This is a genomic window from Mesorhizobium sp. BHbdii (assembly GCF_053848045.1).
In genome coordinates this window covers 396139-452500 of the sequence record NZ_JBSPKX010000004.1, presented here as the reverse complement: position 1 = coordinate 452500, position 56362 = coordinate 396139, and the positions used below count along the sequence as shown (strand labels likewise).

Genomic DNA, 56362 nt, shown 5'->3' with positions numbered 1-56362 from the left:
CCATGATGGTGAAAACGGTGGCGAAGACGATGCTCAGTCTGTCGACCTTCGCAATCAGGATTTCCTGCCCGATGAACTCCGCAGCGCCGTAGCTGCCCGGCTGCACGGTGAGCACGGCGAGGATCGCCAGCGCGGGAATCAACATCAGATAGGCCTTGCGGATTGATCCTTTCAGGAAAGGGATCGGCAGGGCGCCAAGAATGAACAGCAGGGCGGGATGGACGAAGTCAATCATAATAGTCCTCGCGCCGCATCAACCCGCCCTGATAGCCGAGGAACTTGGAGACGAAGATCAGCAGGACGCAGGACAAGAAGCCATAGACGGCCGACCAGCCCGGCAAGCGGTCCCACAGGTATTCAGCGTGTTCGTGGGGGACCAGAAAATCGGCGATGACGATCAGAACGAGCGCCAGATAAAACAGCCGGCGGCGTTGCTCCGCGTATCTCGCCTCACCAAAGAAATCGACGACACGCCTGATCATCTGACCACTTCTTCCGCCAGGGTGAGAAAATAGCCGGGGAAAATACCCATCGACACCGACAGGATCGCGGTCGCGACCAGCGGGATCGTCACCATCGGAATTTCACGGACCGTCGCCGGACTTTCCTGTGTCTCCGTCCCGAAAAAAGCGACATAGCTGACCGGCAGGAAGTAGGCGGCGTTCAGGACCGAGCTCACCAAGAGCACGACCAGGAACGCAATCTCCCCCGCCTCTACCGAGCCCAGCGCCAGATACCACTTGCTGACGAAGCCCGCGGTCGGCGGCACCCCGATCATGCTGAGCGAGGCCACGAAGAACGCGCCCATCGTCCAGGGCAGCCTGCGGCCGATGCCGGCCATGTCGCTGATGTTCCGCTTGCCGGACGCGCAATAGATCGACCCGGCGCAGAAAAAGAGCGTGATCTTGGAGAACGCATGCGCCGCAATGTGGATGATCCCGCCGACCATCGCGACCGGCGACAGCAGGACCGCGCCCAGCACGATGTAGGAGAGTTGGCTGACCGTCGAATAGGCGAGCCGCGCCTTCAGGTCGTCCCGCGTCAGGGCGTAGATGGACGCCATCAGAATCGTGAACGAGACCAGATAGGCCGTTGCAATGCCGAGCCCCAGCCCGTCCACCAGCCCCGCGCCGAAGACATGGAACACAACCCGCAGCACGCAGAACACGCCCATCTTCACCACGGCCACCGCATGCAAAAGCGCGCTGACCGGTGTCGGCGCCACCATCGCGGCAGGTAGCCAGGCGTGCATCGGCATCACCGCAGCCTTGGCGAAACCGAAGAGATAGCAGAAATAGACGACCGTCAGCAGCGGCGCCGCGGCGTCGACCCCCGCCAGCAGCCCGCCTGGCACGAAGTCGAGCGACCCCGCCAGATGATAGGTCAGCGCCAGCGCGGCGAGAAGCACGCTTTTCGACGCCCCCATCAAATAGACGAGGTACTTGCGGCTACCCGTCCATCCCTCTTCGTCCTCGTGGTGATAGACGAGCGGATAGGTGACGAGGCTGAGCACCTCGTAGAAGATCACCAGCGTGAATAGATTGGCGGCGAAGGCGCCCCCGACGGCCGCCGCGAGGCTGGTGGCAAAGCAGGCGAAGAACCGGGTCTGTGCGTGCTCGTTCAAGTGCCGCATGTAGCCGATGGAATAGATCGCCGCCACGATCCACAAGAGCGACGAGACGGTGGCAAACACCATGCCGAGCGCATCGACCCGGAAAGCGAAGTCGATCCCCGGCAGAATCTCGAACAGGCGCAAATCGACCGTCCCGCCGGCCAGCACCCTGGGTGCCATCGAGGCGACAATTGCGAACATGGCGATCGCGGCCAACGGGGAGACGAGATCGCGGAGTTTCTCGCGGTTGTTCAGAACGAGAACTGCAAGGGCCGCCAGGCCTGCGACGGCGACGGCAAGCAGCGGCCGGATCGATATCACCGTGTCCAAGCCGCTATCCTTTCATCATGGTCACATCGTCGACCTTGAGAGTGGACTTGTTCCTTACGAGGGCAACCAAGATGCCGAGGGCGACGGCAACCTCCGCCGCGGTGATTGCGATGACAAAGATCGTGAATATCTGCCCGCGGAAATCGTCGTAGTAATGCCCGAAAGCGATGAAATTGATGTTGACCGAGTTGAGCAGGAGCTCCAGCGACATCAGCACGACCAGGATATTGCGTCTAAGCAGTACGCCTGCTGCTCCGATCACGAACAGGACCACTCCGAGCAAAATGTACCACCAGAGCGGAACCATCACCCCTGCTCCTTCCGCGCCAGCACGATGGCGCCGACCAGGGCGGCCAGCAGGATGACAGAGGCGGCTTCAAACGGCAGGAGATAGTCGGCGAAAAGTGTCGTGCTGAGCTGCCTGATCTGATCGCCGCCGCGCACAACGACGAGCTCCGTGACCGAAAAGCGGTCACTCCAGAGCACCAGCACAAGCATCTCCACCCCAAGCAGGGCAAGCAGCACCAGAGCCGGCAGGTTGCCGCCCGGCAAGAACCGCTGCAACACCGCTTCGCGCACGTCGATCATCATGATCACGAACAGGAACAGGACCATGATTGCGCCGACATAGACGAAGATCTGGATGACAGCGAGCAACGGCGCCTCGAGCAAGACGAAGATTGCCGAGATCTGCAGGAAACACGCCATCAGCGCCAATGCGCTGTGAACCGGATTCCGCGCCAGGACCACGGTCAGTGCCGTGATCACGGACGCCGCAGCGAACAGAAGAAAGAACGTCTGATCCATCGACGCCGACCCTCCGCCGCGATCTGTCACTCGGCGCAAGACGGCCGGATTTGAGATAGCTGCGCACTTCAGATACGTCTACAGATTGTGCCCTAGTATCGGATTTTTCTCAAGATTACATGGTTTGGCGCTACGTTATGCCCAAGTCTCAGCATCTGATACGGTGTGCGATCCGCAGCCTGCTTATCCGTTGTTCAGGCTGCCCAAGGAGGTCCGGCACGGGTTCAGAAACCCAGAAAAAAGGACGTCGCCTTTGGCGAGCTTACCCGGCCCAGATGTAGTGAATAATCTCTTCGGCCTCGCGCTCGACCTCCTCGATGCGCTTCTTCACCACGTCGCCGATCGAGACAATGCCGTCGAGTTGGCCGTTCTTCACCACGGGCAGGTGGCGGAAGCGGCCTGTGGTCATGATCTCCATGACTTGGTTGATCGTGTGGTTCTCGGTGCAGAGGTTGACCTTGGCGGTCATTGCGTGACGGACACTCTGCTCCAGGGCCGCAGCCCCATGCTTGTTCATGGCGCAGACGATGTCGCGCTCGGACACGATGCCGACCACCTTGCGATCGCCATTGGTAACGACCAGTGCGCCGATCCTGTGCTCAGCGAGCCTGTTGATCGCCACGGTGAGCGTCTCGTTCGGGCCGATCGTCTCGACGGCTCGACCCTTGTCCTCGAGAATCGCTTTGACGTTCATGGCTTCCTCCAAGCGCTACTACGCTCCAGCCCTACGCCCCGTCTCCCTCTCGGTGCATTTTCTGCCCCATCGTGCGCCGCGCGCCTTGATATTTCAAGTCCGACTTGCGCGCCCAGGCCACGTGCTTCCTGGCGGTAGGCCTTCATGATTGGCTCACACATACCGCCGCCTGCTACAAGGGGTCGCCGTGCCGTCGCCGATGCTCATTGATCAGCCGAGAGCGCCGTCACGGATTCCGCGGAAGCCAATTCCGTCGGGCTCAGGGGCGCATGCCTGCTTCCCTCTAAACGCATGCCGCTCTCGTCTATTTCTTGCAGGCGTCCCTGAACCCCAGGCGGCGCGCAGGTGCCGTTCAGCGTCGCGTGCGACGATTTTGGTAAGCGGCGCCAGGATCGAACTTTCGCTCTTCAGAGCGATACCACTCAGCGAGGTGAGGCCCGTCGTCTGCTTCTACCGGTTGAGCACTGAAAGGTGATGAATCTGGCGCTCTTGCATTTGTTCAGCGCCTGCTCCAGGGCTGGCCCTCGAAACAGAAGAATATGCCGGGCGACATCACAGCGTCGGACGCGAAACCTTCGTGGTAAACATCCGGGTCGATCGAGTGAGCAGTGGAATCACTATGGCGGGCGTTACTGTGACAAGACGATCAGGATCGTCATTGATCATGTGCGGCAGATGATCTTCCGGACGGCCGAAGATCCTACGCTAATCTACTCAAAAACAACCGCTTCGCCGAATTTATTAGATCTTTCCCGTCACTCCCACTCGATTGTTCTAAATCTAGTTAGGCCATTGATATAACTAGGTTTTTATTCGTTGCCGCGCAAGAAGCCGACCCATGGGCCGTCAAAACGTTACAGTCTTGATTTCAAAGGGAAAAATAGCACGAAAATTTTTGGTGGTTTCGGTATCTATCGAAGTCGATCGCCTTTCCGGACCCACTTTGGGCAACTCAGGTGGGTTTCACAGCGAACGAAGAAAGTACCGTCGCTAACTTTCATACCACAGCGCGCGCCACAACGCGACCCGCCGCGCCAGCGTCATCCAAGCGCCATGCCTCTCCGTCTGTAGGTGAACGGATACCGCTGTCAGTGCAAACTGGACACTCCCGGCAGCATAAACTGGACACCTCAAGACCCACCCGCTCCGAGGGCGCGACAGCACGGTTCAAGGTGCAATGTCGCGCCCTCCACTTGCTGAACTTCTTCCCGGAGGGGTCGCGGCAAGGAAGCCGGTGCTGGTTTATCAGAAGGCCTCGCAGGCGGCAGCGGCGGAATAGTCAGAGCCAGCGGCGAACCTCGGCCTTGTAGCGGCGGTAGTCGTCGCCGAACTTCGCTTCGAGATAGCGCTCCTCGCGGGCGATCACCTGCGTCTGGATCGCGATCAGCACCAACGGGAGCAAGGCGAAGGCGATCGGCCCGTCGAAGCCGATCGCAAGGCCGGCATAGATAAGCGCCATGCCGAGATACATGGGATTGCGGGTCCACCGATAGGGACCGGTCGTTGCGATGAGGGTCGTTGGCTGCGACGGCGGAACGTTGGTGCCCAGCCGCCGGAACAGCCCCGCCGCCGCAAGCATCATCGCCGCGCCGGCAACGAACAGCAGCGCGCCCGTCGCGACCAGCAACCGCCAGTCGATGCCGAAAGAGCGCAGAGTGATGAACCGCTCCGCCGCCAGCCCCAACAGCAGCGCTCCCAGATAGACGAAGGGCGGAGGGAAGCGCACACCCGCGCTGTCCGGTTCGACGGCCATGCTCATCCTCCAATCTGTGCTTTCAAACCAGCATCGACTGCTGGGCGAAGATACCCGCCATCGCGCCTTGCCATGATGCCGTGGTGACCGAGGGCATGAGGGAGTTGGCGAGGTCGCCGGCGGCGTAGATGCCGGGCATGCTGGTTTCGCGGCGCTCGTCGACCTTGAGGGCGACGCCGAGGAGCGTATCGACCGTGGCGAGGCCCAGTGATTCATGCAGGCTTGCGGACGGCTTGTTGCGCGGATGCGCGAACAGGATGTCGACCGCGACATCGGGGCCGGTATCGAGCTTGACGGTGGCGCTATGGCCCCCGTGATGGGCGATCTCGGTGATCCGGCCCTCGACGACAGGTATGTTGCGACGCGCCAGATCGGCCCGGATATCGGGCGGAATGTCGTGACCATCGGCGAAGAGCGTCAACCTGTCGGTCCAATCGTGGAACAGCCTGACCTGGTTGTGCGACTGCGGGCCGGACCAGACGAGGCCCCAATGCTGGCCGGCAACTTCAAAGCCGTCGCAATAGGGGCAGGGCACGATGGACGTGCCCCAGCCTTCGGCAAAGCCCGGAACATCAGGCATCTGGTCGGCGACGCCATAGCTCAGGATCAGGCGGCGCGCCCCAAGGCTTGCGCCATCGGCAGTGAGGACGGAGAAATCGTCGACGGCGCCGGAGACGCTGTCGGCCCGGGCATTGACCAGCCTGATCGTGGGATAGCGCGCCAGCTGCTGCCGCGCCTCGGCCAGGATGTCCAGCGGTGGCTTGTGATCGTGGCCGAGCAGACCATGCGAGTGGCCGGCGGAGCGGTTGCGCGGCAGGCCGGTATCGAGAACAGTGACCTTGCGGCGGGCACGGCCGAGCTGCAGGGCGCCGGCGAGACCGGCAAAGCTGCCGCCGATGATGATGACGTCATCCATGGTGATGGGCTCCGTGTTGTGGTTGGGCTGGGCCTGGCTTGCACATTTCAGATACTACATGGTATCGTAATTCAAGAATTAGGATACTGTCAAGGACTGGAATTGTCGTGAGCGAAAATAGTCAGGCCCGGCGCGGCCGGCCCGCCAACGAGACGCTTGGCCAAACGATAGTCGACGCCGCGGGCGAACTCTTTGCGGAATTGGGATTTCAAGCGACGACATTGGACAAGGTCGCCCAGCGAGCGAAGATATCCAAGCTCAGCATCTATCGGCACTTCGAGAACAAAGAGGCGCTGTTCAGCGCGGCCTTTGCGGCCCGCTGCCATCAGTTTGTACCACAGGCCCTTTTTGAAGGCGTCGACGGTTCGGCCGAAGAGCAGCTCATGGCGGTGGGATCATCCCTGCTTCGCACGCTGTTGCGCCCGGACGTCCGCAGTGTCGAAGCCATGGTCATGGCCGACAGGACGAGTCAAAAGTCGTTGAGCAAGCTCCACTATGAAGCCGGCCCCGCCCATGTCATCGCCCAAATCGAGGCCCTGTTGCGCCAGTTGCACGCGAAGGCGGTTCTGAACGTGCCCGATCCTCTCCGGTCTGCCCGCTTGTTTGCCGCGCTTTTCAAAGGATCCGATCTCCTGATTATCGCACGCTTCGATCAGGCGAGAGCAGAGGACGACAACGAAATCGAATCCTATTGCCGGTCGGCCGTCGCCATGTTCATCGCCGCGCACGGTGGCAACGACCACGCGGGCGGATAAGCATTTGATTGCTCCGGGCAGCTTGGCCGGGACCGTGGTCCAGGCGCTTCGTCATATTGGGCCGGCGCGCGCGGCCGAGCTTGCACAGATCGCGGCACCTCATCTTTCTCCCAACGATAAAAGACGCTCGCATCTACCGCGGTCCAAGCTCCCGCCTGGATGCGGTCGACGCTTCTCTTCATTGCAGATCCGGCAGCAGTTGGGACAACATTTGACAGGTGATGCGACGGTGCCATCCGACGATATGCGATCGGGTCCGGAACATCGATCGGTACCGCAGCCAAAGCTGAAACTATGTATGTCGATAACTAAAGTACCGTCAGCGCGGAAATGTCATGCTACGGGGCATTTTCGTTATATATTTCAAAGCGTTGACACACAGAAAAGTACCGTCAAACTCTAAAAACGAATGACGGTACCTTTTAGAATGCTCTGTCGGATACGAAAAGCACCGTCAAAAGTACCGTCAGAGTGATCTGCTACAAGCTGCGAGCCGCGCCAAGCGCTCCGATAAACTTAACGATTTCAATGACTTTGAGGTTTGTCAATTCCATTGATAATGTGCCTTGGCTAGCAGTCTGCCCTGCCCGCAAGTCATTGTATTTTCTACGAAATACTACGCTAGAGCCGCCTATCATCGCCGTTTCCCCTCACTCCCACTCGATTGTACCCGGCGGCTTGCTCGTCACGTCGTAAACGACGCGGTTGATGCCGCGCACCTCGTTGATGATGCGGGTGGCGGCGGCACCGAGGAACGCCATGTCGTAGTGGTAGAAATCCGCCGTCATGCCGTCGACCGAGGTGACGGCGCGTAGCGCGCAGACGAATTCGTAGGTGCGGCCATCGCCCATCACACCAACGGTCTGCACCGGCAGCAGCACGGCGAAGGCCTGCCAGATGGCGTCGTAGAGGCCGGCCTTGCGGATTTCGTCGAGATAGATGGCGTCGGCCTCGCGCAGGATCTCCAGCTTTTCGCGGCTGATGCTGCCTGGGCAGCGGATGGCGAGACCGGGGCCGGGAAACGGATGCCGACCGATGAAGCTGTCGGGCAGGCCGAGCTCCCTGCCGAGCGCCCTCACCTCGTCCTTGAACAATTCGCGCAGCGGCTCGACCAGTTGCATGTTCATGCGCTCGGGCAGGCCGCCGACATTGTGGTGCGACTTGATCGTCACCGACGGGCCGCCGGTGAAGGAAACGCTTTCGATAACGTCGGGATAGAGCGTGCCCTGCGCCAGGAAATCGGCGCCGCCAAGCTTCTCGGCCTCTTCCTCGAACACCTCGATGAACAGCCGGCCGATGGTCTTGCGCTTCTTTTCCGGGTCCGACTCGCCCTCGAGCGCGCCGATAAAACGGTCCGAGGCGTCGACCAGGATGAGCGGCAGATTGTAGTGCTGGCGAAACATCTCCACCACACCAGATGCCTCGTCCTTGCGCATCAGCCCGTGGTCGACAAGGATGCAGGTGAGCTGGTCGCCGACCGCCTCATGGATCAGCAGCGCGGCGACCGAGGAATCGACGCCGCCCGAAAGCGCGCAGATGACCTTGCCCTTGCCGACCTGCTTGCGGATCGTCTCGACCGCGTGCTCGCGGTAGGCGCGCATCGTCCAGTCGCCCTCGATGCCGGCGATCTTGTGGACAAAGTTTTGCAGCAGCCGGGCGCCGTCCGGCGTGTGCACCACTTCGGGGTGAAACATGATGCCGTACATCTTGCGCTCGACATTGCCGAAGATGGCGAAGGGCGAGCCTTCCGATTTTCCGAACACCTCAAATCCCTTGGGCAGGGAGATGACGCGGTCGCCATGGCTCATCCACACCTGGTGGCGCTGGCCGGGCGCCCACAGGCCCTCAAACAGCGGGCTGTCCTTCTGGATTTCGACGAAGGCACGGCCGAATTCGCGATGGTCGGAGCTTTCGGCGACGCCGCCCATCTGCACGCACATGGCCATCTGGCCATAGCAGATGCCGAGAACCGGCACGCCGGCGTCGAAGACGATCTGCGGCGCGCGCGGGCTGCCGATGTCGCCGGTCGAGGCCGGGCCGCCGGACAGGATCACCGCCTTCGGATTGATGCGCCTGAACGCCGCTTCGGCCGACTGGAACGGCACGATCTCGGAAAAGACGCCGGCCTCGCGGATGCGCCTGGCGATGAGCTGCGTGAACTGGCTGCCGAAATCGACAATCAGGACGGTGTCGGGATGATTGGCTATCTTCATGGCGAGCGTTTAGAGAAAGAAACGAGTCGGCGCAATGGGTTGCGAGGTGCCTTCCTCAATCCGATTCCGCGTCTTCATGCGACGGTCCAAATTCCAGGGCGCCGGACCCGATCGCCTGTTCCAGCCGCGTGACCGCATCCGCCAGCTTCTCGTCGATGACGTGGAGATACTCCTTCCAGTCGCCGACATGCCTGAGATCGGCAGCCCCGTCGGAAATGCCACGCAGGCCGACGAGCGGCACGCCGAACAATTGGCAGGCTCGCAGGCAGGCGAAGGTCTCCATATCGACCATGTCCTCGACAATCGCATCATAGGCGCTGCCGGAAACGATGGCTGCGCCGGTCGACAGCGTCGCCTCTCTTATATCTGGAATCCTGAACGGCAGCGGCACGGTCACCGGCAGGTCGAGAAACGGCGTCGCGCCCTTCTCGAAGCCCAAAGGCGAGGCGTCGATGTCACGGTAGGCGACCGAAACGGCCTGGTAGATTTCCGTCTGTTCCAGTGTCCGGCTACCCGCCGAACCGAGCGACACGACGAGATCCGGCAGCGCCTTTTCAGACTTCAGCCATGACAGTTCCGCGCCCAGCCTCACGCCCGCCTCGACCGGTCCAACGCCGGTCATGACAGGCGTGAACAGCCGCTGCAGATGAGGGCCGTATTCGGCCTGCGCCGCCATCACGAAGAGCACGTCCCTACCGGCAATTCTGACGGCCTTGCGCATCGGATCAGCCTTCAATGCCATCGCGGCCGACCACCGTCATCATCGTTCCAGTCATGGTGGCGATCAGCTTGGCCTCGCCGTCGACGGCGAAGGCATAGGCCTGGCCGTCGGCGACGATGATGGTGCGGCCGGGCTTCGTCACCGAGCCGCGGAACAGGAAGCGTTCGCCCCGGCCCGGCGCCAGCAGATTGACCTTGAACTCAATAGTGAGCACGCCCGAATTCTCGGGCATCAGCGAGAAAGCCGCATAGCCGCAGGCCGAGTCCAGCGCTGTCGAAATGACCCCGGCATGAAGGAAGCCATGCTGCTGGGTCAGCGCCGTCGAATAGGGCATCTCGATCTCGATTATGCCGGGCGTCACCAGCGTCAGCTCGGCGCCGATGGTCGTCATGGCGTTCTGGCGCGCGAAGGATGTCCTGACGCGATCCTCATAGTCGGGGGCGGGTACGATCTTTGCTGCCATGGGCTTGTCACGCTCCTGTCAGAAAAGCTTATTGCAGAGGCAGGAGCGACAGGCAATCGCTATTGCTGCACTGCAGCAATCAGGTCCGCCGGCATGGTTCAGCCGTCCTTGCGCAGCGCACAGACATAAAATCCATCGGTACCGCTCAGCGCCGGCGACAGCGAAATGCCGCCTGCGGCGCCGATACGCGCAGCCGTCTCGTGGCCCGGAAAGCGGCTGTCCCAGAGCTGGCGGTGATCGACCGGGACAAAGCCGCTGTTACGATCTCGGAAGGCAGCGACCTGTTCGCCATTCTCCTCGTCGAACACCGAGCAGGTGATGTAGACCAGCAGCCCGCCCGGTTTGACGAAGGCTTTGGCCGCATCGAGGATCGCCGATTGCTCGCCTTTGCGTGCATCGAGCTGCTTCTGCGTCAGCCGCCATTTGGCATCGGGCCGGCGCCGCCATGTGCCGCTGCCGGTGCAGGGCGCGTCGACCAGGACGATATCCATGTGGCCCGAAAGGGTGCTGAGCTCGGCCGGCTTGGTGACGATTTGCACGTTGCGGTTTTCCGAGCGCCGGATTCGTTCGAAGATCGGCGCCAACCGCGCCTTTTCGGCATCATGTGCGAACACCTGGCCGCGATTGTCCATCGCCGCCGACAGTGCCAGCGTCTTGCCGCCGGCTCCGGCGCAAAAGTCGAGGACCTGCATTCCGGCCTCCGCGCCAGCCAGCGTGGCGGCGATCTGCGAGCCTTCGTCCTGAACCTCGAACCAGCCTTTCTGGAAGGCCGGTTCCGCCTGCACGTTCGGGTGCCTGCCGTTGCCCGCGATCGGCGGGATGCGAATGCCGTGCGGTGCGATCCGTGCAGCCCTGGCGCCGGTCCCGGCCAGCTCCGCGAGCACCTTGCCGCGGTCGGCCCGCAGCGTGTTGACCCTGAGGTCCAGCGGTGGGCGGGTCGCTAACGCCGCACCTTCGTCGACCCAGCTGGCGCCAAAGGCCTGCTCGAAAAGCGGTTCGCACCAATCCGGAATATCAGCCCGTACCGCCGACGGCGCAGCGTCGAGCCGGCGATCGGTGACGGCCCTCAGTTCACCGTCGTTCAACAGCGGCGGCGCAAACTTGTCGCCGTCGAGCGCTTCGTTCAGCGACTGCGCCGTCTGGTTCCATTCAAGCAGCAGCGCGCCAAAACCGATGGCGCGCGGCGTATCTTCGCCCAGCAAAAACCCGGCCGAGCGCTTTCGGCGCAGCGCGTCATAGACGATGTTGCCGATCGCCGCGCGATCGCCGCCTCCGGCGAAGCGGTGCGCCAGGCCCCAATCCTTCAGCGCGTCGGCCACCGGCCGGTGCCGTCGGCCGATATCCTCCAGCACTTCGATGGCCGCCGCCAGCCGTCCGCCCAGTCGCATTTTCTTATTCCGTTACTCAGCAAATCAATTTCCCTGCTCTAAAGCGACCGACTGGCGCACACAAGCGGGAGAGTCCCGGATGCCAGATCGAAGCAGCCCCGTTGGCATCCGCGGCTCTAATCGGTGCATTGCTTGTGCTTTCAAACTTTTGAAGTTGCGGTAGTCTTCCGCTGCGTGATTCGCGAAGAACTGCAAGCGGATCGGCGGAAAATTACGAGGAGAGGGCAATGAAGACTTATCTGGCGGAAGTTTTAGGCACATTTCTACTGGTGTTCATCGGTACGGCTTCGGTGGTGACGGGCGGCTTCGGCGGCGCGCTGCCGCTTGGCCAGGAAGGCATCGGTCTTGCATTCGGCATCGGCCTGATTGCGGCGGCCTATGCAATCGGCCCGATTTCGGGCGCGCATCTCAACCCGGCGGTGACGCTCGGCGTGTTCCTCGCCGGCCGAATGCAGGCCAAGGACGTCATCCCCTATTGGATCGCACAGATCATCGGCGCCATCATTGCGTCGCTGGCGCTGTGGATCATCGTCTCCGGACAGGTCGGCGGCCATACAGGCGGCTTCGGCGCCAATGGCTGGGATGCGACGAAGTGGGGCGTCAGCTCGGCGTTCCTGTGGGAGCTGATCGGAACTTTCACCTTCGTGACGGTGATCCTCGGCGTCACCAGCGGCAGCCACACGACGGCCTTTGCCGGCCTTGTCATCGGCCTGACGCTGGCGGGACTGCATTTTGCCATCATTCCGGTGACCGGCACGTCGCTCAACCCGGCCCGCTCGATCGGCCCGGCGCTGTTTTCGGGCAGCTCCGCGATCGGGCAGCTCTGGCTGTTCATCGTCGCACCGCTGATCGGCGGCGCCATCGCCGGCGTGGTTGCCAAGACCCGCATCTTCGAGAAGGACTGATTTTCGAAGGCGTCAATACAAAAAGGCGCGGGTCAAGGCCCGCGCTTTTTGTTAGAGAATCACTTGCCGCCTCAGGATCGGGCAAGATCGAAGCGGTCGGCGTTCATCACCTTGGTCCAGGCAGCGACGAAATCCCTAACGAACTTCTGCCCGGCGTCCGCCGACCCGTAGACCTCGGCAAGCGCACGCAACTGCGCGTGCGAGCCGAAGATCAGATCTGCGCGGGTGCCGGTCCACTTGACCGCCTTGGTCTTGCGGTCGCGCGCTTCGTAGACTTCATCGGAGCCGGCGGCCGGATCCCAGATCGTGTCCATGCTGAGCAGGTTGACGAAGAAATCGTTGGTCAACGTGCCCGGCCTGTCGGTGAACACCCCGTGCTTCGACTTGCCGGTGTTGGCGCCGAGCACCCGCAACCCGCCGACGAGCACCGTCATCTCCGGCGCCGTCAAGGTCAGCAGCTGCGCCCGATCGACCAGCATCGCTTCGACCGACATCGGCTGCTTGCCCCGGACATAATTGCGGAAGCCATCGACTTTTGGCTCGAGCGCGGCGAAGGACTGGACATCCGTCTGTTCCTGCGAGGCGTCCATGCGACCTGGCGTGAAAGGCACCTCCAGGTCATGGCCGCCGTCCTTCGCTGCCTTCTCGACCGCGGCGACGCCGCCGAGAACGATCAGGTCGGCAAGCGAGACCTTCTTGTCGCCTGTCTGCCCGGCGTTGAACTCGCTCTGGACGCCTTCGAGCTCCGCAAGCACCTTCGACAGTTCGGTCGGCTGATTGACGTCCCAGTCCTTCTGCGGCGCCAGGCGGATGCGTGCGCCGTTGGCGCCGCCGCGCTTGTCGGAGCCGCGGAAAGTCGAGGCCGAGGCCCAGGCGGTCGAGACCAGTTCGGAAACAGACAGGCCAGTGGCCAGGATCTTCGCCTTCAGCGAGGCGATGTCCTGCTCGCTGATCAGTTCGTGATCGATGGCCGGGACAGGGTCCTGCCAGATGAGCTCTTCCTTCGGCACGAGCGGGCCGAGATAGCGGACAACCGGACCCATGTCGCGATGGGTCAGCTTGAACCAGGCGCGAGCGAAGGCATCGGCGAAGTGATCCCGATTCTCATGGAAACGCCGCGAGATCTTCTCATAGGCCGGGTCGGCCCGCAGGGCGAGGTCGGTGGTCAGCATCGCCGGCGCGCGGCGCTTCGACGGATCGTGCGCGTCCGGCACGGAGCCTGCACCGGCGCCGCCCTTTGGCGTCCACTGATGGGCGCCGGCCGGGCTCTTGGTCAGTTCCCATTCGTAGTTGAACAGATTATCGAAGAAGTTGTTGCTCCACTTGGTCGGCGTCGTGGTCCAGGTCACCTCGAGGCCCGAGGTGATGGCGTCGCCGGCAATGCCGGTGGCATGCTTGCTCGACCAGCCGAGGCCCTGCGCCTCGATGCCGGCGCCTTCCGGCTCCGCCCCCACCAGCGATGCATCGCCGGCGCCGTGGGTCTTGCCGAAGGTGTGACCGCCGGCGATGAGCGCCACGGTTTCCTCGTCGTTCATGGCCATGCGTGCGAAGGTTTCACGGATGTCGCGTGCCGAGGCCAACGGATCGGGGTTGCCATTCGGCCCTTCCGGGTTGACGTAGATCAGCCCCATCTGCACGGCGCCGAGATGGCCCCGAAGTTCGCGGTCGCCGGAATAGCGCTCGTCGCCGAGCCACTTGGTTTCCGACCCCCAATCCACGTCCTGCTCGGGCTCCCAGACATCGGCGCGCCCGCCAGCGAAGCCGAACGTCTTGAAGCCCATCGATTCCAGCGCGACGTTGCCGGTGAGGATCAACAGGTCGGCCCAGGAGATCTTCCTGCCGTATTTCTGCTTGATCGGCCACAGCAGCCGGCGTGCCTTGTCGAGATTGGCGTTGTCCGGCCAGCTGTTGAGCGGCGCGAAACGCTGCTGGCCGGCGCCGGCGCCGCCACGGCCATCACCGATGCGATAGGTGCCGGCGCTGTGCCAGGCCATGCGGATGAACAGTGGCCCGTAATGGCCGAAATCGGCCGGCCACCAATCCTGCGAATCGGTCATCACATGGTGCAGGTCCTTGATCACCGCATCGAGATCGAGGCTCTTGAATTCCTTGGCGTAGTCGAAGTCCTCGCCCATCGGGTCCGAGAGGCTCGACTGCTGGTGGAGAACGGCAAGGTCAAGCTGGTTTGGCCACCAGTCACGGTTGGTCCTGCCGGCCGACCCATGCGCGACCGGGCATTTGCCGGCGCTGTTGTCATCGGTCTTTGCGTCCATCGTTCTCTCCGATTTGTTGATTTTTGTTGATTTTCCCGACGGGCCTTGAGCCACGCCATTCTGGAATGGTTCCAGACTAGGCCGCATTGCCGATAAAAACAAATTGCCTTTCCTGTTTGTTGCGATAGGTTTTCCTTATGATAGGTCTCACCGTCCGGCAGATGCAATATTTCGAGGCGCTGGCACAGACGCTGCATTTCGGCCGCGCGGCGAAGCTGGCCGGCGTCAGTCAGCCGGCGCTGTCCTCGCAGATCGCGGAGATGGAGCTGCGGCTGAATTGCCGGCTGTTCGAGCGCGGCGGCAAATCGGTTCGGATGACCGACGAGGCACTGGCCATGCTGCCGCGCATCGAGCGCATTCTTGCCGATATCCGCGAGATCGAGACCACGGCCCGGCGTGGCCGCCCCGCCATGGAAGGACGCTTCCGGCTCGGCATCATCCCGACGGTCGCGCCCTATCTCCTGCCGCATGTGCTGCCGGAGCTGAAACGGCATTTTCCGGCCTTGCAGCTCGAATTGCGCGAAGCGGTGACCGCGTCCCTGGTCGAGGACACCGCCCTGGGAAAGCTCGACGCCTTCATCGCGGCCGTTCCGCTCGATCAGCCTTGGCTGATCACCGAGCCGCTTTTCTCCGACCGATTCTTCCTTGCCGTGCCGGCCGGCGATCCCGCATTCGCCTCGCCGCCGGTGCCGCCGGAAAGCCCGGCTTTGGAAAGGCTGATGCTGCTGCAGGAGGGACACTGCCTGCGCGAACAGGCGCTTGCCGTCTGCGGCAGCGTGCGGCCGGTGGCAATGGCGAGCTATGGCGCAACCAGCCTGACGACGCTGCTGCAGATGGTGGCGCACGGGCTCGGCGTCACACTCATACCGGAAATGGCCGCAGGGCCGGCCAGCGGCATGCGCGATTTGAAGATCGTGCCGTTCCAGGAACCGATGCCGCAGCGCTCGATCTGCCTCGCCTGGCGGCGCAACAAGGTCCGGCACGACGAATGTGTCGAACTGGCCAAGATTATCCGCGGGCTGGATCAGGCAGTGCTGGCGGCGTGAGGTGGAGGATCAGAGGTGTCCGATTGACCTCAATCTCGTTTCCAAGCTGCGAGCAAGGGGCCTATGCTTCCATAAACAGGGTCCTTTCGCGGACGGCCAACGCTGGGGATCGTTACGACCGCCTTGGCAGCCTGCGCAGCAGTCCTACATTCGTCATGGGAGCCAGATGAACGATTTGCGCCGACTGCTACAAGTCGGATGCGGAAACACAGTCGCGCTTGTGCCGGACCAAATGCCCTGAGGTCCGATGCTCACCGGCAGCGAAATTGGTTGCGGGAAGGGCGAGTTTGCATATTCTGGTTGTGGCAGAAGAGTTTACAAAGTGGGAGGAGTAAATGTCCGGCAACAAAATCTCGCGTCGCGGGTTCCTGGAAAAGTCCACCGCCATCACGGCCGGTGCGGCTGCAGCAACGACGCTCTCGGCCCCGGCCGTACTGGCGCAGGCGCCGGTGACCATCAAGATGCAGACCTCCTGGCCTGCGTCGGACATCTGGATGGATTTCGCGCGGCTATACATAGAGCGCGTCGAAAAGATGTCGGGCGGCCGGCTGAAGTTCGAGCTCCTGCCCGCGGGTGCGGTCGTAGGCGCGTTCCAGGTGCTCGATGGCGTCAATGACGGCGTCATCGACGCGGCGCATACCGTCCCCGTCTACTGGTACGGCAAGCACAAGGCCGCGTCGCTTTTCGGAACTGGCCCTGTGTTTGGCGGCAGCGCCACCACAATGCTCGCCTGGTTCCACCAGGGCGGCGGCAAGGATCTCTACCGCGAGCTGACGCAGGACATCATGGGCCTCAACGTGGTCGGCTTCTATGGCTTCCCGATGCCGGCGCAGCCGTTCGGCTGGTTCAAGAATCCTGTCACGACCACTGCCGAACTGCAGGGATTCAAATATCGGACGGTGGGTCTTGCCGCCGATCTCATGCAGAACCTCGGCCTTAGCGTGGCGCAGCTGCCCGGCGGTGAAATCGTCCCGGCAATGGAGCGCGGGGTTATCGACGCCTTCGAATTCAACAATCCGTCATCCGACCTTCGCTTCGGTTCGCAGGACGTCGCCAAGCACTATATCTTGTCGTCCTACCACCAGGCGAGCGAGTCGTTCGAATTCCTGTTCAACAGGGACGTATTCGACGACCTCGACGACGATTTGAAGGCCATTCTCGAATATGGCGTGGAGGCGGCCAGCACCGCGACCACCGCAGTCGCCCTCGACAACTATTCGGCCGACCTGCAGAAACTGCAGACCGAGCACGGTGTCACCGTGCACCGCACCTCCAAGGAAATTCTCGACGCACAACTCCAGGCTTGGGACAAGATCATCCCGACGCTGGAGGCGGACGAGTTCATGAAGCGGGTGCTCGATAGCCAGCGCCAATGGGTCGAACGCGTTGTCTACTACGAGCTTATGAATTCAGCCGACCTGACACTGGCATACGAACATTATTTCCCAGGCAAGCTGAAGCTCTAATTCGCGCCTCCGCTTCGGCAAACCGGCGGTCTTGCGGACCGCCGATTTGCACCAGACGGAACCCTGCACATGCTCCGCTACATTGCATTCGCCGATGAACTTTCGGCATGGTTTGGAAAGGTGTTCGCGTGGAGCGTCGTCGTCATGACACTCGGCGTGAGTTACGAAGTTGTCGTGCGATACCTGTTCAGCGCGCCGACCGCGTGGGCATTCGACCTCAGCTACATGCTCTATGGCACCATGTTCATGATGGCCGGCGCTTACACCTTGTCGCGAGACGGCCATGTGCGCGGCGATTTCGTCTACCGTCTGTGGAGGCCGCGCGTGCAAGCGGCGGTCGAACTTGTCCTGTACTTCATCTTCTTCTTCCCGGGCGTGACGGCGTTGGTTCTGGCCGGATCGAAGTACGCCGCACGCAGCTTCCGCTATCTCGAGGTAAGCTCGAACAGTCCGGCCGGGATTCCGATCTTCCAGTTCAAGGCCGTCATAGTGGCGGCAGGCATCCTGCTCTTCGTGCAGGGGATTGCTCAGGTGTTCCGCTGCGCCGTCTGTCTGCGAACCGGAACATGGCCGCGCGCTGCTGAAGACGTGGAAGAGACCGAGAAGGTGCTGATGGAAGCCAAGACGCTCGATGTTCTGCATCACGGGTCGGAAGCAGTCGACCTTCCATTACTCCACCCCGACAATGAACCCGACCGCGACGGAGAAGACAGATGAGCGATCCTCAGGTCGCCGTCGCGATGCTGCTCATTCTGCTTCTGGCGATCTTCCTTGGCTTCCCGGTTGCGTTCACTTTGATGGCGCTCGGGGTCGCCTTTGGCTACTACGCCTATTTAAATCCGGGACGCATGTGGCGCGCCTACGAACGGGCGGTTGAGGATGGTGCCGACGGCTGGACGCTTACGGAGCATTGGATCGGCGGCTTCTTCAACAACCGCATTTTCGATCTGTTCGTGAATCAGACCTATTCAGTGATCTCGAACGACGTGCTGACCGCTATCCCGTTGTTCCTGTTCATGGGCTACATCGTCGAGCGGGCCAACATAATCCAGCGCCTTTTCGGCACCCTTTTTATCGCCACCCGCCGCGTGCCTGGCTCCATGGCGGTCGCCGCCCTCATCACCTGCACCCTTTTCGCAACGGCCACAGGGATAGTCGGCGCGGTCGTGACACTCATGGGCCTGCTGGCGTTTCCCGCCATGCTGAAGGCGCGTTACGACATCAAATATGCCTCGGGAGTGATCTGCGCGGGTGGAACCCTGGGCATCCTCATTCCGCCGTCCATTCTGCTCATCGTCTATGGCGCGACGGCGGGTGTGTCGGTGGTCCGTATGTATGCGGCAGCCCTGCTTCCAGGACTGCTGCTTGCCGGCCTCTATCTGATCTATGTGGTGGCGAAGGCGGTGCTGCAGCCGCAGGTGGCGCCGAAGCCGACCCGAGACGAGGTAGGCCACTATTCGGTCCTGCAAATCAGCTGGATGCTGCTGACTTCCTTCGTCCCTCTGGCGGTCCTGATCCTAGCGGTGCTCGGCGCTATTCTCTTCGGCCTCGCCACGCCTTCGGAGGCCGCCGCCATCGGCGCGCTCGGCGGTGTCGTGCTGGCCGCCGCCTACCGGGCCCTGACGTGGCAACGCCTGAAGGAGTCCGTCTATTTGACGGCGCGCACGACCGCGATGGTGTGCTGGCTGTTCGTCGGCTCCGCGACCTTCGCCTCGGTCTTTGCCTATCTGGGAGGCCAGCAACTGATCAGCGATTTCGTCACCGGCCTCGACATGTCGCCGCTGATGTTTCTGATCGTCGCCCAGATCATCATCTTCATCCTGGGCTGGCCGCTGGAATGGACCGAGATTATCGTTATCTTCATTCCGATCTTCCTGCCGCTGTTGGCGCATTTCGAGATCGATCCGCTGTTTTTCGGCGTGCTCGTCGCGGTCAACCTTCAGACGGCCTTTCTGTCGCCGCCCATGGCGATGTCGGCCTACTACCTCAAGGGCATTTCGCCGCCGCATGTTCAGCTTTCGGATATTTTCCGCGGAATGATGCCCTATATGCTGATCGTTATCCTGTGCATGGTCATCATCTACATCTTCCCGCAGATCGTGTACGGGCTGCCCAACCTGATCTATGGAGGCTGAGACGAGGATGCCGCGGCGAGTGGAGGACAATAGATGAATTTGAGCCGCTTCCTGGCCGTCTTGGCGTTTGTTGTCTTTCTGGCGTTTTTCGGCGTCGTAATCCGGTTCGTCCCGCATCCCGATCTAGGCGTTGCGGTCGGCATCGGCGTCCTCCTTGCGGGCTACGATCTATGGAGCCAGCTGAGGTCTCGCGCGAGGTAATAGCTGGATTGGGGCGGTCGCGGGGAAGCTGCATGGCTGCAGCGTCGATGCGGGCGAAGGGCCGAACCGTCCGCTCGGTGTGAGAAACATCAACTTCAATCAAATCTCCGTGAATTGTGCCGAACGCCCGGAACCGCCGACGCGTGCCCGGCATTGGTTTTGCGGATGAGTCTGCGTCCAGAACAAGGAGCAGTGTTATGGCTTACCGTGATTACATCCATACGCCGGTGACGCCGCGCGACATCCGATGGGGACTCCAGCAGGGTGCCGTTGCGGGCATTGTCGCAGGCCTCGTCTTTGCGGCGTTTGAAATGACAGCGAGTGCGTTCATGATGGGGGCGGAAGCGTTCTTCACGCCCCTGCGCATGATCGGCGCCATCGGGCTTGGACCGGAAGCTCTCGATCCCGGCTACCCGCTCTTGACGGCCAGCATCGCTGGCGTGATCGTGCATTTGATCCTGGCTATCATCTATGGGATCGTGTTCGGAGAGATTGCCGCAATCTTGCGAGGGCAAGCCACCTTCATTGGTCTTGGCAGCATCTTTGGCCTCGCCTTGTGGCTCGTCAATTTCTATGTGATCGCGCCGATCGCATTCCCCTGGTTTCTGCAAGCAAGCCCGGTCGTGCAGTTCATTGCCCACACATTCTTCTTCGGTACCGTCCTCGGCTGGTTCCTGTGGAAATCGCACGAGAGAAGCGGGCTCGAAGGACCGGCGGTTTAGCCTTGCCAGCACCGACCTGGTGCGGTCGGATTGAAGCGGAAGAGACAGCGGTGATCACCGGCGCTTCTGCTGGCAGCGGGCGTGCTATTGTGCTGCGCCTCGCGCGGGAGGGTGCGAAGGTCGCTTTGATCGCCCGCGACAAGCCCGCTATGAGCCAGCTGACAGTGGAAATCGAAGGTGAGGGCGGCGAGGCTCTCGCCATAGCCGCCGATGTTTCCGACGCGCCCAAGTATTCGCAGCGGCCGACGAGATCGAGTCAGCACTGGGGCCGATCGACGGGCAACCGCTCAATGTCATGTCCAACGATCTGGCGTAGAAAAGCGGACGGCTGGCTGCCCTACAACGATCAGGTCTTCGACTATCTCAAGCGGCAGTTCGACAAGTTCGACCCCTCTTACCGCGACTGACGGACCCCCCAATCGACGAGCATGGAGAGCTAAAGTGACGAAAGTTGAGGTATTGTTCTTCGACGTCCTGGGGACCGTTGTCGATTGGCGCGGCACCATAGCGGCGGAGGCAAGTTCTTTTCTGAAGCGCCACGATGCTTTGCATATCGACGCTAGTGCTTTTGCCGATGCTTGGGTCGGACGCTATGACGCATCGGTTGAAGCCGTTCGCCGCGGACGGCGGCCCTTTGTCCCGCTCGATCTGCTCAACATGGAGAACCTGGAAGCCTGTCTGAAAGAATACGGGTTGATGCCATCGGCTGTACCGAGCGCCGAACTGGAAAATCTCAATCTGGCTTGGCACCGCCTCAAGCCGTGGCCGGACTCGGTGGAGGGTCTTTTCAGATTGAAGGAACGCTTTATCGTCGCACCGCTGTCCGATGGGAACACCCGACTTCTGGTGGACATGGCAAAACATGCCGGGCTGCCATGGGATACGATCCTCGGCGCTGATGTCTCCGAGGCCTATAAGCCGATGCCACAGGTGTATCTTCGTGCCTGCGAGCTGCTGGGCGTGGAGCCGGACAGGGCGATGCTGGTTGCCGCCCACGACTACGATCTGGACGCCGCGCGTCGATGCGGATTGAAGACGGCGTATGTCGTTCGCGCAAATGCGCATGACCCGTCGAAGGCTGCCGTTGTCAAGCCGCGCGACGGTTGGGAATACATGGCAAATGACTTGATCGAACTCGCTGCAGTTCTGAAGTAGGTTGCGAGGGCCGCTCCGGCAGCCGGCAACAAAAGGCCGCGTTGTCCGCAAAGAGTCAGCACCAGCGTGCCGTACGGCTCGCCTACACGCCGAGCCACCGCCTCGGCATGGTCGAGCACCACGAAAATGGTGATGAACATAATCGCACTCGAAAGCGCTCCGATAAGGATCCTGACGCTCAGCGAACCTTCGTCTACCGACAGCCCGCTGGCTCCGACTGCGACAGCCATCACCAGGGAAATGAGGGTGCGGAGCGGTCGAGTTGCCCGTATTGCAGAGCAAGCCAATGACATCGCCGACTTTCACCCGATCGCCCAGCTTGATGCGAAGGCTGCCGCGCTGCGCAAGCTGGTGGCTGGACGGCCGCACTTGGGCGGCGAGCGGACAAGCTCTGGCAGCAATTGGCCGCAAATCGCGATGGAGCATCAACCGCGCCGCGCCGCCTCGATCGCGGCGACGTCGATTTTTACCATGGTCATCATGGCATCAAACGCGCGCTTCGCCTCGTCGCCGCCAGCCGCCATCGCGTCAGTCAGCACGCGCGGCGTGATTTGCCAGGAAATCCCCCATTTGTCTTTGCACCAGCCGCACACGCTCTCCTGGCCGCCGTTGCCGACAATGGCATTCCAATAGCGGTCGGTCTCCTCCTGATCATCGGTGACGATCTGGAAAGAGAACGCTTCGTTGTGCTTGAACTCGGGACCCCCGTTGAGGCCGATACAAGGAAGGCCCGCGACTGTGAATTCGACCGTCAACACGTCGCCCTCTTTGCCGGCCGGGTAGTCACTGGGTGCACGGTGCACGGCACTCACCACGCTGTCAGGAAATATCTCGGAGTAGAAGCGGGCGGCAGCCTCGGCGTCCTTATCGTACCAGAGGCAAATCGTATTCTTTGCCATTGCGGGTTCCTTTCGCTTTGGGGCCGAGATTTCGGCCTAGTTTCCCCATCCGCTCTCTTCCGAAATAGGTAGCCAACCGCTTTTCTCCACCCCCCGGAAGCGTGCCTCTCGCCCGGGCGTCGCAAAGGGCAGCCAACAGGACTACGATGCTCCGCCGGTCCGCCCCTCAGGCGGTCTTCGGCGTCTCCAGCCCCAGTTCGTCAACCATCGCCTCGCGCATGAGAAACTTCTGCGGCTTGCCGGTCACCGTCATCGGCAATTCGGTGCGAAAGCGGATGTGGCGCGGGATCTTGTAATGGGCGATCTGGCCGGCGCAAAAGGCCTTGATCTCCTGCTCGGTGGCGATCTGGCCCGGCTTGAGCACAATCCACGCGCAAAGCTCCTCGCCATATTTCGGGTCGGGAATGCCGAACACCTGCACTTCCCTGACCTTGGGATGGCGATAGAGGAACTCCTCGACCTCGCGCGGATAGACGTTCTCGCCGCCGCGGATGACCATGTCCTTGACCCGGCCGACAATGTTGCAATAGCCCTCGGCGTCGATGGTGGCGAGGTCGCCGGTGTGCATCCAGCCGTCGGGATCGATTGCCTCGCGGGTTTTTTTCTCGTCGTCCCAATAGCCCTTCATCACCGAATAGCCGCGTGTGCAGAGTTCGCCCGGCGCGCCGACCGCAACGGTGACGCCATCGGCATCGATCGCCTTGACCTCGACATGGGGATGGACACGACCGACCGTCGAGACGCGCTTTTCCAGTGGGTCGTCGACGCTGCTCTGAAACGACACCGGGCTGGTCTCGGTCATGCCATAGGCGATGGTCACCTCTGCCATGTGCATCAGCGACACCACCTTCTTCATCACCTCGATCGGGCACGGCGAGCCGGCCATGATGCCGGTGCGCAAGCTGGTGAGATCGAAGATGTCAAAATCCGGATGGTCGAGCAGGCCGACGAACATAGTCGGCACGCCGTAGAGGCCGGTGCAGCGCTCGCCGGCCACTGCCTTCAGCGTGGCGCCGGCATCGAAGCCCTCGCCCGGGAAGACCATGGTTGCGCCCTTGGTGACGCAGCCGATCGTGCCCATCGACATGCCGAAGCAGTGATAGAGCGGCACCGGGATGCACAACCGGTCCTCGACGGTCAGCCTGATCGCCGATGTGACGAAATTGCCGTTGTTGACGATGTTGTTGTGGGTCAGCGTCGCGCCCTTTGGCGCGCCTGTCGTGCCTGAGGTGAACTGGATGTTGATGGCGTCGCCGGGCTTCAGCCCCTCGGAGATCCGGTCGAGGCTGTCATGCTCGTCGCGTCCTGCCATCGCCAGAACATCGGCGAAATTGAACATGCCGGGAGAATTCTCCTCGCCCATGCGGATGACGATCTTCAGCGCCGGCAATTTTTTCGCCTCAAGTTTGCCGGGCGTCGCAGTCGCGATCTCCGGCGCGAGCGTCTCAATCATGCCGAGATAGTCGGACGTCTTGAATTTGGCGGCCGTGACCAGCGCTCGGCAAGCGACCTTGTTCAACGCATAATCCAGCTCGGTCAGCCGGTAGGCCGGATTGATGTTGACCAGGATCAGGCCGATGCGCGCGGTGGCGAATTGCGTCACCAGCCATTCCCAGCGGTTCGGCGACCAGATGCCGACGCGGTCTCCCTTTTCGAGGCCGAGCGCCAGGAAGCCTGCGGCCAGGGCATCCACCGTGTCTGAAAGTTCGCTCCAGGTGAAGCGCTTGTCCTGTTCGACGAAGACCGCGGCATCGAGCGTGCCGTATTTGCTGACGGTGTCCGAAAGCAGCGCCGGGATGGTCTGCTGCAGCAGCGGAACGGTGCGCTCGCCCGACACATGCGCCCGGCCGTCGACCGGCGCGACAAACGTACCGCCGTTGCGCGGGCGGCGGCCGCGCAGACTGGTGGCATTCTTCAACTCGTCGAGATTGATCGGCATCGCCGTGTCCTCCGCAGACGAGGCCGAGTCTATCAGCCTGCCGTGGTGGTGGAAATCCCGTTGATGGTACTGGAGCGCGGCGATCCCTCCCCGTTGAGTGGAGGGTGGACAGCCGCCGAAGGCGGATGGACGGGCGGGGTCGTTGCGGCAGTGCTCGACGTGAGACGACCCCACCCGCCTCGCTCCGCGAGGCACCCTCCCCTCAAGGGGGAGGGATTGCGCCTGCCACCTTCGCTGCGATGTCGCGCAGAACTGCTTCATCCGCAGCGGCGCGGATCTTCCGCGATGCGACAAGGCAGGCCTGCGAGCGCAGGATGACGCCGTCGGCCAGCACCTTCAGATGGTTAGCGCGCAGCGTCGAGCCTGACGTGGTGATGTCGACGACGACATCGGCCAATCCCGCCGCCGGCGCGCCTTCGGTGGCGCCCAGGCTCTCGACGATGCGATAGACCTGGATACCGTGCTTTTGCGAAAAGAACTGCTGCGTCAGCCGCCAGTATTTGGTGGCGATCCTGAGCCGCCTGCCGTGGCGCTGTCGGAAATCGGCGGCGACATCGTCGAGATCGGCCATCGTATCGACATCGAGCCAGATGTCGGGCACCGCCACCACGACATCGGCGTTGCCGAAACCGAGGCGGGCGACGATCTCCGCACGCGCCTCCCAATCGGCGAGGCTTTCGCGCAACAGATCCTCGCCGGTGATGCCGAGGTCGACCGAGCCCTGGCCGATCTCGCCTGATATTTCGGACGCCGACAGAAACGCCACCTCGACGCTCTCCACACCTTCGATGCGGGCGCGGTATTTACGCTCGTCGCCGGGCAGGCTGACGGCAAGCCCGGCGTTGGCCAGCACCTCCAGCGCCTGCTCCTTGAGCCGGCCCTTCGACGGGATCGCCAGCGTGATCATTGCGCCTTCTCCCGCAACGCTTCGATGCGGTCGAGCCAGACGGAAAAGCCGACGCCGGGGATCGGCGTTTTCGCGCCGAGCAGCGTCAGCAAGCGGTCATAGCGGCCGCCGCCGGCCAGCGGCCGGTCGCCGTTTTCCGCCGCGATCTCGAAGACCAGACCGGTGTAATAGTCGAGCGGACGACCGAAGGCGGCGTCGTAGCGGATTTTTGCCGTGGGCAGGCCAAGAGCTTCGATCGACTTTGCACGTGCGGAAAAATTGTCCAGCGCCGCGCCCAGCGAAAGCCCGGCGCCGGCCGCGAACGTTTCGAGCGCCTGTGCGGCGCCGTCAAGCGCTACGTCGATCGCCAGAAAATCCTTCAGCGCCGAAAACGCCTCGTTCGAGAGCCGCACGCTGCGCAGTTCGGCCTTTTCGATGAGCCGCCTAGCAATGTCGGCCGGCGAGCGCCCGGCCGACGCCGACAGCCCCGCTTGCTCCATGCCGCCGGCGATGTGCGACGAAAGCCCTTCCAGGTCGCCATTGAGGACAAGGGCAGCGACTGGGCCGGCGAGCTGGCCGTTGCGTGGCGGGTTGGCGAGGTCGGCAAGCGCTGCCTCCAGCATCGCCGCCGAACCGAAAGCCCGGGCCAGCCGCATGCGCCAGCCGCGCGGCAGGCCGAGCGCGGCGAGCACCGCTTCGAATATGGTCTGATCGCCGAGCGTGATCGCCAGTGCCTGGTCCGGCAGGACCAGCGAAAGCAGCGCATGCGCATCGGCCAGCGAACGGGCATCGGCCTGCGGCGTGTCGCGGTCGCCGAGATCCTCGATGCCGGCCTGGAAGAACTCATTGCCGCCCTCGCGGCGCTGGCGAAACACCTCGCCGAGATAGGAATAACGGCGCGGCGTGCCGGCCTGGCTGGCGATGTGGTCGAGGCAGACCGGGATGGTGAACTCGGGCCGCAGGCAAAGTGTGAGGCCGGTCTCGCTTTCGGTGAGGAAAATGCGGCGGCGCAGATCCTCTCCCGCCATGTCGAGGAATGGGTCGGCCGGCTGCAGCACCGCCACCTCGACCGCATGCGTGTTTCGCGCGGCGAAGAGCGCCGCGATGTCCGCGGCGATGGCGGGGTAACGGGAGGTCATGGGACCCCACCTTGCCTTCTCCCCTTGTGGGAGAAGGTGGATTCGCGCGAAGCGCCAAGACGGATGAGGGGTGCTGGAAGAAATGAGGCGTCGGCGCTCCCTGGAGCACCCCTCATCCGACCGAGCTTCGCTCGGCCACCTTCTCCCATATGGAGAGAAGGGAAGACTGGCGCCCTACTTGCCACGCGCTCGCTCCTCGGCCTGCGCCGCGAGTATCTTCCTGACCTCGCCAACCAGCTCGCTTTCCGCCACCGTCACCTGCGCCGGGCGTGCGGCGCGCCATTCGGCGTTGTCCGCAATCTCCGCCGACATGCGGGCGCCCTCGATCAGGTCCTTGATCTGCACCTCAGCCTTGGCGCGCTCGTCGCCGCCCTGGATGATGGCGACGGGGCTGCCGCGGCGGTCAGCATATTTGAGCTGCGCCTTCATGCCGGCGCCGCCGAGATACATTTCGGAGCGGATGCCGGCGGCACGCAGCTCGGCCACCATCTTCTGGTAGCGGCCGAGGTTTTCCGTGTCCTTGTCCATGGTCAGCACGACGACCGGCGCGATGACATCCGATGTGTCGAGTTTGCCGAGGTTCTTCAGCGCGGTCATCAGCCTTGAAACACCGATGGAAAAGCCGGTTGCCGGCACTGGCTCACCGCGAAAGCGCGAGACAAGGCCGTCATAACGCCCGCCGCCGCCGACCGAGCCGAAGCGCACGATCTGGCCGTCCTCGTTGGGGATCTCGGCCAGAAGCTCGGCCTCGAAGACCGGACCGGTGTAGTATTCGAGGCCACGGACGACGGAGGGATCGATCAGAATACGATCCGAATCGTATCCTGCCGTTGCTGCCAAGGTTGCTATCTGAGCAAGTTCGTTCAGACCTTCTACGATCTTGTCATTTGCATCGAAGATAAGGGCGAAAATACTCAGATTGTCGATGTTCCAAGTATCATTAAACGCTTCAGGCAGGGTAACCAAATTTGCTAGGGACTGAGCTTTCCTTGTCTGCTTTTCAAAGGTTTCTTTGTCTGTGGCGTCGATGGACCAATCAGCCGGCGGAACTCTGAATGGCAGGGGAAGCCCATTTAACTTCGCGTCGAGTGCATTGCCGTAACGAATGCCTACCAGGGTCTCTTTGAAGCGCGCGAGTTCAACAAGCGGCTCGATCTGCTTCTCATCCAATCCCGCTCCCTTGGTGAAATCGCCCTCACCTTCTTTGCCGCCATCCCAGCGACCCTTGCCGAGCAATAGCTTCACACCTTCCGGCCCAAACTTATCCAGCTTGTCGATCGCCCGCAGCACCGTCAGCCGCCGGCCGACGTTCTCGTCGCCACCGAGGCCGATCGCCTCGAGCACGCCGTCGAGCACCTTGCGATTGTTGACCCTAATGACGTAGTCGCCGCGTTTGATGCCCAGCGCCTCCATCACGTCGGCCATCATCATCGCCATTTCGGCGTCCGCCGCCACACCCGGCGTGCCGACCGTGTCGGCATCGAACTGCATGAACTGGCGGAAGCGGCCGGGGCCGGGCTTCTCGTTGCGGAACACCCAGCCGGAGCGGTAGCTGCGATAGGGTTTCGACAGACGCTCAAAGTTTTCGGCGACGAAGCGGGCCATCGGCGCGGTCAAATCGTAGCGCAGCGACAGCCACTGGTCATCGTCGTCCTGGAAGGAGAATACGCCCTCGTTCGGCCGATCCTGGTCGGGCAGGAATTTGCCCAGCGCATCGGTGTATTCGATCATCGGCTGGTCGACCGGCTCGAAGCCGTAAAGCTCATAGACCGAGCGGATCGTCGCCATCATCTTCTCGACGGCGCGGATATCGTCGGCGCCGCGGTCGACAAGCCCGCGCGGCAGCCGCGCTTTCATCTTTTCCGATTTGTCGGCCATCGTATGGGTACTCGGTGTTTCCTAGCGTTCCGTGGATCGGCAAAATTACTGAATTTCCACAGCGCGGGTGTCCTAACCGATGCAGCCGGGAGCGGCAAGGGTTTGCACCTTTCCTGAAACACACCGGGCCAAAACGAAACAATTCCGCCATGAGCGCGGCATCGTGCCGACACAATCGCAGCCGATAAAGCGCGCCGAAACAAGGGGTTCGAGCCATGACCACGGCACGGCAATTCGACATCATCGACAGCGGCGCCCGCGAGCGGCCCCGGCTGCGGCCGGCCGATCATCATGCACCGAGGCCTGCAACCCAAATGGCGGGACCGTTCGAGGTTGCCGCGGACGAGCGTACAGGACCGACCATGCGCGATGCGCTGGTGACCGGCCTGCTGGTGATCTACCCAGCCCTTGCCACGGTGGCGGCCATCGTCGCCGGGCTTTTTCTGGCCGGCGCCAGCGGCGCTTGAGTTTTTGAGCGCCCTGCCTTCTCCCCTGTGTGGGAGAAGGCAAAACGGAAGCTCACTTCGGCCGCTTGAACGCCTTGCGCTCCGCCTCGACCTGCTCGCGGCAGACACAGCCCTCGAGATGGTCGTTGACCAGCCCCATGGCCTGCATGAAGGCGTAGACGGTGGTCGGGCCGACAAAGCTCCAGCCGCGTTTTTTCAGCTCCTTTGAAATCCGCACAGAGACCGCCGTAGTCGGGTTAGCGCGCAGATGCGCGAGATCGACGATTTCGGGCCGCTGGTCCGGGCCGGGTTCGAACTTCCAGAACCAGGCAGCCAGCGAGCCGGCCTCGTCGGCCATTTCACGGGCGCGCTTGGCGTTGTTGATGGTCGAGACGATCTTGCCGCGGTGGCGGATGATGCCGGCATTGCCGAGCAGGCGCTCGACGTCCTCGTCGGTGAAGGCGGCGATCTTGTCGATATCGAAGCCGGCGAACGCCTCGCGGAAATTCTCGCGCTTGCGCAATATGGTCAGCCAAGACAGGCCCGACTGAAAGCCTTCGAGGCAGATCTTTTCGAACAGCCTGCGGTCGTCGGTGACCGGGCGGCCCCATTCATGATCGTGGTAGTGCAAATAATCCGGCAGATTGCCGTGCCAGAAGCAGCGCGCGACACCGTCGGGTCCGGAGAGCAGGCCTGTCTTCTCATCCATGGCAGAATTCCATTCGTTAATGCGTCTCAGCGCTGCCTTTACCGCGGCTTTACCAGATTCATGAACCGGCCGGTAACCACACCGAAAGGTTTACTGACAACGGAGCATTTTACGCATTCCGATTCACGTTTCAGTTGCCGCTCCGCGCCCAATGTCCGCGAAATCGGGGACGCTTTTGGGCCCCGGCGTGTTCGATGATCAAGGTGCGTTCCGATGAAGACACTTTTGTTCCCGCTGCTCGGCGCCGCGGCCGTACTGGCCGCTGCCGCTACATCCTCCAGCGCCAATGACCGCTATGCCGACAGGCCGCCAGTGATGGTGAGCCCCGACCTTTCGGCGCCCTGGGTGCTGCAGCTTGGCCGCGCGCCGGGCATCGTCCGCCAGAGCCGGCAAGAGATGCAAAAGCCGCAGCGCCGTTCTCAAAGGCAGGCGCAACCGGCTCAGCTGCATACGGCGGCGATGCAGGCGCCGGCCAAGAAGCGCCTGCTCGCGCGGCCGCAGATCAACCCGATCTACCTGCCGCAGGAGGTCGCCTATGACGGTCCGGAGAAGCCGGGCACGATCGTCATCGATACGAGGGAGAATTTCCTTTATCTGGTCGAGAACAACGGCAAGGCGCGGCGCTATGGCGTCGGCACCGGCAAGCCGGGCTTCGAATGGGCCGGCAAGCACAAGATCTCGCAGAAGAAGGTCTGGCCCGAATGGCGACCGCCGGCGCAGATGATCTCGCGCGAGGCCGCCAACGGCCGTTATCTGCCGACCTATGTCGCCGGCGGCGTCGAGAACCCGCTCGGCGCGCGCGCGCTCTATCTCGGCTCGACGCTCTACCGCATCCACGGCACCAACCAGCCCTGGACGATCGGCGGCGCCGTGTCGTCGGGCTGCATTCGCATGCGCAACGAGGACGTCGTCGACCTCTATGAGCGGGTCGATGTTGGCACGACGGTTGTGGTGATGTAATCTGCAGTTGATTTTGTTGCCGATTCTGTCCAGAAGACTCTGGATCATCGGATACGGGGGACGGGCCGTGTGGGGATGCGGCCAGTCAAGAAAGGGCAGCGCGGCAAACCGCGCTGCCCTTTCTGTTTCTAGGACGCGACAGGATCATGTCTGGAAGGGTCAGCTTTGACCGGTAGGTCGCGCCCGGGGTATGGCGGTTCGCATTCTCGCTGCCATTCTTCTCGTTATTTTGCTATGTCGGCTGCAACGTTCCCAGACAAAGGCCAATCTGCATGCCCCTGTCCGACGACAGCCGCTATCTCAAAGGCGGCCCGGTCGCCCAACGCATCATCGCCTCGGTGCGCGAGGATGCAGCGATCGCCACCGCAGAAGGTTTTCCGCCCAAACTGATATCGATCACCGTCGGCGACACCGCTGCGGTCGACGTCTATGTGCGCAACCAGCGCGCCAAGGCGGCATTGGCCGGCATCGGTTTCGAGGAAAGACGGTTTGCCGCCGACATCACCGCCGGCGAACTCGAAGCAGCGATCCACGGTCTTAATGCCGATCCGCGCGTCACCGGTATCATCATCCAGCGGCCGGTGCCGGTGCATATCCCGATCAAGACGCTTCAGGCGGCGGTGCATCCGCTCAAGGACGTCGAGGGCATGCACCCGGCCTCGATCGGCAACATCGTCTACAACCAGCTCGACCTTGCACCGTGCACGGCGGCCGCTTCGGTCGAACTGCTCAAGGAGACCGGCCTCGATCTGAAGGGGCTCGAGGTCGTCATCGTCGGCCATTCCGAGATCGTCGGCAAGCCGATCGCCTTCCTCTTGATGAGCAAGGGCGCGACGGTGACGGTCTGCCATCACATGACGCGCTCGGTGGCAGCGCACGCGCGCCGTGCCGATGCGCTGTTCGTCGCCGTCGGCAAGCCGCGGCTGATCAAGGCCGACATGGTCAAGCCGGGTGCAGCCGTCATCGACATCGGCATCAATGCCGAAACAGGACCGGACGGCGAGAGCCGCATCGTTGGCGACGTCGACGCCGAGAGCGTCAAGCATGTCGCGTCCTGGATCACGCCGGTGCCGGGCGGCGTCGGCCCGATCACCGTGGCGATTCTTTTGCGCAACACAATGGTGGCGCTCAGCCGCCAACGCGCACGCTACCAGGCGACCTACGGTGTGGTGGACAAGCTCGCGGCGGAATAGGCACGTAGCGGCAGGCCCCATCACCCAGCCTCCGCTTCGCTCGGCTGACATCTCCCCGAGGGGAGAGGAGGCTTTCAAGGCACCAGTCTCTTGTCCCCAACGGGGAGAAGGTGGCAGCCCACGGGTCTTGCCTCCGGCAAGCCCGAGGACAGGCTCCGCGGCCGGCTGAAGGGACTCGCCTCAGAACTGTCCCGTCACTCCGCTGCCACGACTGCCCTGTTGTCCGGAAGGCCTTCCGGCCTCGGTCCGCCATAGGCCCAGTCGAGCAGTTTTACCGTGTGCACCACCGGCAGCTTCGCCGCTGACGCAATCTGGGTGATGCAGCCAATGTTGCCGGTGGCGACGATTTCAGCACCTGTCGCCTCGATATTCCTGACCTTGCGATCACGCAGCTGTACCGAAATCTCGGATTGCAGGATGTTGTAAGTGCCGGCCGACCCGCAGCACAGATGCCCCTCGCGCGGCTCGCGCACGATGAAGCCTGCCTTGGCCAAAAGCTCCTTGGGCTGGCGGGTGATCTTCTGGCCGTGCTGCATCGAGCAGGCAGAGTGATAGGCAACGATGGTGCCGGGCTTGCGCACCGGCTCGGGCAGGTCGAGACCCACCAGATATTCCGTGATGTCCTTGGCCAGCGCCGATACGCGCGCCGCCTTGTCGGCATAGGCCGGATCGAGGCGCAGCATGAAGCCGTAGTCCTTGATGGTGGTGCCGCAGCCCGACGCGGTGATGACGATGGCATCCAGCCCGCCCTGGTCGATGGCGCGCATCCAGGCGTCGACATTGCGCCTGGCCGAGGCAAGCGCTGCCTCCTCGCGGCCCATGTGATGCACCAGCGCGCCGCAGCAGCCCTCACCCTCGGGAACCACGACCTCGACGCCCAACCGCGTCAGCAGCGCGATCGTCGTGTCGTTAATGCCGGGATCGAGCACGGATTGTGCGCAGCCGGTGAGAATGGCGACGCGGCCGTTTTTTGCGGCGCCCTGCCCGGCATGGATGCCCGGCGAAGCCATTGGCGAGGCCGCAGGAACCGACGCTGGGGCAAGCTTGAGCATCGCGCCCAGCGGCTTCAGCGCCGGGATCTTTTCGAACAGACCGGCGAATGGCTGCGCGAGCCTCGCCAGCTTGAGCGCAGCGCGAAAGCGCGAGGGATAAGGCAGGACAAAGGCCAGCATGGCGCGCGTCAGCCGATCGAGCGGCGAGCGCCTGTAGGTCTCCTCGATATGGACGCGGGCGTGGTTGACCAGATGCATGTAATTGACGCCCGACGGGCAGGTTGTCATGCAGGCGAGGCAGGACAGGCAGCGGTCGATATGGGTGACGATCTGCTTGTCAGCGGGGCGACCGTTCTCCAGCATGTCCTTGATCAGGTAGATCCGCCCGCGCGGCGAATCTAACTCGTTGCCAAGCGTTACATAGGTCGGGCAGGTGGCCGTGCAGAAGCCGCAATGCACGCATTTGCGCAGGATCTTCTCCGATTCCGCGACATGCGGATCGGCAAGCTGGGCAAGCGAAAAATTGGTCTGCACGCAAAAAGTCCTATAATCCCAAGAACCAGCTTTCCGGGTCTTTGACCGGCTCGCCGCGCTGCAGCGCCTGCAGGCCGAGAATGCAGCGGGCAATGAACCAGACGGCGACAACGAACATCAGCGCGACGCCTATCGCCACCATCATCAGCACAACCGAGATCAGCGCATAAAGCAGACCGATCCAGAAGGTGCGGATCAGGAATGTATAGTGGCTCTCGACGAAGCCGCCTGCTTTGCCGCGGTTGATATAGGCCAGCACGATGCCGACAATACCGGTGACGCCGATGACGAGGCTGGCGAGATAGAGGATGTAGATGACCAGCGCGTTGGTCGAACCCGGCTCCAGCCAGCGGTCGGTCTGGCGCGGCGCGGGTTTACCTGAATCGGTCGGGCCTGGATTGATGTCGCTCATAATGCTGCTCCCTCGGTTGCCGTGCCAAGAGTAGCAGAGCTTGCAGCCGGCGCCATACGACCGGGATTGAGGATATTCTTAGGATCGAATTCGGCTTTGAGCCGCGCCGACAACGCTGCCAGTTGCGGCGCCTGCGGCTCAAACACCGGCACAGCGGCGCGATGCGAAGGCGCCGCGCGCACCAGCGTCGCATGGCCGCCGCCATATTGTCTCACCAGGCCGCGCAGAAGACCGGCTTCGGGATCGCCATGCTCCATGCGCAGCCAGATCAGTCCGCCCTGCCAGTCATAGAAGGCATCGGCCGCCGCCTGCATGCGCAGCGCCAGCACCATCTGGTGACCTTGCGCCGGCGCCATCGACACGCGCCACACCGGCTTTTCCAGGCCGTCGGCAAACGGCGCGCAATTTCTGATGTCGCGCCAGACGGAATGCGAGATATCGCCCGAAATCTCCTCGAGCGGGCCGGCATTTCCGAGCAGGTCTTTCAGCGCGGCGATGCGGTAGGCGACCGACGGGCCGAACCCCTCGACGCGCAGCAATGTCGCCGCGGCATTGCCGAGGCTCCCGCCGGCGACCCGCGCGGCGACGCGTTCGGGAAGATGGGCCGCACTCGACACTTCGGCGCTGGAGCCGAGCGCCAGCGCCATGGCGGCGGCGGCATGATCGTCGAGCAGGCCGCGCAGAGCGAGCGTGACTTCGGTCTCGGCTGATGGCAGCACCTTGAAGGTGACGTCGGTGAGGACGGCAAGCGTGCCCCAGCTGTTGGCCATGAGTTTCGACAGGTCGTAGCCGGTGACGTTCTTGACGACGCGGCCGCCGGACTTGAAGGCCTCGCCGCGACCGGAAACCGCCGCTACGCCGAGAATATGGTCGCGCGCCGCCCCCGCCTTCAGCCGGCGCGGGCCGCAAAGGTTCGCAGCCAGCACGCCGCCGATCGTGCCTCGCCCTAACCCACCGCCGAGCAGCGGGCCATAATCCAGCGGCTCGAAGGCCAGCTGCTGGCCGTTTTCGGCAAGCAGGCTTTCGATGTCGGCGAGCGGCGTGCCGGCTTTGGCCGACAGCACCAGTTCGGCCGGCTCGTAGAGCGTCACGCCGGACAGTTTCGACAGGTCGAGCGTATGCTCGGTCTGCAGAGGACGGCCGATGCCGCGCTTGGAGCCGTGGCCGAGGATTTCGAGCGGCGAGTCTTCCGCCGCGGCCCAGGCGACGGTGGAGAGGACTTCGGCTGACGTAGATGGGGCGAAAGTGGTCATGGCTATCTCTGGTTCCTCGCTCCCGCAACGCGGGGGAGAGGTGGCTCGGGCGAAGCCCGAGACGGAGAGGGGGCAATCATAGAACGCCACCTCCAATCTTCTTGGCCGCAAAAACGAACCTCAGGTCCGAGGCGATCAGGTCTTCGGCCAACCGCCCTTCCAGCGCCGCAAGAATGGTCTCGCAAACGCTTGTCCGGCTCTTGAGTACGTCGACGTTCCAGAACCGCACTACCGAGAACCCTTCGCCACGCATGAATTCGTTGCGTCGTCTGTCATAGGAGCTCTCGGCATGCTGACTTCCGTCCAGTTCAACGACCAGCTTTTCGCTTCGGCAGGCGAAGCCGACGAAATACGGCCCGATCGGCACCTGTCGCAGAAATTTATATCCGCCAAGCCTTTTGGCTTTCAGTTCGTTCCACAGGGTTGCTTCCATCGGATTGTCGCCATGCCGAAGCTCACGAGCACGCGCGATCCTTTCAGGCGAGCGGCGGCTTGGCACGTCGGCCGCAGACCCCCTCTCCGTCTCGGGCTTTGCCCGAGCCACCTCTCCCCCGCTTCGCGGGGGCGAGGAACCCCCATTCTGAGATCCCATCATCAAAACCTCGGAATGTCCGGAAACGCTGTCTGCCCGCGATGCACGTGCATGCGTCCGAGCTCGGCGCAGCGGCGCAACTGGGGAAACACCTTGCCCGGGTTGAGCAGATGGTTGGGATCGAAAGCGCATTTGACCCGCATCTGCTGGTCGAGGTCGATCTGGTTGAACATTTCTGGCATCAGGTCGCGCTTCTCCACCCCCACCCCGTGCTCGCCGGTCAGCACGCCGCCGACTTTGACGCAGAGCCGCAGGATGTCGGCGCCGAAACTTTCCGCTTTGTCGAGCTCGCCCGGCATATTGGCGTCATAAAGGATCAGCGGATGCAGGTTGCCGTCGCCGGCATGGAAGACATTGGCGACCCCGAGGCCGTATTTCTCCGACAGTTCGCGCATCCCGTGCAGCACGCGCGGCAGTTCCTTGCGCGGGATGGTGCCGTCCATGCAGTAGTAGTCGGGCGAGATGCGGCCGACCGCCGGAAAGGCAGCTTTGCGGCCGGCCCAGAAGCTCAGCCTCTCCTGCTCCGACTGCGAGATGCGGCATGTGGTCGAGCCGTTCCTATAGGCGATGGCTTCGACAAGGCCGATCAGGTGATCGACCTCGACGCCCGGCCCGTCGAGCTCGACGATCAGCAGCGCCTCGACATCCAAGGGATAGCCGGCATGGACGAAATCCTCGGCCGCGTGGATCGCCGGGCGGTCCATCATCTCCATGCCGCCCGGGATGATGCCGGCGCCGATGATGTCGGCGACGCATTGGCCACCCTGCTCGCTGGTCGGGAAGCCGATCAGCAGCGCGCGCGCCGTCTCCGGCTTCTTCAGGATGCGCACAGTGACCTCGGTGACGACGCCGAGAAGCCCTTCGGAACCGGTCATGACCCCGAGCAGCTCGTAGCCTTCCGCGTCGAGATGCTTGCCGCCGAGCCGCACCACCTCGCCGTTCATCAGCACCATCTCGATACCGAGCACATTGTTGGCGGTAAGACCGTACTTCAGGCAATGCACGCCGCCGGAATTCTCCGCGACATTGCCGCCGATCGAGCAGGCGATCTGGGAGGATGGATCGGGGGCGTAGTAAAAGCCCTCCTGCTCGACGGCGGTGGTGATGCCGAGATTGGTGACGCCCGGCTGGGCGACGACGATGCGGTTGGGAAAATCGATCTCGAGAATGTGGTTGAACCTGCTCATCACCAGCAGCACGGCATCTTCGAGCGGCAGCGCGCCGCCGGACAGCGAGGTGCCGGAGCCGCGCGGCACGACGCGGATGTTGCGGTCGTTGCAATATTTCAGCACGCGCGAGACCTGCGCCACCGTTTCGGGCAGCACCACGACCAGCGGCAATTGCCGATAGGCGGTGAGGCCGTCGCTCTCGAACGCACGCATCGAATTGGCAGCGTCGACGACGCCTTCGCCCGGCACGATGATGCGCATATCGGCGACGATCTCGTCGCGCCGGCGCATCGTGGCGTCGTCTGGCTTCGGCATCAGCAGGCCGGACATCGACAGTCTCCTTCGATCGACTGGTAAAAATCTTTTACCAGCGGCAGGCGCCTGTTGCAAATCCTGCTTTGGCCGGAATCGAGCGCCGACACCGGGACGGGCTTCCGCAGCGGCAATCTGCCGCTGAGATTTCATCCTCCCCTTGTGGGTTGTTTGGACCGGGAGAGGTGACCCGGTCCTACTCGCCCGCCTGCTTGGCGGGTTCGGAGTGCAAGCGGCGCACACGGCGCACGCCCCACCAGACCAGCAGGATGGCGAGCGGCACCGAGGCGGCGGTGACGAGCTCGGGCGCGAAGGCATGGCCGAAGATCGAGGCGCCCTTGGCGACGTAGCCGATGAGGCCGACGACGTAGTAGGAGACGGCGGCCACCGACAGCCCTTCCACCGTCTGCTGCAGCCGCAGTTGCAGGCGGGCGCGGTTGTTCATCGACGCCAGCAGATCGCGGTTCTGCTTCTCGACTTCGACGTCGACCCAGGTGCGCAGCAGCGTGGTGGCGCGGGTGAGCTTCGTCGACAGATTGGCCTGACGCTCCTCGACCGAACGGCAGGTGCGCATGGCGGGGGCGACGCGACGCTGCAGGAACCCGCCCCAGGTGTCGTAGCCGGGCACCGCCTCCTCCTCCAGCGCCTCCAGCCGTTCGCGGACGATGCCGTCATAGGCGCGGCTGGCGCCGAAGCGATAGAGGCTGGAGGCTGCATCGGCCTCCAGCTCGGCGGCAAGCTCGGTCAGGTCGGCAAGCAGCGTCTGGCTGTCGCGGGTTTCGGCGACTTTCATTTCCAGTGTGGTCTGCGCCAGCCTGTCTTCGATGCGGCGCGCGCGACCGGACTGCATCAGCGCCAGCGGCAGGCCAAGCATGGCCAGCGTGCGGTAGGTTTCGATATCGATCAGCCGCTGCGCCAGCGCGCCGGTACGTGCCGGCGTCAGGCCGCGGTCGAGCACCAGCATGCGGGTCATGCCGTCACCGTCCTGGCGGAAATCGGTGACGATGGCGGCGTTGCCGCGCTCGACCAGCGAATAGCACAGGCTGGTCGGGTCGAAGCTGGCGATCAGCTTTTCGCTCGCCTGCGTCCATTTGCGGATTTCGAGCCTGATGCCGGAAATCACCGTTCCCGGCGGAGAAAACCCGTGGCCGAAAGGCGAAGCTTCCTGGCGCTGGCCGCTCTCGGAGAGCGGCCCTTCCCACAGATAGGTGGAGAATTCCGTGTGCCGTTCCCAGCGGAGCGAGCCCTTGCCCCACTTCATCGCGTGGTGGCGGGCATGAGGGTCGGGCGCGGCGATGCCGAGCCGCCGCGACAATTCGGAAAGCACGGCCTGGTCGACGCCGGACCCAGCTTCGGTCATGAAGGAAAGCTGCACCAGCACGCGCGGTTTCTCGACCAGCGGATGCGGACGGGCGTGAACCTCGCCGAGCGCGCCAGGCCGTCCCTGATGCGCGGGAAAGCCCATGACGCTGCCCTCGACGCGCGGCTGAAATTTGAGATTGGACGGGTCATCTGCCACGGCTGGTCCCCCGGGCCTGGTGCAATCGCGTCCCTCTAGAGCCAATTGCCGGAGGACGCAAACGACAAGTTAGCGGAAATCGATATGCCGCGACGACGCTGGACCCGGCCAAACCGGCGAATTGGATAAATAATTTGACCAGTTGGCGACACTGGCTTTATCCTGCGCGACACCGGTTCAATCCCCAGGCCATCCCCGTTGAGCGATATTTTCTCCAGGATCGAGCATCCCCGCACCGCCGACGAGGTGGTGCAGCAGATCGAGAGCCTGATCCTCGAAGGCGTTCTGCGCACCGGCGACAGGCTGCCGGGCGAGCGCGAGCTGGCACGGCAGTTCGAGGTGTCGCGGCCGATCCTGCGCGATGCGCTGAAGGCGCTGGAGGGGCGCGGGCTTTTGACGACGCGGCCCGGCGGCGGCACCCATGTCGCGGACGTCATCGGCCAGCTGTTCACCAAGCCGGTGACGGACCTGATCTCCATGCACCGCAAGGCGGCGACCGACTATCTGGAATACCGCCGCGAGATCGAAGCGGTGGCGGCCGAGTACGCGGCGCGGCGCGCAACATCCGACGATCTGGCGTTGCTCGACCGCATCATGGCGCGCATGGACGAGGCGCACCGGACCGGCAATTTCGACGACGAGGCGGAAATCGACGTCGAGTTCCACCACGCAATCTGCGAATGCGCGCACAACATCATCCTCCTGCACACGCTGCGCTCGTGCTACCGGCTGCTGTCGGAGGGCGTCTTCCAGAACCGGCTCTTGGTGTTCAACGTGCCGGGCGCGCGCGAAGCGCTGCTTTCGCAGCACCGGGCGATCTACGCGGCGGTCAAGGCCGGCGATCCGGCGGCCGCACGGCAGGCGGCGATGGACCACATCACCCATGTCGAACGCACCATGGCCGAGGCCGAGCGTAGCGGCGACTGGCAGCGTGTGTCGCGGCTGAGGCTGATGCAGCGCTCAGAGGCCGGCGACAGCGAGCCGGCAAGAAAACGCTCGTGAGAGACTGTTTGGAAACTCTACTGCGGCGGCCATCTGATGGCGTTTTCTGCGCCTACCTACAGCGCCGCGCGTCCTTTGGGCGCGCAAAGGACGCTGTAGCACTTTTGATTTTGCGCATGATCCTTTCCGAAAATCTTTCCAATTTTCGGGTCATGCGCGGGCTCACGGACCCAAAATGTCCGCTCCGCTCCGGTTCTCGAAACCACCACCATATGACTCGCCGGAGCGACTTTCCAAACAGTCTCTGAGCGCCGGCCAAGAAAAATCAATGACGAATTAGCGAACAACCAGCGGAAAACCCATGAGCATGATCCTCACCATCGCCGATCTCAAGGACCTGGCGCGCCGCCGAGTGCCGAAGATGTTCTTCGACTATGCCGATTCAGGTGGATGGACCGAAAGCACCTACCGCGCCAACGAGGAGGATTTCCAAAAGATCAAGTTCCGCCAGCGCGTGCTGGTCGACATGAGCAACCGCTCGCTGGAATCGACCATGATCGGCGAGAAGGTGGCGATGCCGGTGGCGCTGGCGCCGACCGGTATGACCGGCATGCAGCACCCCGACGGCGAGATGCTGGCGGCGCAGGCGGCGGAGGAATTCGGCGTGCCGTTCACGCTTTCGACGATGAGCATCTGCTCGATCGAGGATGTCGCATCGGTGACCAAGAAGCCGTTCTGGTTCCAGCTCTATGTGCTTCGCGATAAAGATTTCGTCCTCAATCTCATCGACAGGGCCAAGGCGGCGAAATGCTCGGCGCTGGTGCTGACGCTCGATCTGCAGATCCTCGGCCAGCGCCATAAGGATATCCGCAACGGGCTGTCGGCGCCGCCGCGCTTCACGCCGAAACACATCTGGCAGATGGCGACCAGACCGGGCTGGTGCATCGGCATGGCCGGTACCCAGCGCCGGACCTTCCGCAACATCGTCGGCCACGCCAAGGGCGTCGGCGACCTCACCTCGCTGTCCTCATGGACGACGGAGCAATTCGATCCGCATCTGTCGTGGAAGGACGTTGCCTGGATCAAGGAACGCTGGGGCGGCAAGCTGATCCTGAAAGGCATCCTCGACAAGGAAGACGCGCTGATGGCGGCCAAGACCGGCGCCGACGCGATCATCGTCTCCAATCATGGCGGGCGCCAGCTCGACGGTGCGCCGTCGTCGATCGAGGTGCTGGAAGAGATCGCCGACGCTGTCGGTGACACGATCGAGGTGCATATGGATGGCGGCATCCGCTCGGGCCAGGACGTGCTAAAGGCGCTGTGTCTTGGCGCCAAGGGCACCTATATCGGCCGGCCTTTCCTTTACGGCCTTGGCGCGCTCGGCAAGGATGGGGTCACCAAAGCCTTGGAAATCATACGCAAGGAGATGGACATAACGCTGGCACTGTGCGGAAAGCGTCTGGTAACCGACATGGGCAAGGATCAGCTTCGGCGTTAGACTCCCGTGACGGCATGATCACGGAGATGGACGCATTGATTGCCCCCGGCATCCACTTTCTCGACGCGCGCGGACCGGAAGGCACGCGCATCTATGCGGTCGGCGACGTGCATGGCCGGCTCGACCTGCTCGTCGCCATGTACCGCCGGATTGCGGCCGAGATCCGCCAGGAGCGGCCGGCCGACTGGCGTGTCATCCATCTCGGCGACTATGTGGACCGCGGCCCGGACTCCAAGGGCGTCATCGATTTCCTGATCGAAGTGCGAAAACGCGACCCGCGCCACCTGATGCTCGCCGGCAACCACGACATCGGCTTCCTCGACTTCCTCGATGCACCCGATGCGGACGGGCTTTTCATGCGCTATGGCGGCATCCAGACCGCGCAGTCCTATGGCGTGGTGCTCAATGAAGGCGGCGGTGCGTGGTTTGGCAGGTCCGAGGCGGCACTGCGGCAAGGCCATGCGGCGCTGGTCGAGGCCGTGCCGAAAAGCCATGTCGACTTCCTGCAGTCGCTAGCGTTTTCACTGACCTTTGGCGACTTCTTCTTTTGCCATGCCGGCATCCGGCCAGGCATTGCGCTGGAAAGTCAGAGCACGCAGGACCTGATCTGGATCCGCGATGTCTTCCACAATCATTCCGGCCTGCATCCGAAGATCGTGGTGCATGGCCACACGCCGGTTTCGGAGGCGGAGGTGATGGTCAACCGGGTCAATATCGACACGCTTGCCTACCAGACGGGAAACCTCAGCGCGCTCGTCGTCGACGGCGCGGACAAGCGTATCCTGGTGGTGTCAGGTGAGAGGGCCTAAAGCGCGTCGCGCTCCAAGTCTGTGTTTTAGCGAAGCGCGGCGGTGACGCCGTAGCCATCGACGGCGTTGTGGTTGTTGGCGACGTCGCCGGCATAAGTGCCGAAGCCGCACAACACTATGGCCGACAACATGACAAAGGACAGAAGCGCTGCTTTCACGGACGTCATCTCTTGTTGAGCTCTCTTCATCTGTGCACGAGGCGGGTTACCAATGGGTTGAAACGGAAATACGTCTCAAAATTTCGACGATTTCGCCCTTCTAGGCAGTTTCTGTATCGGCGATGTGTCGCGCGAGTGAGACAAAGGGTTCATCGCGTTGCACGGAAGATGCAGAGCGCGTGCCTTCTAGGGTGGTGGGCGGCCACAAGCCAAGGACGAAACAAGCTGTCCACAGCGGATTTTTGCCAACGTGCCAAATATGCAACGTCGGGACCGACAGCCGTCAGATCGTCGCCACCCAGGCGCGGGCAATGGCCAGCCCGGCGGCATCGGCATCCGGTCCGTGATGGGCCATTTCGTCGTCGAGCCGAGTGCTCCAGTCCGGGTGCCGTTCGGCAATGAGCGATGCGAAGGATGAGCTCCAGTCGCGGACCATCGGCCGGTCCGCCTCGAAATGGAACTGAAAGCCATAGACGGCGCGGCCCATGCGAAACGCCTGGTTCTCGGCGACTTCGTTGCCGGCGAGCCGCACGGCACCTTCAGGCAAGGCAAAAGTGTCGTCGTGCCATTCGAAGATGGGGAAATTTTCAGGCAGCGCGGCGAGCACCGGATCGGCCTTCGCCGCCGGAGTGAGAGAGACCTTGTGCCAGCCGAATTCCGAGGCGCCGCCGATCCGGTTCTCGCCGCCGAAGGCGCGCGCGACCAGTTGGCTGCCAAGGCAGATACCGAGCACGGCGCGATCCTTGTTCGCAAAATCGCGCGTCAGGTCGAGCAGTTCAGGGAAATACGGGCAAATCTCGTCGTCCAGGGCATTCTGGGCGCCGCCGAGCACGACCATGGCGTCGTGCGCATCGCTGTCCTGCGGCAGCATCTCGCCACAATAGGGCCGGCGCAGGTCGATATCGGCGCCCGCCTCGACTAGCGCTGCGCCGATCTGGCCAAGGCCCTCACTGTCGAAATTTTGGACGACCAGCACCCGCATTGAAAACCTGCTGACATGAAAATGATGCGTCGAGCGATATCATGCCGCCGTCATTTCGGCCAAGATGCGTATTCGGGGAGAAAGCTATGCCACTGCAGAACCGCGTAGACCCGTTCGGCGTTCTCCGCGCCGTGCCGGAGCGTGGCCTGTTGATGGGCAATCGCGGTATCATCCATGACCCCGAAACGAAGACGCTGCTGAAAAAGCGCTGGGCACTGCAGGCCTGGATCATCTGCGTCTGTGACTTCCGCGATGTACGGCGCGAGCCGATGGGCCGAAACAGGAACGGTGGCAAGACCGGCTGGACCGAGCTGTTTTTCCTGGACGAGGTCACAGCGCTCTCGGCCGGGCATCGGCCTTGCTTCTTCTGCCGGCGCGAGCGGGCGAGCGAATTCGTCCAGCGCTTCGGCGTGGCCTACGGCATTGCCGAGCCGCGCGCACCGCAGGTTGATAAGCGGCTGCATAAGGAGCGGCTGGCGGCAGGTGGGCGGGCACCGGTCGTATCCGCGGAAGAGCTTGCCGGGTTGCCGGACGGCGCCATGATTGCGGAAGGGGGCAACGCCTATGCGATGCGCGGCCGCAAGGCGCTGCGCTGGTCGTTCGCAGGCTATGGCGATCGGGTGGGGTTCGGTGGTTTTGCCGACCGTCCAATCCGCCTGCTCACGCCGGCAACCACCGTTTCCGTGCTGCGGCAAGGCTACGAACCGGTCTGGCATCCCTCGGCTGAGACTTGACGCCAAGGTTTGGCTCGCCCATTCCTCGGCGATGCGCGCCAATTACAAGATGCAGCGGCTGTTCGTGCCGAACGACCTCGGACCGGAAGCCGAGTTCGAGGCGAGCCCGCAGCAGGGTCATTACCTGATGCATGTGCTGCGGCTCGGCGAAGGCGCCGAAATCCTGTTGTTCAACGGCCGAGACGGCGAATGGTCGGCGGCAATCGCCGCGAAATCCAAAAAAGCGGTGCGGCTGAAGGTGCTGGCCTTGCAGCGGCCGCAGCCGCCGCTGCCCAATCTCATCTACTGCTTTGCGCCATTGAAGCAGGGTCGGCTCGATTATCTGGTGCAGAAGGCGGTCGAGATGGGCGCCGGCGTCCTGCAGCCGGTCATCACCCAGCACACGCAAGTGGCGAAGCCCGGCATCGAACGCCTGCGCGCCAATGTCGTCGAGGCCGCCGAACAATGCGGCATTCTGGCGGTTCCGGAGGTGCGCGAAGCGGAAAAGTTCGAGCGCCTGCTGGCCGGCTGGGACAAGGAGCGGCGGTTGATCTTCTGCGACGAGGATGCCTCGACCAACAATCCCCTGCCCGCGCTGCAAGCGGTACGGGAGAAAAAGTTCGGGTTGCTGGTCGGGCCCGAGGGCGGGTTTTCTGACGAGGAACGAAGGATGCTGAGGGTGCTGCCTTTCGTAACCGCCATTCCGCTCGGTCCGCGCATCCTGCGCGCCGACACGGCTGCGGTGGCGGCACTGGCGGTGATACAGGCGACGGTCGGGGACTGGTGAAGATTCTCCCCTTCTCCCCAGCGGGCCCTTGCGGGAGAAGGAAGAAGCAGCGTCAATCAATTCCAGTTAGCCTGTGGCTCAGGATTTTTCGCTTGATCGCCTACTGACATTTCGTCCATCTAGCGCCGGCGGTCGTCCGACCGCCTGCAGAGGACTTGTAATGGCGCGCGACACAACCGATTTCCGGCCGATCGAAGGCGTCGACGAGCTTGTCGCGCATCTGGCTGAAGGCAACAAGCCGCGCGACAAATGGCGCATCGGCACCGAACACGAGAAATTCCCGTTCTATGTCGACGGCAATGCGCCGGTGCCCTATGGCGGCGAGCACGGCATCCGCGCCATTCTCGAGGGCATGCAGGAAAAACTCGGCTGGGATCCGATCATGGATGCCGGCCGCATTATCGGGCTGGTCGAGCCGACCGGCCAGGGCGCGATCTCGCTGGAGCCCGGCGGCCAGTTCGAACTGTCCGGCGCGCCGCTGGAGACGATCCACCAGACCTGCCGCGAAGGCAATGCGCATCTGGCGCAGGTGCGCGAGATCGCCGAGCCGATGGGCATACGCTTCCTCGGCCTCGGCGGCAGCCCGAAATGGTCACTGGCCGACACACCGAAAATGCCGAAATCGCGTTACGAGATCATGACGCGCTACATGCCCAAGGTCGGCACCAAAGGACTCGACATGATGTACCGCACCTGCACCATCCAGGTGAATCTCGACTTCGAGAGCGAGGCCGACATGCGCCGCAAGATGCAGGTGTCGCTGAAGCTGCAGCCACTGTCGACGGCGCTGTTCGCCAACTCGCCCTTCACCGAAGGCCGGCCCAACGGATTTCAGAGTTGGCGCGGCGACATCTGGCGCGACACCGACAACCAGCGCTCGGGCCTGCTCGAATTCTGCTTCTCGCCCGATTTCGGCTTCGCCGACTATGTCGAATGGGCGCTCGAAGTGCCGATGTATTTCGTCATCCGCGACGGCCAGTACCACGACATGACACACGTCACCTTCCGCCAGTTCATGGCAGGTGCGGCCCGCAACGAGATACCCGACGGGCTGCCGACGATGGGCGATTGGGCGAACCATCTGTCGACGCTGTTCCCCGACGTGCGATTGAAGCGTTTCCTTGAAATGCGCGGCGCCGATGGCGGACCGTGGCGGCGCATCTGCGCGCTGCCGGCCTTCTGGGTCGGGCTGCTCTATGACGCGGCGGCGCTCGACGCGGCCGAGGCGCTGGCCTCGAGCTGGAGCTATGAAGAGGTGCTGGCGATGCGCAACGCCGTGCCGGAACAGGGCATTTCGGCGCCGTTCCGCAACACGACACTGCGCGAGATCGCCCGCGACGTGCTTGTCATCTCGCGCATGGGGCTGAAGAACCGCGGCCGCAAGAACCGCGACGGCTATGATGAAACGTCGTTCCTCAGCACGCTGGACGAAGTGGTCGCGCGTGGCACGACAAGCGCCGAAGAGCTGCTCTCCGCCTATCATACGCGCTGGGGCGGCTCGATCGAGCCGGTGTTCATGGAATATGCGTACTAGCAGTTTGCTATCCGGTTGGCCGACAGCTCAGGAATAGTCGCCTCAGTTAGTAGTGGAAACGAATTAGAGCGCCGCGCGCCCTGGTGGACGCGCAAGGACGCCCTGACTCTCTTTAAGCTACCGCATCGTGCTTTCCGAAAATCGATTCCGATTTTCGGGCCGATGCGGTAGGCTTTCCTGCGAGGATTTTCCCGGAGGAGAAAACCAATGCCTTCCTTGTTCGACATTCTGGCGCAGGCTCAGAACGGCAACGGCATGCAGGCCCTGGCCCAACAGTTCGGGCTGTCGCAGCAGCAAACGCAATCGGCGGTGGAGGCGCTGCTGCCGGCTTTTTCACAGGGGCTGAAGCGCAACACGTCCGATCCTTACGGGCTCGGCGCATTCATGACGGCAATGGCCAGCGGCCAGCACGCCAAATATTTCGAGGACGCAAGCCGGGCTTTCTCGCCGCAGGGCGTCGATGAAGGCAACGGCATTCTTGGCCATCTGTTCGGCTCGAAAGAGCTGTCCCGCGCCGTTGCCAGCCAGGCTGCGCAGGCAAGCGGTGTCAGCCAGCAGGTTTTGCAGCAGATGCTGCCGGCCGTGGCTTCGATGATGATGGGCGGACTGTTCAAGCAGACCACAAATCAGATGCAGGCAGCAGGCGGATTCGGCGGCGGCAGCAATCCGCTCGGCGAGATTATCGAGCAGATGATGCGGCAGGCCGGCGGAGCCGCGCAAGCGCCGGCACCACAGCAGCGCCAGGCGCCCGGCCCGATGGACAACCCACTCGGCAAGGTGCTGCAGGACATGTTCGGCGGCGGCGCGCAGCAGCCGCAAACCCAGCCGCAGCAGGCGCCCAGTCCCTACGGCGACAATCCGCTCGGCAAGGTGCTGCAGGATATGTTCGGCGGCGGTGCGCAACAGCCGCAAAGCCAGCCGCAGCCCCAACAAACGCAGAACCCGTATGGTGACAATCCGCTCGGCAAGGTGCTGCAGGATATGTTCGGCGGTGGTGCGCAACAGCCGCAGCAGCCTCAGCCGCAGCCGCGTCAGGCGCCCCAGCAGCGCCCGGCGCCACAGCCGCCGGCCAATCCGAGCGGCAGGCCAAGGAATCCGTTCGACGATTTGTTCGGCAAGATGTTCGAGACGGGCGCGCAGCAGCGCGACGATTACCTGAAGGGCGTCGAATCGATCTTCGACCAGTTCAAGCGAGGAATGGATCGCCGGTAACCCGACGAGGCTGCCGGCATCTGATCTTCAGCGTTGATCAAAGAAAATGCCCGGTCCTTGTGAGAACCGGGCAGTGTGCAGGCGGGCCGGCGGGGGAACCGGCAGGGAGTGGGAGCCTGCGAAATCCAAGCGCCGTGCGCCCTTTAGACGCGCAAAGCACGCGAAAGGGCACGCAACAACGCGATCATGCCACCTTGCGGGCAATACCCTCTATCGTGTCTGTGCGATCGGCCGCGATGATGCGAAGCCTCTCGGTTGGATCGCGGCCGAACGGCACCTCGATGGCGACGTGGAGATCGGCGCGCGTCAAGCCGATGTCGGCGAGTTCGGAGTCCGACATCTCGCCAAGGCGATAGAAGGCGCGGCGGTTTTTCCAGGCGCGATAGACGTTGGAGATGGTGTTGACTACGCGCGTCGCAATAGCCGGACGCGACGTGATGCGCGAAGTCTCGGTGGCGAAATCAAACGTAGCCATGTCAGTCTCCTTTCATTCGAACGGACGAAGACAGGTGATCGGCGCTGGCAACAGCGGCCGTTCCGGTCCCGATTCACTTACAAGACGCATGTCGTCGTCCTAAAACCGGTGACCACTTTTAGGTGACATGCATTGCTTTGATGTGGACAATCGTAAATTTGCCATCGTTCGATTGATTAATCCAACGAATGTTTCTAATCTTTAGCATCAACAGCAGTGATGGATTGGACCGATGAAAGCGCCACTCGATCTCGATCAGTTGCAGACCTTCGTCACGATTGTCGACACCGGCAGCTTTACCCGCGCGGCAGAAGAGGTGCATCGGACTCAGTCGGCGGTGTCCATGCAGATGCGCCGGCTGGAGGAGCGGATCGGCAAGCCGCTGTTCGAAAAGGACGGGCGTACCAACAGGCTGACCGAGGACGGCGACAGGCTGCTCTCCTACGCAAGACGGCTGCTGTTCCTCAATCGCGAAACGCTGGCCGCCTTCGACGACCGGCGGCTCGAAGGCACGATCCGCATCGGCACGCCGGACGACTATGCCGATCGCTTCCTGCCCGAGATCATGGCCCGCTTCGCCCGTTCCAATCCACGTGTCGAGCTGACCGTCATCTGCGAGCCGACGCCGGGGCTGGTCGAGCATATCAAGCGCGGCAATCTCGATCTGGCGCTGGTGACGCATAATGACGCGCACGGTCAGTCGGAAGTGGTGCGGCGCGAACCGCTGCTGTGGGTCACTTCGGCCAACCACGCGACACATGAGCAGGACACATTGCCGATGGCTTTCGGCCGCCCGAACTGCATCTGGCGGCGGGCTGCCGTCGACGTGCTCGACCGGCAGAACCGCGACTACCGCATCCTGTTCACCAGCTTCTCGGCAACCGTCATCACCGCCGCGGTGCTTTCCGGCCTGGCCATCTCGGTGCTGCCGGAATGCGCGCTGCGGCCCGGCATGCGGGTTCTGGGCGACGCCGACGGGTTCGGCGCCCTGCCCGATTGCCGCATCGGCATCATGCGCGGCCAGACGTCGCGGCCGGAGATCGTCGACGCGCTGGCCCGCCACATTTCGGAAAGCCTCGATAATATTTCCGTGCCGCTCGGCGAAGAGACGGGGAGCTTCGACTTCGCAGCACTCGCCTTTTCGAAGCTGAAGCGAACCAAGCCGAACCAGATCCTGCCGGGCTGGTAAGGATCAGGCGAAAACTGTTTCCTGCGTGCTGTCGTTGCCGGGCAAAAAGCCGGGCAGGCGCAGCAATTGGTCCGGCTCCAGTGGCAGCGACAGCAGGTAGCCTTGAAACTCTCGGCAGCCCATGGCGACGAGCAGCGCCTTTTGCTCCTCGGTCTCGACGCCTTCCGCAGTGACGCCGACGTGGAGAGCGTCGGCAAGATCGACCAGCGCCCTGACGATCGCTACCGAACTCTCGTCGCGGCCAAGAAGGTTCACGAAAGACCGGTCAATCTTGAGCTTGTCGATGGCGTGGCGGCGCAGATAGTTCAGCGACGAATAGCCGGTGCCGAAGTCGTCGAGTACTATGGCGATCCCCGACTGGCGCAAGGCAGCCAGAGCCGTCCTGGTCGTATCGTTGTTGTCCAGCAGCACGCTCTCGGTGATCTCGAGCTGCAGGCGCCCTGGCGCCAATCCGGTCTCGGCGAGGATCGCGACAACCTGCTCGACAAAATCGGAGTCGCGCAGTTGCAGCGGCGACACGTTGACGGCCATCCAAGGTAAATCGGTGCCGACAGCGAAGCGGCAGGCTTCGTGCAGCACCCATTTGCCAAGCTGACCGATCATGCCACGTTCTTCGGCGATGGCGATGAACTGTGCTGGCGGCAGTGCACCGTGGACCTCATGTCCCCAGCGGATCAGCGCCTCGGCACCGAGGATCGTGCTGCCGTCTGCCGCAAAGACCGGCTGATACGCCAGCTTGATCCCGGTTCCGCCATTCAGGGCATGGCGAAGCTCGCTCTCGACCTTGCGCTTGCGCAGCAGGAGGTCGTCCATGTCGCCGGCGAAGACCTCGTAACGGCCGCGACCATTCTTCTTGGCTTCGTAAAGCGCGATGTCGGCCTTGCGCAGCAAGTCGTCCGCATCGGCACCTGGACCGGTCGACAATGCGATGCCGATGCTGGCGCTGACAAAAACCTGGTCGTCGGCCAGCTTGAACGGCTCCTGCAGCTTTTGAAGCAGGCCCTCCGAAACATCTTCGGCGCCTCGGATGTCGTGTACATCGATCAGGATCATAGCGAACTCATCGCCGCCGAGCCGTGCCACGGTGTCGACTTCGCGGATTGCCTGCTGGAGCCTCGCGGCGGTCTGGCGAACGAGCTCGTCGCCGGCAGGGTGGCCAAGCGTGTCGTTGACGTGCTTGAAACGGTCGAGGTCGAGGTAAAGCAGTGCCACTTTGGCAGTTTCGTGACTGGCCGTGAGCAAAGCGCGCCGGAGCCGGTCCTCGAACAGGGCTCGGTTGGGAAGGCCGGTGAGCGTGTCGTGGAAGGCGAGATACTGCGCCTTGTCCTGACTGGTCTGCAGCGCCAACGATGTACGGCGGAGGCGGCGCAGCAGGAATGCCAGAACACCGGCCGCAAGCAGCGCGCCGCCGATCAGGGCCGGGCCTGCCTCGCGCACCAGTGCTCTTCCTGGCCGCTCCTGATCCCAGCCGACAAAAGCCAGGATGACGCCACGCGAATCGACCAGCGGAATGGCGGCCTCGCCGACCGGCTTCGACAACGGCAGCAGGCGGGCGCCCGTCAGCAGATATTGCCCGGCGATCTTGGCCAGGACCGCATCGGTGATGAACTGCACCGAGATATGAAGGTATTCGCTGCCAGGTGCCTGGACGACGCGGTCGGTACCCGGTATCAGCGGCATGATGCTGAGGATGGCAGGCCTTCCGTCAAGCTCCACCAGATCCCCGGCGACCAATTTGACCGGACCGCCGGCCTGATTTTCTTTCGCCGGCTCACGGATCAGCCGGCGTACCCTCTCCACGGTGGGCAACAGAACCGGCTCGTCCTCGCTGTAACTGGCCGGCGCCATCACCTTTCCTTCACGCATCGCATGGATCGGGCGGTCGCCGGCATCCAGTATATAGACCCGATCATGCCCGTAGTAGGAATACATCCAGACGCTGATGTTATCGACGATCCAGACCTCGTTGCCCGCTTTGGTATTGATGACGGCATCGTCCCAGACGGCGATGCTTTCCTGCTCGCGCTCCACCGCCGCGATCCGGTCCCGCATGCCGTTGGTGAAAAAAATTTTCTGCCGCTCGAGGGAGGTGCTATCCGCCTGGATGGTGGCGTAAAAGCCAAAGCCGACGACCATAGCAAGCGCGAAAATGGCAAGCGCCATCATCGTTAGCGTGACCTGGAACGTCAATGGGCTGCGTCGAAGGCGTCGGCTCATGCGTCCTGGCCACTCTCTTTTCCGTGACAGTCATCAAATCGGGTTAAGATCAGGTTATGCTATGGGCGACAGCCTTGACGCCGGCCAACAACCGCCCCCCAATCGGCCCATGAGCGACGCAGCATCCGAATCACGCACCAATGCCACCGAATACACGGTGAGCGAGATTTCCGGCGCGCTGAAGCGCACGGTCGAGGACGTCTTCGGCAATGTGCGGGTGCGTGGCGAAATATCAGGCTATCGCGGGCCGCACTCCTCCGGCCATGCCTATTTCTGCCTGAAGGACGACCGCGCACGGCTCGACGCCGTGGTCTGGAAGACCACAATGAGCCGGCTGAAGTTCCGCCCCGAAGAGGGCATGGAGGTGATCGCCACCGGCCGGCTCACCACCTATCCTGGAAAGTCCACCTACCAGATCGTCATCGACAATCTGGAGCCGGCCGGCGCCGGAGCGCTGATGGCGCTGCTGGACGAGCGCAAGCGCCGGCTGCAGGCCGAAGGCCTGTTCGATGGCAGCCGCAAGCGCTTGCTGCCATTCATGCCGCGCGTCATCGGCGTCGTCACCTCGCCGACAGGCTCCGTCATTCGCGACATCATCCACCGGATCAAGGACCGGTTTCCGTTGCACGTGCTTGTCTGGCCGGTGCGGGTGCAGGGCGAGACGGCAGGCGCCGAAGTGACAGCCGCCGTCAACGGCTTCAACGCACTGGCGCAGGATGGCATTATTCCGCACCCCGACGTGTTGATCGTGGCGCGCGGCGGCGGCAGCCTGGAGGACCTTTGGGGGTTCAATGACGAGGGGCTGGCCCGCGCCGTCGCCGCCTCGCGCATTCCGGTGATCTCCGCTGTCGGCCATGAAACGGACTGGACGCTGATCGACCTGGCGGCGGATGTGCGGGCGCCGACACCGACGGGTGCTGCTGAGATCGCCGTGCCGGTCAAAGTCGACCTCGAAGCGACGCTTGCCGGTCTTGGCGCGCGGCTGAAGACCGCGGTATCGCGCAATTTCGAGCGCAAGCTCCAGGCGGTGCGTGCCGCTGCCCGGGCGCTGCCCTCGCCCGACCAGTTGCTGGCGCTGCCGCGCCGGCGTTTCGACGAGGCGACCAGCCGGCTGGGCCGGGCGCTGTCCGTCAGCGTCCAGCGCAAACGAGCCAGGCTTCAGGCGCAGCGGCTGACGCCGGCCACCCTGTCGCGACGCATGAACGAGGCCCGCACGCTGGCCGGCCGCGACCTCGCCCGCGCGCAAGCGGCGTTCTTCGCCATCGTGCGCGAGCGGCGAACGCGGTTTTCGCGCACCGCGGCGCGGCTTTCGCCGGCGCCGATCGCAAGGCGGCAGAAATTGCAGGCAGATGCCCTGGCGGCGCTGTCGCGGCGACAGGACCGGGTGATTTCCGTACGGCTCGAGCGCTTGCGCGGGAAATTGACCCAGGCCGACCGGCTGCTGGCGACGCTGTCGCACAAGGCGGTGTTGGCGCGTGGCTTCGCCTTGGTGAAAGACGCCGACGGCGCGGTGATCAAGCAAGCTGCGGAAGTGGTGCCGGGTATGGCACTTTCGCTGGAGTTTGCCGACGGGACCGCCGATGCGGTTGCGACCAGCGCTGCCGCACGATCGAAAACAACTGCGAAGCCGGCCGCCAAAACCAAGGAGCCTGGCAATCAAGGCTCCCTGTTCTGAGTGGCAATGATTTTCTGAGCACCTATGATTTCTGAGCCCGCATGACCGACAATCATCACCAGACGACGCCTTCCGGCAGGCCGCGCGCGCGAGCCTTCGGCATAAGTTTTGACGGCACGCCTGGGCCGTTCAACGCCATCACCGATGTGGCTGGCGTTGCTCTCGGTTATTCGACGCTGATTTCGGGCGATGGTGCGCTGGTGGTCGGCAAGGGACCGGTGCGCACCGGCGTGACCGCTATCCTGCCGAGACCGCGCGCCGATCTCGCCACGCCGGTTTTTGCCGGCATCTTCAGCCAGAACGGCAATGGCGAATTGACCGGCTCGCACATCATCGAGGAAACCGGTGCCTTCAATTTCCCGATCACCATCACCAACACGCATTCCTGCGGCGTTTCACGCGACGCAACGCTGCGCTGGATGCAGCGCGTGCTGCCGGCCGTGCTCGACAGCGGCTGGGGCCTGCCGGTGGCGGCGGAAACCTATGACGGTTTCCTGAACGACATCAACGGCCACCATCTCAGGTTCAAGCATGTCGCCGCGGCACTCGATGGCGCGACCAGAGCATCGATCGAGGAAGGCAGCGTCGGCGGCGGCACCGGCATGATCGCCTTCGGTTTCAAGGCAGGCTCCGGCACGGCATCGCGCATCGTCGAATGGCACGGCCGGCGCTACACGGTCGGCGCGTTCGTGCAGGCGAATTTCGGCAAGCGGAGCAATTTTGTCATTCGCGGCTTGCGTGCCGGGCCCGATCTCGTGGAACCGGCTATCGGCGAAAACACGCCGCGCGCCGAAAAGGGCTCAATCATCGGGATCGTCGCCACCGATGCGCCGTTCATGCCGCATCAGATGAAGCGGCTGGCCCGCCGGGCGCCGCTCGGCGTCGCCATGACCGGCGGGTTCGGCTATCATAGCTCGGGCGATATTTTCCTCGCCTTTTCGACCGCCAACCGCGAGGCGGCACTGGCGCCGTCAGGCCGCATCGGCAGCGCCGATTTTATCCCGGATACCGACATCGATCTGTTCTTCGACGCCGTGATCGAAAGTGTGGAGGAAGCGATCCTCAATGCGCTGGTCGCCAATGACGACATGACCGGGCGCGACGGCAATTTCGTGCCGGCGCTGCCGAAGGCATGGCTCAAGGGCAAATTCGGTGCAAGTCAGGGAAAGTAGGACTGTGTGGCGTGTCACGCGTCGCACAGGTCTTGGAAATGGTTGAGCCTGATAATAGATGCCTTTCGCCGGGTCGGCATGTCACTCGGCAGGCTTGTCCGAATTCTTTTCGTCCTGGTCGGCCTCAGCCGCCTCTTCCAGCTTCGACGCTATAAGCTCCTGAATGTCGCCGACCTCTTCCTGGATATCCTCCAGCGGTATGCCGGCTTCAGCCGCCTTGGCGGCGCATTCCCTGGCGAGGGTCTCGGCCTGCTCCTCGATCCTGTCTAGCGAGGGCTGGCAGTGGACCTTTTCGCCGATCCACCCTTGCAAGAACTCGATCGCGTGTTCGCTCATGCTGCTGTTCCCTGGCGGCTGCGCCGGTTGGTAATCATAAACGCCGGTATCCCCGAAAAGATGCACGATTCCATTCCAACCGAGTCGTCGTCGTCCGGCAAGCCGATCTTGCCCAAGCTCCACAGAGCTGACGTGAATCGAAGGTTCAAGGAGCACATTCTAATTGTTGACGAGATTCTATTTTCTTGAGGAGACTGGCACCGTTGGCTGGGATCATGTCCCGGATCGCACCATTGTTTCTACTTGCTTTTTTCCGGTATTCCAGTCAATTTGTATGACAATAGGTGTCACAATACGTGGCACGTTTGCGGCGCCATTCGCTGCGCACCCCTAGAGCACGCGGCCAAAGCCGCCGCTATATAGTGACATCCTCAGGCAATGTCGACTCTGCTCGCCATCCTGCTTGTTTCCGCTCCGCCGAGCGCATCTGTGTGGCGTATTATCATCATGGGGGCGAGCATACTTCACCGGGAATCGACCGAGCGCTTCGAGGTGCTGAGCAGCTAGGCGCGATAGCCTATGCCGGCGATCTTGCCGCGGGTCGCTTCTCGCCAAAGAGTTGCCGGCTGGCGGCCCGGGAGGCTGATTTCCTCGGCAAGTGAGCTGTTTCAAATAATCGAAAAGTTCGGCTTATCCGCCAACCATGAGCTTGACGACTTCGTCATGGTTGGTTTCCGAAATCTTGCGCTCGCCAGCCTGAACGCCGCGGCGCAGCACGACGATGCGGTCGGAAACGGCGAAAATATCCTGCAGATTGTGCGAGATGAAGATCACGCCCCGCCCTTGTGCCTTGAGTTGGTGGATGAGCGAAATGACCTTGCGCTGCTCCGGTACGCCGAGGGCCGCGGTCGGTTCGTCCATGATCAGGATCTGCGCGTCCCAATAGACGGCCCGGCCGATGGCTACAGCCTGCCGTTGACCGCCGGAGAAATTGCTGACCGGGGCGTCGAGCCGGCTGACATGGAAGTCCAGCCGTCCCATGGTCTGCTTGGCGGCGACGGCCATGGCCTTGCGATCGAGCACCGGCAGGAAGCCGAAGGCCTTGCGCATCGGTTCACGGCCGAGGAAGATATTGGCGCCGATGGACAAATTGTCGGCGAGAGCGAGATCCTGGTAAATGGTCTCGATGCCTTTTTCGCGCGCCTCCTGCGGCGTCGCGAAGGTGACCGGCTGACCCCTGAGCAGAATTTCACCGCCGGTCGGCTGAAAGACGCCCGATATCGCCTTGATCAGCGTCGTCTTGCCGGCGCCGTTGTCGCCCGCCAGCGCCACCACTTCACCCGGCCGCACGGCCATGGAGAAATCATTCAGCGCCTGCACCGCACCGAAATGCTTGGAAAGGTGTCGGACTTCGAGAAGGGGGGTGGTTTGTTCGGAACTATTCATCCTGGCGAGCTCCACTGAACCGGCGCTGCGCCTGGTCGATTAGGACGGAGATAATGATGACGAGGCCGACGGCGATGAACTGCCAGAACGGCTCGACATTGACGAAAACCAGCCCGTATTGAATGACCGCGATCACCAAGGCGCCGGCAACCGTCCCGAAGATGGTGCCGGAGCCACCGAACAGGCTGGCGCCGCCGATCACCACGGCTGCGACGCTGTCGAGCAGCAAGGGTTCGCCGGCCTGGGCGGCGCCCGCGGTGAAGCGCGCCGCATAGAGCGCGCCCCCGAGGCCGGCGCACATCGCCGAGAGCACGTAGAGGCGCAGGATGTGGCCCCTGATGTCGATGCCGGCGCGACGCGCCGCCTGCACATTGGCGCCAATAGCGTAGTTGTGCTGGCCAAACCGGGTCTGGCTCAGGATGTAGTGCATCACGACGACGAAGGCGGCGGCGATGATGACGAGATAGGGGACACCGTAGAGCCTGCCGTTGCCAAGCAGCGCGAACCAGGAATTCTGGACCGGCACTGTCGTGCCGCCGGCCAGCAGGAACGCAGCGCCGCGCGCCACGCCGAACATGCCAAGCGTGCCGATGAAGGGTGGAATTCTGAGGCGCGAGATCAGCAAGCCGTTGATTAGGCCAGGCACGCCGGCGACAAGCACGGCCGCCAGAATGCCCAACATCATGGCCAGAGGCACCGGCATCGCGACGCCAGCCATATTCGTGGCGTGGGCCGCGACGACGGCCGCGAGACCCATGATGAAGCCCAGCGAGAGGTCGATGCCTCCCGAAATGATGACGAAGGTCTGCCCGGTCGCCAGCAGCAACGGCGCCACGGCAAATATCGCAATGGACTGCACGTTGAACGGGTTGAGCACGAAGGTCGCGCCG

Annotated in this window: 53 protein-coding genes and 3 pseudogenes (2 of these 56 running past the window's edge); 22 read left to right on the top strand and 34 right to left on the bottom strand. The window is 62.9% G+C overall.

The features are described 5' to 3' along the window. The 8 genes from ACWTU8_RS22800 to ACWTU8_RS22765 all read right to left on the bottom strand — a co-directional run. Window positions 1-235, bottom strand: partial view of a Na(+)/H(+) antiporter subunit D gene (locus ACWTU8_RS22800; protein WP_455849928.1) — the 5' portion only. 1526 nt of this gene lie to the left of the window's left edge; the window shows 235 of its 1761 coding nt (coding positions 1-235); its start codon is at window positions 233-235; the stop codon falls past the left edge of the window. After that, entirely contained in the window at window positions 228-482 is a 255-nt protein-coding gene (locus tag ACWTU8_RS22795; protein ID WP_455849927.1) for a hypothetical protein, read from the bottom strand. The genes ACWTU8_RS22800 and ACWTU8_RS22795 overlap by 8 nt, the downstream gene beginning before the upstream one ends. Beyond that, window positions 479-1942: a monovalent cation/H+ antiporter subunit D family protein gene (locus ACWTU8_RS22790; protein WP_455849926.1), complete on the bottom strand. Its 1464-nt coding sequence runs from the start codon at window positions 1940-1942 to the stop codon at window positions 479-481. Before ACWTU8_RS22790 ends, ACWTU8_RS22795 begins: the two co-directional genes overlap by 4 nt. A gap of 4 nt (window positions 1943-1946) precedes the next feature. Beyond that, a complete protein-coding gene (nuoK, locus tag ACWTU8_RS22785) occupies window positions 1947-2249 on the bottom strand; it encodes an NADH-quinone oxidoreductase subunit NuoK (RefSeq protein ID WP_455849925.1) in 303 nt (100 codons plus the stop codon). Then, entirely contained in the window at window positions 2249-2749 is a 501-nt protein-coding gene (locus tag ACWTU8_RS22780; RefSeq protein WP_455849924.1) for an NADH-quinone oxidoreductase subunit J, read from the bottom strand. Before ACWTU8_RS22780 ends, nuoK begins: the two co-directional genes overlap by 1 nt. A gap of 262 nt (window positions 2750-3011) precedes the next feature. Continuing rightward, on the bottom strand, window positions 3012-3443 hold the full coding sequence (locus ACWTU8_RS22775; RefSeq protein ID WP_455838519.1) for a CBS domain-containing protein: 432 nt from the start codon (window positions 3441-3443) through the stop codon (window positions 3012-3014). Window positions 3444-4722: 1279 nt separating this feature from the next. Further along, window positions 4723-5196, bottom strand: a complete 474-nt coding sequence (locus ACWTU8_RS22770; RefSeq protein ID WP_455849923.1) for a methyltransferase family protein — start codon at window positions 5194-5196, stop codon at window positions 4723-4725. A 22-nt stretch (window positions 5197-5218) separates the two neighbouring features. Next, window positions 5219-6112, bottom strand: a complete 894-nt coding sequence (locus tag ACWTU8_RS22765; RefSeq protein WP_455849922.1) for an NAD(P)/FAD-dependent oxidoreductase — start codon at window positions 6110-6112, stop codon at window positions 5219-5221. Between the two features lie 107 nt (window positions 6113-6219). Here ACWTU8_RS22765 and ACWTU8_RS22760 point away from each other — a divergent pair, with 107 nt between their 5' ends. Beyond that, window positions 6220-6867, top strand: coding sequence for a TetR/AcrR family transcriptional regulator (locus ACWTU8_RS22760; protein WP_127208030.1), 648 nt, complete (start codon window positions 6220-6222; stop codon window positions 6865-6867). A 650-nt stretch (window positions 6868-7517) separates the two neighbouring features. Here ACWTU8_RS22760 and guaA read toward each other — a convergent pair. From guaA to ACWTU8_RS22740, 4 genes are all read right to left on the bottom strand, one after another. Next, window positions 7518-9080: a glutamine-hydrolyzing GMP synthase gene (gene guaA, locus ACWTU8_RS22755; RefSeq protein ID WP_455849921.1), complete on the bottom strand. Its 1563-nt coding sequence runs from the start codon at window positions 9078-9080 to the stop codon at window positions 7518-7520. Between the two features lie 55 nt (window positions 9081-9135). Further along, window positions 9136-9801, bottom strand: coding sequence for a 5'-methylthioadenosine/S-adenosylhomocysteine nucleosidase (locus ACWTU8_RS22750; RefSeq protein WP_455849920.1), 666 nt, complete (start codon window positions 9799-9801; stop codon window positions 9136-9138). Window positions 9802-9805: 4 nt separating this feature from the next. Continuing rightward, window positions 9806-10264, bottom strand: coding sequence for a PaaI family thioesterase (locus tag ACWTU8_RS22745; RefSeq protein WP_029348345.1), 459 nt, complete (start codon window positions 10262-10264; stop codon window positions 9806-9808). 98 nt (window positions 10265-10362) lie between these two features. Continuing rightward, a complete protein-coding gene (locus ACWTU8_RS22740; protein ID WP_455849919.1) occupies window positions 10363-11652 on the bottom strand; it encodes an RsmB/NOP family class I SAM-dependent RNA methyltransferase in 1290 nt (429 codons plus the stop codon). A gap of 227 nt (window positions 11653-11879) precedes the next feature. On the opposite strand from ACWTU8_RS22740, the gene ACWTU8_RS22735 reads away from it, so the two are divergent. Beyond that, the gene (locus tag ACWTU8_RS22735; protein ID WP_455849918.1) at window positions 11880-12557 is read left to right on the top strand and encodes an MIP/aquaporin family protein; all 678 of its coding nucleotides are present in this window, start codon (window positions 11880-11882) and stop codon (window positions 12555-12557) included. A 71-nt stretch (window positions 12558-12628) separates the two neighbouring features. Here the strand turns inward: ACWTU8_RS22735 and katG are convergent, their stop codons facing one another. Continuing rightward, window positions 12629-14830, bottom strand: coding sequence for a catalase/peroxidase HPI (katG, locus tag ACWTU8_RS22730; RefSeq protein WP_455849917.1), 2202 nt, complete (start codon window positions 14828-14830; stop codon window positions 12629-12631). A gap of 137 nt (window positions 14831-14967) precedes the next feature. On the opposite strand from katG, the gene ACWTU8_RS22725 reads away from it, so the two are divergent. The 7 genes from ACWTU8_RS22725 to ACWTU8_RS22695 all read left to right on the top strand — a co-directional run bounded on the left by ACWTU8_RS22725 (window position 14968) and on the right by ACWTU8_RS22695 (window position 21555). Next, entirely contained in the window at window positions 14968-15876 is a 909-nt protein-coding gene (locus ACWTU8_RS22725) for a hydrogen peroxide-inducible genes activator (RefSeq protein ID WP_455849916.1), read from the top strand. A 335-nt stretch (window positions 15877-16211) separates the two neighbouring features. Continuing rightward, a complete protein-coding gene (locus ACWTU8_RS22720; protein WP_455849915.1) occupies window positions 16212-17342 on the top strand; it encodes a TRAP transporter substrate-binding protein in 1131 nt (376 codons plus the stop codon). A 69-nt stretch (window positions 17343-17411) separates the two neighbouring features. Next, window positions 17412-18059: a TRAP transporter small permease subunit gene (locus ACWTU8_RS22715; protein ID WP_455849914.1), complete on the top strand. Its 648-nt coding sequence runs from the start codon at window positions 17412-17414 to the stop codon at window positions 18057-18059. Continuing rightward, a complete protein-coding gene (locus ACWTU8_RS22710) occupies window positions 18056-19477 on the top strand; it encodes a TRAP transporter large permease (protein ID WP_455849913.1) in 1422 nt (473 codons plus the stop codon). The genes ACWTU8_RS22715 and ACWTU8_RS22710 overlap by 4 nt, the downstream gene beginning before the upstream one ends. Before the next feature lie 344 nt (window positions 19478-19821). Further along, on the top strand, window positions 19822-20400 hold the full coding sequence (locus tag ACWTU8_RS22705; protein ID WP_455849912.1) for a hypothetical protein: 579 nt from the start codon (window positions 19822-19824) through the stop codon (window positions 20398-20400). Window positions 20401-20450: 50 nt separating this feature from the next. Continuing rightward, window positions 20451-20807 carry an SDR family NAD(P)-dependent oxidoreductase gene (locus ACWTU8_RS22700; protein ID WP_455849911.1) on the top strand — a complete coding sequence of 119 codons (357 nt, stop codon included), beginning with the start codon at window positions 20451-20453 and terminating at the stop codon, window positions 20805-20807. Between the two features lie 34 nt (window positions 20808-20841). Beyond that, window positions 20842-21555, top strand: coding sequence for a haloacid dehalogenase type II (locus ACWTU8_RS22695; protein ID WP_455849910.1), 714 nt, complete (start codon window positions 20842-20844; stop codon window positions 21553-21555). A gap of 53 nt (window positions 21556-21608) precedes the next feature. Here the strand turns inward: ACWTU8_RS22695 and ACWTU8_RS22690 are convergent. From ACWTU8_RS22690 to ACWTU8_RS22660, 7 genes and pseudogenes are all read right to left on the bottom strand, one after another. After that, window positions 21609-21848: pseudogene (locus tag ACWTU8_RS22690) on the bottom strand (ionic transporter); the annotation flags it as partial. A 132-nt stretch (window positions 21849-21980) separates the two neighbouring features. Further along, complete coding sequence (locus tag ACWTU8_RS22685) at window positions 21981-22454, bottom strand: VOC family protein (protein ID WP_455849909.1); 474 nt, start codon at window positions 22452-22454, stop codon at window positions 21981-21983. Window positions 22455-22620: 166 nt separating this feature from the next. Further along, entirely contained in the window at window positions 22621-24393 is a 1773-nt protein-coding gene (locus ACWTU8_RS22680; protein ID WP_455849908.1) for an AMP-binding protein, read from the bottom strand. A 202-nt stretch (window positions 24394-24595) separates the two neighbouring features. After that, window positions 24596-25300, bottom strand: a complete 705-nt coding sequence (gene hisG / locus ACWTU8_RS22675) for an ATP phosphoribosyltransferase (RefSeq protein WP_455849907.1) — start codon at window positions 25298-25300, stop codon at window positions 24596-24598. Further along, the gene (locus ACWTU8_RS22670) at window positions 25297-26418 is read right to left on the bottom strand and encodes an ATP phosphoribosyltransferase regulatory subunit (RefSeq protein WP_455849906.1); all 1122 of its coding nucleotides are present in this window, start codon (window positions 26416-26418) and stop codon (window positions 25297-25299) included. Before ACWTU8_RS22670 ends, hisG begins: the two co-directional genes overlap by 4 nt. Before the next feature lie 174 nt (window positions 26419-26592). Beyond that, window positions 26593-27306, bottom strand: a pseudogene (locus ACWTU8_RS22665) (ATP phosphoribosyltransferase regulatory subunit); the annotation flags it as partial. A gap of 252 nt (window positions 27307-27558) precedes the next feature. Continuing rightward, window positions 27559-28296 (bottom strand): annotated as a pseudogene (locus tag ACWTU8_RS22660) (ATP phosphoribosyltransferase regulatory subunit); the annotation flags it as partial. A 215-nt stretch (window positions 28297-28511) separates the two neighbouring features. Here ACWTU8_RS22660 and ACWTU8_RS22655 point away from each other — a divergent pair. Then, entirely contained in the window at window positions 28512-28763 is a 252-nt protein-coding gene (locus tag ACWTU8_RS22655; protein ID WP_287337934.1) for a hypothetical protein, read from the top strand. 52 nt (window positions 28764-28815) lie between these two features. Here ACWTU8_RS22655 and ACWTU8_RS22650 read toward each other — a convergent pair whose 3' ends face one another. Further along, window positions 28816-29451, bottom strand: coding sequence for a DNA-3-methyladenine glycosylase I (locus ACWTU8_RS22650; RefSeq protein WP_029348372.1), 636 nt, complete (start codon window positions 29449-29451; stop codon window positions 28816-28818). A gap of 213 nt (window positions 29452-29664) precedes the next feature. On the opposite strand from ACWTU8_RS22650, the gene ACWTU8_RS22645 reads away from it, so the two are divergent. Beyond that, window positions 29665-30411: a L,D-transpeptidase family protein gene (locus ACWTU8_RS22645; RefSeq protein ID WP_455849905.1), complete on the top strand. Its 747-nt coding sequence runs from the start codon at window positions 29665-29667 to the stop codon at window positions 30409-30411. A 272-nt stretch (window positions 30412-30683) separates the two neighbouring features. Further along, window positions 30684-31604 (top strand): bifunctional 5,10-methylenetetrahydrofolate dehydrogenase/5,10-methenyltetrahydrofolate cyclohydrolase, encoded by a 921-nt coding sequence (locus tag ACWTU8_RS22640; protein WP_095519004.1) that lies wholly within the window; start codon window positions 30684-30686, stop codon window positions 31602-31604. Between the two features lie 194 nt (window positions 31605-31798). On the opposite strand, the gene glcF is transcribed toward ACWTU8_RS22640, so the two are convergent. The 6 genes from glcF to ACWTU8_RS22610 all read right to left on the bottom strand — a co-directional run bounded on the left by glcF (window position 31799) and on the right by ACWTU8_RS22610 (window position 38387). Beyond that, on the bottom strand, window positions 31799-33130 hold the full coding sequence (glcF, locus tag ACWTU8_RS22635; protein ID WP_455849904.1) for a glycolate oxidase subunit GlcF: 1332 nt from the start codon (window positions 33128-33130) through the stop codon (window positions 31799-31801). 10 nt (window positions 33131-33140) lie between these two features. Further along, on the bottom strand, window positions 33141-33542 hold the full coding sequence (locus tag ACWTU8_RS22630; RefSeq protein ID WP_455849903.1) for a DUF4870 family protein: 402 nt from the start codon (window positions 33540-33542) through the stop codon (window positions 33141-33143). After that, a complete protein-coding gene (locus ACWTU8_RS22625; RefSeq protein ID WP_455849902.1) occupies window positions 33539-34795 on the bottom strand; it encodes an FAD-binding protein in 1257 nt (418 codons plus the stop codon). The genes ACWTU8_RS22630 and ACWTU8_RS22625 overlap by 4 nt, the downstream gene beginning before the upstream one ends. A gap of 76 nt (window positions 34796-34871) precedes the next feature. Further along, window positions 34872-35228: an endonuclease domain-containing protein gene (locus tag ACWTU8_RS22620; RefSeq protein ID WP_455849901.1), complete on the bottom strand. Its 357-nt coding sequence runs from the start codon at window positions 35226-35228 to the stop codon at window positions 34872-34874. Between the two features lie 161 nt (window positions 35229-35389). Next, complete coding sequence (locus ACWTU8_RS22615; protein WP_455849900.1) at window positions 35390-36886, bottom strand: FAD-linked oxidase C-terminal domain-containing protein; 1497 nt, start codon at window positions 36884-36886, stop codon at window positions 35390-35392. Between the two features lie 178 nt (window positions 36887-37064). Next, a complete protein-coding gene (locus tag ACWTU8_RS22610; RefSeq protein ID WP_455849899.1) occupies window positions 37065-38387 on the bottom strand; it encodes a DUF3422 family protein in 1323 nt (440 codons plus the stop codon). 198 nt (window positions 38388-38585) lie between these two features. On the opposite strand from ACWTU8_RS22610, the gene ACWTU8_RS22605 reads away from it, so the two are divergent. The 3 genes from ACWTU8_RS22605 to ACWTU8_RS22595 all read left to right on the top strand — a co-directional run bounded on the left by ACWTU8_RS22605 (window position 38586) and on the right by ACWTU8_RS22595 (window position 41636). Beyond that, complete coding sequence (locus tag ACWTU8_RS22605; protein WP_128341204.1) at window positions 38586-39389, top strand: FadR/GntR family transcriptional regulator; 804 nt, start codon at window positions 38586-38588, stop codon at window positions 39387-39389. 301 nt (window positions 39390-39690) lie between these two features. Next, on the top strand, window positions 39691-40827 hold the full coding sequence (locus tag ACWTU8_RS22600) for an alpha-hydroxy acid oxidase (protein WP_029348384.1): 1137 nt from the start codon (window positions 39691-39693) through the stop codon (window positions 40825-40827). A gap of 35 nt (window positions 40828-40862) precedes the next feature. Beyond that, window positions 40863-41636, top strand: coding sequence for a metallophosphoesterase (locus ACWTU8_RS22595; protein ID WP_455850028.1), 774 nt, complete (start codon window positions 40863-40865; stop codon window positions 41634-41636). A 26-nt stretch (window positions 41637-41662) separates the two neighbouring features. On the opposite strand, the gene ACWTU8_RS22590 is transcribed toward ACWTU8_RS22595, so the two are convergent. Further along, window positions 41663-41794 carry a hypothetical protein gene (locus ACWTU8_RS22590; protein ID WP_455850037.1) on the bottom strand — a complete coding sequence of 44 codons (132 nt, stop codon included), beginning with the start codon at window positions 41792-41794 and terminating at the stop codon, window positions 41663-41665. 283 nt (window positions 41795-42077) lie between these two features. Next, window positions 42078-42776 carry a type 1 glutamine amidotransferase gene (locus ACWTU8_RS22585; protein ID WP_029348387.1) on the bottom strand — a complete coding sequence of 233 codons (699 nt, stop codon included), beginning with the start codon at window positions 42774-42776 and terminating at the stop codon, window positions 42078-42080. 86 nt (window positions 42777-42862) lie between these two features. On the opposite strand from ACWTU8_RS22585, the gene ACWTU8_RS22580 reads away from it, so the two are divergent. The 4 genes from ACWTU8_RS22580 to ACWTU8_RS22565 all read left to right on the top strand — a co-directional run bounded on the left by ACWTU8_RS22580 (window position 42863) and on the right by ACWTU8_RS22565 (window position 47022). Further along, window positions 42863-43510, top strand: coding sequence for a hypothetical protein (locus ACWTU8_RS22580; RefSeq protein ID WP_455849898.1), 648 nt, complete (start codon window positions 42863-42865; stop codon window positions 43508-43510). Window positions 43511-43541: 31 nt separating this feature from the next. Next, on the top strand, window positions 43542-44276 hold the full coding sequence (locus tag ACWTU8_RS22575; protein WP_065010790.1) for a 16S rRNA (uracil(1498)-N(3))-methyltransferase: 735 nt from the start codon (window positions 43542-43544) through the stop codon (window positions 44274-44276). 160 nt (window positions 44277-44436) lie between these two features. Continuing rightward, window positions 44437-45810, top strand: coding sequence for a glutamate--cysteine ligase (locus tag ACWTU8_RS22570; RefSeq protein ID WP_455849897.1), 1374 nt, complete (start codon window positions 44437-44439; stop codon window positions 45808-45810). Window positions 45811-46017: 207 nt separating this feature from the next. Then, window positions 46018-47022, top strand: a complete 1005-nt coding sequence (locus ACWTU8_RS22565) for a DUF937 domain-containing protein (RefSeq protein WP_455849896.1) — start codon at window positions 46018-46020, stop codon at window positions 47020-47022. Window positions 47023-47206: 184 nt separating this feature from the next. On the opposite strand, the gene ACWTU8_RS22560 is transcribed toward ACWTU8_RS22565, so the two are convergent. Further along, window positions 47207-47497 (bottom strand): DUF1127 domain-containing protein, encoded by a 291-nt coding sequence (locus ACWTU8_RS22560; RefSeq protein ID WP_029348395.1) that lies wholly within the window; start codon window positions 47495-47497, stop codon window positions 47207-47209. Window positions 47498-47729: 232 nt separating this feature from the next. Here ACWTU8_RS22560 and ACWTU8_RS22555 point away from each other — a divergent pair, with 232 nt between their 5' ends. Further along, entirely contained in the window at window positions 47730-48686 is a 957-nt protein-coding gene (locus tag ACWTU8_RS22555) for a LysR substrate-binding domain-containing protein (RefSeq protein ID WP_029348396.1), read from the top strand. 3 nt (window positions 48687-48689) lie between these two features. Here ACWTU8_RS22555 and ACWTU8_RS22550 read toward each other — a convergent pair whose 3' ends face one another. Beyond that, window positions 48690-50903, bottom strand: a complete 2214-nt coding sequence (locus ACWTU8_RS22550) for a putative bifunctional diguanylate cyclase/phosphodiesterase (RefSeq protein ID WP_455849895.1) — start codon at window positions 50901-50903, stop codon at window positions 48690-48692. Between the two features lie 109 nt (window positions 50904-51012). On the opposite strand from ACWTU8_RS22550, the gene xseA reads away from it, so the two are divergent. After that, window positions 51013-52578, top strand: coding sequence for an exodeoxyribonuclease VII large subunit (gene xseA, locus ACWTU8_RS22545; RefSeq protein ID WP_455849894.1), 1566 nt, complete (start codon window positions 51013-51015; stop codon window positions 52576-52578). Window positions 52579-52619: 41 nt separating this feature from the next. Beyond that, a complete protein-coding gene (locus ACWTU8_RS22540; RefSeq protein ID WP_455849893.1) occupies window positions 52620-53750 on the top strand; it encodes a DmpA family aminopeptidase in 1131 nt (376 codons plus the stop codon). Window positions 53751-53831: 81 nt separating this feature from the next. On the opposite strand, the gene ACWTU8_RS22535 is transcribed toward ACWTU8_RS22540, so the two are convergent. The 3 genes from ACWTU8_RS22535 to ACWTU8_RS22525 all read right to left on the bottom strand — a co-directional run. Beyond that, window positions 53832-54086, bottom strand: coding sequence for a DUF768 domain-containing protein (locus ACWTU8_RS22535; RefSeq protein WP_095519374.1), 255 nt, complete (start codon window positions 54084-54086; stop codon window positions 53832-53834). 630 nt (window positions 54087-54716) lie between these two features. Then, window positions 54717-55472, bottom strand: a complete 756-nt coding sequence (locus ACWTU8_RS22530) for an ATP-binding cassette domain-containing protein (protein ID WP_095519375.1) — start codon at window positions 55470-55472, stop codon at window positions 54717-54719. Further along, on the bottom strand, window positions 55465-56362 hold the 3' portion of the coding sequence (locus tag ACWTU8_RS22525) for an ABC transporter permease subunit (RefSeq protein ID WP_029348405.1). It continues 155 nt past the right edge of the window; the window shows 898 of its 1053 coding nt (coding positions 156-1053); the start codon falls outside the window, past its right edge; the stop codon is at window positions 55465-55467. Before ACWTU8_RS22525 ends, ACWTU8_RS22530 begins: the two co-directional genes overlap by 8 nt.

Excerpts from the sequence above, each read along its gene's own strand:
- ACWTU8_RS22745 (WP_029348345.1), bottom strand. The coding sequence starts at position 10,264 with ATGGCAGCAAAGATCGTACCCGCCCCCGACTATGAGGATCGCGTCAGG.
- ACWTU8_RS22720 (WP_455849915.1), top strand. The coding sequence starts at position 16,212 with ATGTCCGGCAACAAAATCTCGCGTCGCGGGTTCCTGGAAAAGTCCACC.
- ACWTU8_RS22765 (WP_455849922.1), bottom strand. The coding sequence starts at position 6,112 with ATGGATGACGTCATCATCATCGGCGGCAGCTTTGCCGGTCTCGCCGGC.
- ACWTU8_RS22645 (WP_455849905.1), top strand. The coding sequence starts at position 29,665 with ATGAAGACACTTTTGTTCCCGCTGCTCGGCGCCGCGGCCGTACTGGCC.
- ACWTU8_RS22715 (WP_455849914.1), top strand. The coding sequence starts at position 17,412 with ATGCTCCGCTACATTGCATTCGCCGATGAACTTTCGGCATGGTTTGGA.
- ACWTU8_RS22585 (WP_029348387.1), bottom strand. The coding sequence starts at position 42,776 with ATGCGGGTGCTGGTCGTCCAAAATTTCGACAGTGAGGGCCTTGGCCAG.
- ACWTU8_RS22670 (WP_455849906.1), bottom strand. The coding sequence starts at position 26,418 with ATGACCTCCCGTTACCCCGCCATCGCCGCGGACATCGCGGCGCTCTTC.
- ACWTU8_RS22750 (WP_455849920.1), bottom strand. The coding sequence starts at position 9,801 with ATGCGCAAGGCCGTCAGAATTGCCGGTAGGGACGTGCTCTTCGTGATG.
- ACWTU8_RS22530 (WP_095519375.1), bottom strand. The coding sequence starts at position 55,472 with ATGAATAGTTCCGAACAAACCACCCCCCTTCTCGAAGTCCGACACCTT.
- ACWTU8_RS22710 (WP_455849913.1), top strand. The coding sequence starts at position 18,056 with ATGAGCGATCCTCAGGTCGCCGTCGCGATGCTGCTCATTCTGCTTCTG.
- ACWTU8_RS22560 (WP_029348395.1), bottom strand. The coding sequence starts at position 47,497 with ATGGCTACGTTTGATTTCGCCACCGAGACTTCGCGCATCACGTCGCGT.
- ACWTU8_RS22600 (WP_029348384.1), top strand. The coding sequence starts at position 39,691 with ATGAGCATGATCCTCACCATCGCCGATCTCAAGGACCTGGCGCGCCGC.
- ACWTU8_RS22655 (WP_287337934.1), top strand. The coding sequence starts at position 28,512 with ATGACCACGGCACGGCAATTCGACATCATCGACAGCGGCGCCCGCGAG.
- nuoK (WP_455849925.1), bottom strand. The coding sequence starts at position 2,249 with ATGGTTCCGCTCTGGTGGTACATTTTGCTCGGAGTGGTCCTGTTCGTG.
- xseA (WP_455849894.1), top strand. The coding sequence starts at position 51,013 with ATGAGCGACGCAGCATCCGAATCACGCACCAATGCCACCGAATACACG.
- ACWTU8_RS22615 (WP_455849900.1), bottom strand. The coding sequence starts at position 36,886 with ATGTCCGGCCTGCTGATGCCGAAGCCAGACGACGCCACGATGCGCCGG.
- ACWTU8_RS22620 (WP_455849901.1), bottom strand. The coding sequence starts at position 35,228 with ATGGAAGCAACCCTGTGGAACGAACTGAAAGCCAAAAGGCTTGGCGGA.
- katG (WP_455849917.1), bottom strand. The coding sequence starts at position 14,830 with ATGGACGCAAAGACCGATGACAACAGCGCCGGCAAATGCCCGGTCGCG.
- ACWTU8_RS22580 (WP_455849898.1), top strand. The coding sequence starts at position 42,863 with ATGCCACTGCAGAACCGCGTAGACCCGTTCGGCGTTCTCCGCGCCGTG.
- ACWTU8_RS22570 (WP_455849897.1), top strand. The coding sequence starts at position 44,437 with ATGGCGCGCGACACAACCGATTTCCGGCCGATCGAAGGCGTCGACGAG.
- hisG (WP_455849907.1), bottom strand. The coding sequence starts at position 25,300 with ATGATCACGCTGGCGATCCCGTCGAAGGGCCGGCTCAAGGAGCAGGCG.
- ACWTU8_RS22780 (WP_455849924.1), bottom strand. The coding sequence starts at position 2,749 with ATGGATCAGACGTTCTTTCTTCTGTTCGCTGCGGCGTCCGTGATCACG.
- ACWTU8_RS22535 (WP_095519374.1), bottom strand. The coding sequence starts at position 54,086 with ATGAGCGAACACGCGATCGAGTTCTTGCAAGGGTGGATCGGCGAAAAG.
- ACWTU8_RS22735 (WP_455849918.1), top strand. The coding sequence starts at position 11,880 with ATGAAGACTTATCTGGCGGAAGTTTTAGGCACATTTCTACTGGTGTTC.
- ACWTU8_RS22540 (WP_455849893.1), top strand. The coding sequence starts at position 52,620 with ATGACCGACAATCATCACCAGACGACGCCTTCCGGCAGGCCGCGCGCG.
- ACWTU8_RS22625 (WP_455849902.1), bottom strand. The coding sequence starts at position 34,795 with ATGACCACTTTCGCCCCATCTACGTCAGCCGAAGTCCTCTCCACCGTC.
- ACWTU8_RS22555 (WP_029348396.1), top strand. The coding sequence starts at position 47,730 with ATGAAAGCGCCACTCGATCTCGATCAGTTGCAGACCTTCGTCACGATT.
- ACWTU8_RS22630 (WP_455849903.1), bottom strand. The coding sequence starts at position 33,542 with ATGAGCGACATCAATCCAGGCCCGACCGATTCAGGTAAACCCGCGCCG.
- guaA (WP_455849921.1), bottom strand. The coding sequence starts at position 9,080 with ATGAAGATAGCCAATCATCCCGACACCGTCCTGATTGTCGATTTCGGC.
- ACWTU8_RS22650 (WP_029348372.1), bottom strand. The coding sequence starts at position 29,451 with ATGGATGAGAAGACAGGCCTGCTCTCCGGACCCGACGGTGTCGCGCGC.
- ACWTU8_RS22550 (WP_455849895.1), bottom strand. The coding sequence starts at position 50,903 with ATGAGCCGACGCCTTCGACGCAGCCCATTGACGTTCCAGGTCACGCTA.
- ACWTU8_RS22740 (WP_455849919.1), bottom strand. The coding sequence starts at position 11,652 with ATGCGACTGGGCGGACGGCTGGCGGCGGCCATCGAAGTGCTGGAGGAT.
- ACWTU8_RS22575 (WP_065010790.1), top strand. The coding sequence starts at position 43,542 with ATGCGCGCCAATTACAAGATGCAGCGGCTGTTCGTGCCGAACGACCTC.
- ACWTU8_RS22685 (WP_455849909.1), bottom strand. The coding sequence starts at position 22,454 with ATGGCAAAGAATACGATTTGCCTCTGGTACGATAAGGACGCCGAGGCT.
- ACWTU8_RS22795 (WP_455849927.1), bottom strand. The coding sequence starts at position 482 with ATGATCAGGCGTGTCGTCGATTTCTTTGGTGAGGCGAGATACGCGGAG.
- ACWTU8_RS22640 (WP_095519004.1), top strand. The coding sequence starts at position 30,684 with ATGCCCCTGTCCGACGACAGCCGCTATCTCAAAGGCGGCCCGGTCGCC.
- ACWTU8_RS22565 (WP_455849896.1), top strand. The coding sequence starts at position 46,018 with ATGCCTTCCTTGTTCGACATTCTGGCGCAGGCTCAGAACGGCAACGGC.
- ACWTU8_RS22680 (WP_455849908.1), bottom strand. The coding sequence starts at position 24,393 with ATGCCGATCAATCTCGACGAGTTGAAGAATGCCACCAGTCTGCGCGGC.
- ACWTU8_RS22775 (WP_455838519.1), bottom strand. The coding sequence starts at position 3,443 with ATGAACGTCAAAGCGATTCTCGAGGACAAGGGTCGAGCCGTCGAGACG.
- ACWTU8_RS22770 (WP_455849923.1), bottom strand. The coding sequence starts at position 5,196 with ATGGCCGTCGAACCGGACAGCGCGGGTGTGCGCTTCCCTCCGCCCTTC.
- ACWTU8_RS22725 (WP_455849916.1), top strand. The coding sequence starts at position 14,968 with ATGATAGGTCTCACCGTCCGGCAGATGCAATATTTCGAGGCGCTGGCA.